Origin of the sequence: Pseudomonas prosekii (genome assembly GCF_900105155.1) — a bacterium.
Classification (GTDB): domain Bacteria; phylum Pseudomonadota; class Gammaproteobacteria; order Pseudomonadales; family Pseudomonadaceae; genus Aquipseudomonas; species Aquipseudomonas prosekii.
This window is the reverse complement of record NZ_LT629762.1, coordinates 5,058,398-5,116,068: the sequence shown is the minus strand read 5'-3', so window position 1 is coordinate 5,116,068 and position 57,671 is coordinate 5,058,398. Positions and strand designations below refer to the sequence as shown.

The window sequence follows — 57,671 nt, the reverse complement described above, 5'->3', positions numbered from 1 at the left end:
CAAAACCGTGTTCACCGCAGATCCAATGTAGGAGTGAGCCTGCTCGCGATGACGGTGGCATATCCAACATCGATAGCGACTGACACACCGCTTTCGCGGGCAAGCCTCGCTCCTACATTGGATTTGCGGGGGACATGGGATTTGTGTCCGACGCAGATCAACTGTGGGAGCGAGCTTGCTCGCGATGACGGCCGCCCATCCAGCACCAATCTCAAATGATGCAATCAACCCCCGCTCAACAGCACGCTGCTACAAATCAGTGCAAAAAAATCATTTTGCCACTACCTCCTACGCCGCTCTGTACTAGGATACGAAGCAGCCGCATCGTCGGCGTGATCGGCAATTGTGCCGTTTACCTCATCAAATCGCGCAAAAGGACCTGGACCTCAACACCTCAAACTCACGGATGAAATGATGAATACACAAATTCTGTTTCCGCACATTGGCAGAGTCATTGCCAGCACTGGCACGCGCGGTTTTGCGCAGATGCTCCACGAGCTGATGCTCACCCGCCTGGCCATCGACGCCACGCACATTTCGCAAACCAATGTCGACGCCCACGGCCATTTGCAGACGCAAACCTGTGGCTGCTGGCTCGGCGCGCAATTGACGTCCCTGCCCACCACCGAGACTTCGCCGCAATTGCACATGAGCCGCCGCGACGGCAATGTGCGTTATCTGGTCTCGGTGCATCGATCGCCGCACGCTGTGGACTTTTCCGCGCAGGATCGACGGCTTTTCGAAGGTTTCGCCCCGCTGCTGCTGCCGATGGTGGAAAAACACGTCGCCGCCCTGCATCACGCCGCCATCGGCCTCGAACACGCGAACGCAAGCAGCGAAGGCCAGCGCCTCGACGTGTTGCGCCAGCGTTTTTCCGAGCGCCTGGTGCAATCCGGTTTGCGCCTGTCCAATCGCGAACTGGAAGTGTGCATCGGCTTGCTCGCCGGCAGCACCGCGCCCGAGTTGGCGCAGCAGTTCAACCTCAAGGCCAATACGGTCGAAAGCTACCTCAAGCGCGCCGCGATAAAAATGGGCATCAGTGGCCGCCATTCACTGAAACGCTGGATGTATTCAGCGCAGGACCGCGCGGCCACCGAGACGTCCTTCACGCTGGCCTGAGCGCATTGCTCGTGCTCAATCGCGCGCCAGCGCTTCAATCGGGTCCAGGCGCGCCGCGTTGCGCGCCGGGACAAAACCGAACACGATGCCGATTAATGTCGAGCAGGCAAATGCGGTGATGATCGAGCCCATCGAGAAGACCATTTGCCATTCCTTGACGAACAGCGAAAACAGATAGCCGATGGCGTATGACAGCGAAATGCCGATCACCCCGCCAATCAGGCAAACCATCACCGCTTCCACCAGAAATTGCTGACGAATGTCCGATTGGCGGGCGCCGACCGCCATGCGGATGCCGATCTCACGGGTGCGCTCGGTCACCGACACCAGCATGATGTTCATCACGCCAATGCCGCCGACCAGCAACGAAATCACCGCGATCAACGACAACAACAGCGCCAGTGAGCGGCTGGTTTTCTGCACCGTTTGCATGATGCTGTCGAGGTTATTGGTGAAAAAATCCTTGCTGCCGTGGCGCTGCAGCAACAGCTTGTTGACGTGATCTTCCACCACTTTGCTCGGCTGGCCGTCCTTGATCCGCACGGTGATGCTGTCCAGATAACGTTGGCCCAACAAACGTCCGGCGGCGGTTTCGTAAGGCACCCAGACGTTGAGCAATTTGCTCGCGGCGAAGATGTTCTTGTTCTCGGCAGTGACCCCGATCACTGTGCACGGCAAATTGCCGATCAGGATCACCTGCCCCAGCGGATCGACCCCGGCACCGAACAGCCGCAGACGCGTGTTGTGATCAATCACCACCACTTGCGCCTGGCGTCGCGCATCGCTTTCGCTGAAGGCAATGCCGGCCGCCATTTTCAGGCCCTTGACCTTGAAATATTGATCGCTGACGCCGTTGACCTGGGCATTCAGGTCGATGTTGCGAAAGCGCAGCAACAGGTTGCGTCCGACCACCGGGGTGGCGCTGTCGACGTAATACAACTGGCTCAGCGCGAGCACGTCCGCCGGCACCAGGGTTTCAATCGCGGTCGCCCGACTGTCGCCGAAACTGGTGCCGGAATAGACGTCGATGGTGTTGCTGCCGATCGCCTGAATGTCCTTGAGCACGTAGCCCTTGGCGCCTTCGCCGATGGCCGAAATCGACACCACCGAGGTGATGCCGATGACAATCCCGAGCATGGTCAGCAGCGTGCGCATGCGATGGGAAATCAGCGCCACCCACGCCATGTTGAACGCTTCCTTGAACAAGCCGAGGCTCGCCACCAGCCGCCGCGTGCCGTTCGGTTTGAGCGTGGTTGATGGCTCGGCGGACAACGGCTGCTCGGCGCGTTCGTTGCGCCGGTCGCTGAGGATCTGGCCATCGCTGACCTCGATGATCCGTTGCGCGTTGGCGGCGACTTTCGGGTCGTGGGTGACAAGGATCACCGTGTGCCCGGCCGCATGCAGCTCCAGCAGGATGCGCATGACTTCCTTGCCGCTGGTGGTGTCGAGCGCGCCGGTCGGCTCGTCGGCGAGAATCACTTCACCGCCGTTCATCAAGGCGCGGGCGATACTCACGCGCTGCTGTTGCCCGCCCGAGAGCTGGCTCGGCCGATGCGTCAGATGCCCGGACAAACCCAGCCGCGCCAGCAGGTCCCTGGCGCGGCCATGACGCTTGACCTCGGCGGTGCCGGCATAGATCGCCGGCATCTCGACGTTGTGCATCGCGCTCAGGTGCGGCAGCAAGTGGTAACGCTGAAAGATGAAACCGAAGTAGTCGCGGCGCAGCTCGGCCAACGCCTGATCGTCCAGTTCGCGGGTTTCCAGGCCATTGATTTTGTAGCTGCCGGCCGTCGCGTAATCGAGGCAACCGAGGATGTTCATCAAGGTCGATTTGCCGGAACCGGAAGCGCCGATAATCGCCACCATTTCCCCGGAATGGATCGTCAGGCTGATGTCCTTGAGCGCGAGAAACTCACGCTCGCCGGCCATGAAACTGCGGGTGATGCCCTGAAGTTCGAGTAATGGCTGGCTCATGTTCAGCTCCCGGCCACGGCGGGCAGCGGATCGCCAATCACCACTTTGTCGCCCTCGGCCAGGCCTTGGTTGACCTGAACTTTGACGTTGTTGTTGATCCCGGTTTGCACGTTGCGCGTTTGCGCCTGACCCTTGGCATCCAGCACGCGCACCGGAAATGTGCCGTCGCTGTTGCGCGGCCCCAGCGCCGCGACCGGCACGGTCAAAACCGAGGTGGCGGTATCGAGGACGATGCGCACCTGCGCAGTCATGGCGATGCGCAAACGATGGTCCGGGTTTGGCACATCGAACAGCGCGTTGTAGAACACCGCAGTGTTCTGTTTCGGCGTGCCGGCAGTCTGGGTTTCGAGGAAGTTTTGCGGCGCCGGTTCGGTGCCGCGCAGTTTGCCGTAGTAGCGTTTGTCCTCGCCGAGAATGGTGAAATAAACGTCCTGCCCCGGCGTGATGTGAATCACGTCGGCCTCCGAGACCTGCGCCTTGACGGTCATGGTGTCCAGGTCCGCCAGTTTCAGCAGCACCGGCGCCAGTTGCTGGGCGATCACCGTTTGCCCTTCCTGGGTGACGATGCCGACCACGTCGCCGTCAATCGGCGCGACGATTCGCGTATAGGCGAGATTGACCTTGGCGGTGTCGATCTGAATGTGCGCGCTCTTGATTTGCGCATCGAGGGACAACAGGTTGGCGCGCTGCACGTCGTAAGCGGATTCGGCGGATTCGAAATCCTGTCGGGAGATCGAGGCGTCTTCCTGCAAGTCGCGATAACGCGAGTAAACCGCCTGCGTCTGCTTGAGTTGGGCCAGCGTGGCGCGGCGTTGCGCTTGCAGGTTTTCTTCGTCGACCTGGGCCTGGCGCAAGGTGTTCTGCAGCACCAGCGGATCGATTTCCGCCAGCCATTGGCCCTTTTTCACCTTGTCGCCGAGCTTGACCTTGAGCGACTTCATTTGTCCGGACACTTGCGCGCCGACATCGACCTGCTTGATGCCTTCGAGCAAACCGGTGGCCAACACGGCGTTTTCAATGTCCGCCCGCTCGACGCTGGCCAGCAGGTATTGCGGCGGCTCGGCCGGCGCCTGCACGGTGTAGAAAATCAACCCGGCCACCGCAGCCAGTCCCAGCGCCAAACCGATTTTGCGTAGCTTCGACTTTTCCATAAATGACCACAAAAAGCGTTGAGGGCAGACCCGACCGGCAGCGGCCGGGCCTGTGTTCAAGCGAACGGCAACCAGCGCCGATCAAGACACCCGCGCGGTGCTTGGCAGCGCCAGGCCATCGCGCCACCACGCGGCCAGGTGCAACACGTGCGGGGGTTTGAGCAAAGTGAAATGGTTGCCCGGCCCGTGCCATACCGCCAACTCGCGACAGTGCTGGCGCCAGCCTTCGACCATCGCCATTTGTTCGCGCTGGTTGCCGGCGGCATCCAGTGTCGGGTCGTCGGCGAGCACCAGCCGCACCGCGCCGGTGTAGGGCTGGCGCGGTTGATAAACCGTGCGCAGCGCCGTGGCGAATGTGCGCGCCAAGCCGTGAATCGACTGCGCCGTCGAACGCGCCGGAATCAGCCCGACGCGCACCATGCCGGCGTGCAACTGCTGCAACTGGGTGACGTCATCCGCGTCGGCAAATTGCGCCGGTTCGATGCCCAGCGATTGGCCGCTGGCCAGTTGCATGGCCTCGATCAAACGCTGCAACGCCGCCGTGGTGGTGTACGGCTTGCCGACCACGCCGTTGCCGCCGGGTGATTCGCTGTCGATCAAGGTCAGCGATGCCACTTCACGCCCCTGCGCTTGCAACCGCGCGGCCATTTCACAGGCGACCCAGCCGCCGAACGAGTGGCCGAGCAGGTGCAATGGGCCGTCTGGGCAATGTCGTTCCAGCGCTTCGAGGTAATGCTCGGCCGCGCTCTCGACGTCGCTGTGCGGTACCGCTTCGCCGTCCAGCCCGCGGGGTTGCAGGCCCATGATCGGCCACTGCGGCCCGAGCGCCTGGGTCAAACCGATAAACCCGGTGACGCTGTCGCCCGCGCCCGGCACGCAGAAGATCGGCGCATGCCCCGGTTGACCGTTCTGCAACGGCAATACCGGTTGATGACGCGACGACGGCTGTGCTTTGACCAACGCTGCCGAGGTCTCGATCGCGGCGCTGATGGCTTGCCCCAGCGCGGCGATGTGCGGTGCTTTCATCATGCTTTGGTGATCGCCGGGCACACCAATGCACTGCAGCCGTTCGGGCGCCAGCACCTCGGCCCAACCGAGGGTTTGGCTCAGGTGCGCCAAGGCCGGCGGCCGCTCCTGCGCCACGAACAGATGCAGCGGCACCGGCAGCGGCGCCAGGCTGTAATGGGCCATGGCATGACCGTGACCGACCTCGCGTTCCAGGTAATGGCGCACGTCGCGGTCCGCCGCAGCGGCGATTTGCGGGTACAACAGTTGCTGCTCACGACAGGTTTGCAGCAACGCGTCGAAATCCAGCTGTTCAAGGGATTGCTCAAGGGCCTGCAATGGTCCGAGCGCGGCCTCACCCGCAGCGCCCTGGCCGGTCCAGTATTGCGTGCACAGCAGCAACAATTGGCGTTTGCCTGCATGGCGGTCAGACCAGCGCGCCTTGCCCTGATCCGCCAGACGCGGCACATAAGTGTCGATCAAACCGAGGAAGTCCACCGTTTCGTCAGCCCCAAGCAACTGCGCGGCAATCTCGTAGGCCAACACCCCGCCAAAAGACCAGCCGGCCAGCCGATAAGGCCCGTGCGGCTGCACCGAACGGATGATTTTCACCAGCCGCGCCGCCAGACAGTGCATGGTTTGCAACTGTTCCTGTCCCAGCGCCAGCCCCGGCAAACCGTACACCGGAATGCCTTCGGCGATGTGCCGACCCAGCGCCGGGAAATACAGGTCCTGACCGCTGAACTCATGCACCAGAAACAACGGCGGCTGACTGCCGCCAGTGCGCACTTTTATCAGATGCTCATCGTCGGCAGCCGTACCTGAGCGCTGGCTCAAGTGAGTGGCCATCGATTCGATGCTGGCGTGCTGGAAAAGCTCGGCCAAGGTCACCGGCAAACCGGACTTTTGCATCAGGTTGACCAAGCGCACGGCCAACAACGAGTGGCCGCCCAGTTCGAAGAAGTTGTCGTGGCGACCGACCCGTTGCAGGGTCAGCACGTCGGCCCACACGCTCGCAAGGTTCTGCTCCAACGGCGTAATGGGCGGCGCATAGTCGCGGCTGAGCATTGCGCTTGGCTGCGGCGCGGGTAACGCTTTGCGATCGACTTTACCGTTAGCGGTCAAGGGCAGGTTTGCCAGGTGCACGTAGGCGGACGGGATCATGTAGTCCGGCAACTGACCTTGCACGTGCGTGCGCAGATATTCGATGTCGAGCGCGTCGTCGGCGGTGTAATACGCGACGAGGCGCTTGTCCCCCGGCGCGTCCTCGCGGGCCAGCACCACCACGTCCTTGACGCCTTTAGCGGTGGCCAGCCGGGCTTCGATCTCGCCCAATTCGATGCGGAAACCCCGGATTTTTACCTGATCGTCATTACGCCCGATGCATTCCAGCAAGCCTTGGGCGTTCCAGCGGCCGAGGTCGCCGGTGCGGTACAGCAAGGCGTCGGGATCGGCGCTGAACAAATCAGGCACAAACTTTTCGGCAGTCAGCTCCGGGCGATTCAAATACCCCTTGGCCACGCCCTGCCCGCCGATGCAGATTTCGCCCACAACGCCGATTGGCACGGGTTGCTGAAAAGCGTCCAGCAGATAAATCTGCGTGTTGGAAATCGGCCGGCCAATCGGCACGCTGTCGGCATCGGCCGCTAACGATTTCACTTCATAAGTGGTCGCGTAAGTGGTGGTTTCCGTGGGTCCGTAGCAATGCACCAAACGCAGTTCTGGAGCTAAGGCCAGCAAACGCCGAAACGCCGCTGGGTCCGCGCGTTCGCCGCCGCACAGCAGAATTCGCAAGCCCTTCAGCGCTTCGGGAATCAGCTGCACGTATTGGTTGAACAACGCCGTGGTGACGAACAACACGGTCGCCCCGGCGTCACTCAGCAGTTGGCCAAATCGCGCCGGTTCAAGCAGTGTCTGATGGTCGATGACCAGCACTTGTCCGCCATTGAGCAGCGGTCCCCAGACGTCCATGGTGCTCGCGTCGAATGCCGGATTGGAGGCAAACGCAACGCGATCCTGTGGGTTGAAATCGGCGTAACCGTTGTTGATCACCAGCCGCGTGATCGCCCGGTGCGGGACCAATACGCCTTTTGGCGTGCCGGTCGATCCGGAGGTGTACATGATGTACGCCACCGCTTCCGAAGACTGCGGCAGTTGCGGGTTATGCGTCGGCAACCCGGTCAGCGTCAGCCGGTCGAGGTCAACCCGTTGCAGCGCGCCGCTGCTGGCAAGGTTGCTGGCAAGACCGCTGCGGGTCAACAGGCACACGGCGCCGCTGTCGCCCAGCATGAAGGCCTGGCGTTCGGCCGGGGCATTAAGGTCCAGCGGCACATACACCGCCGCGCATTTGCACACAGCCAATTGGCTGACGAGCAAGTCCAGCGAGCGCTCCAGCACTATCGCCACGCTGTCACCCGGCGCCACGCCGAGGCTGATCAAGTGGTGAGCCAGTTGGTTGGCGCGCTGATTCAACGCGGCATAGCTCAACGCGGCAAAGCCCTGCGACTGCGCTCCGTCTACCGCCGCCAAGGCTTCGGGGCGCAGCAGCACTTGCGCTTCGAACAGTGAATGGACCGTTTGCGCTTGCGCATAAGCACGGTTGGTCGCGTTGAAATCCACCAGCAACTGCCGGCGCTCGGGCTCATCGAGCAAGTCCACCTGCGCCAGCAGCGCTTGGTCATTGGCGACCATCGCTTGCAACACCCGATTGAAATAACCGGCAAAACGCTGCGCCGTCGATTGATCAAACAGCGCCGTCGCGTATTCGAGCACGCCGCTGATCCTGCCCTGCCCTTCGCCGAGGCTCAGCGACACATCGAACTTGGCAAAATGACTGGCCTCGGCCAGCCCTTCCACACGCAAATCCGCCAGGGTCAACGCCGGGTTTTCGAGGTTGTGCCACGCCAGCGAAGTCTGGAACAACGGGCTGTACGCCAGGCTGCGCGTGGGTCGCGTGACTTCGACCACTTGCTCGAACGGCAAGTCCTGATGGGCCTGCGCTGCCAGCGTCTGCGTCTTGACCCGGGCCAGCAGCGCCGCGACGTCGAGCTCGCCGGACGTGTCGATGCGCACCGCCAGGGTGTTGACGAACAGGCCGATCAAGCCTTCGACCTCGGCGCGTTGCCGATTGGCCGCCGGCGAACCGATGACCACATCGTCCTGCCCGGACAGACGACTCAACACCGCGGCCCACGCCGCCATCAGCGTCATATACAGCGTGGTGCCGTGGCGCTGACTCAACGCCTTGAGCGCCGCAGTCAGTTGTTCATCGAGACGAATGTCGACGCTGCTGCCGGCGTAATCCTGCTGCGCCGGGCGTGGCCGGTCGGTCGGCAACAGCAACAGGGCCGGGGCGCCGGCCAGGGCTTGTTGCCAATATTCGCTCTGGCGTTGCAGCAGCTCGCCGCTCAACCAGCGCCGCTGCCACCGGGCGAAGTCGCCATATTGCACGGCCAGCGCCGGCAGCGGATCAGCCTCGCCCTGACTGAATGCCTGATACAAAGCGATCAACTCAGCGGTCAGCACGCCCATCGACCAGCCATCGGCAACGATGTGATGCAGGGAAACCAGCAACACATGGTGATCATCGGCGAGGGTCAGCAAACTGCCGCGAATCAACGGGCCATGCTGCAAATCAAACGGCTGCGCCGCTTCGGCCTGAATCCGCGCGCGTAATGCCTGCGGCGATTGCGCCTGATCACGCCAGTCTTCGATTTGCAGACGCAACGTCGCAGCGGCGTCGATCGACACCTGCGGCTGGTCCTGATGCTCGACAAACCGGCTGCGCAACGTGGCGTGCCGCTCGACGATGCGCGCCAACGCCCGTTGCAGCGCCGCGACGTCGAGCCGCCCGCGCAGCCTGAGGCTCGCCGCAATGTTGTAGGCGCTGTTGCCGCCGTCCATTTGCGCGAGAAACCACAAGCGCTGCTGCGCAAACGACAGAGGCGATCCTTCGTCATCCGCGCCAGCCATGATCGCCGGCAAAGTGCTGCGCCCGGCTTCGGCCAGCACCTGCGCGACCGCGCTCAGTTGCGGGTTGGCGAACAGTTCATTCAAGGCCAGTTCGACACCCAAACGCAGACGAACGCGCGAGACCATGCGCATCGCCAGCAACGAATGGCCGCCCAGTTCGAAAAAATGATCCTCGCGGCCGACCTGCTCGACTTGCAGCACTTCGGCCCAGATCTGCGCCAGCACGGTTTCGATTTCGCCCTGCGGCGCCTGATATTCGCGGGTCAGCAGAGCCGCATGATCGGGGGCCGGCAATGCTTTGCGCTCGACCTTACCGTTGGCGTTCAGCGGCAGCTTTGGCAGGTGCACGCAGGCGGACGGGATCATGTAGTCCGGCAGCGAATTTTGCAGATGAGCGCGCAGGCTTTCGCCGCTCAACGCCTCGCCGTGCACGGTGTAATAAGCCACCAGACGCTTGTCCCCCGGCACGTCTTCGCGGGCCAGAACGACGACGTCTTTGACCCCGGGACAGGTTGCCAAGCGTGCTTCGATCTCGCCCAGTTCGATGCGAAAACCACGGATTTTCACCTGATCGTCATTACGCCCAAGGCATTCCAGCAAACCTTGCGCGTTCCAGCGCCCGAGGTCGCCGGTGCGGTATAGCAAGGCCTGGGGATTGCCACTGAACACGTCAGGCACAAACTTTTCGGCAGTCAGCTCCGGGCGATTTAAATATCCCTTGGCCACGCCCTGCCCGCCGATGCAGATTTCGCCCACAACGCCGATTGGCACGGGTTGCTGAAAAGCGTCCAGCAGATAAATCTGCGTGTTGGAAATCGGCCGGCCAATCGGCACGCTGTCGGCATCGGCCGCTAAGGATTGCACTTCATAAGTGGTTGCGTAAGTGGTGGTTTCCGTGGGTCCGTAGCAGTGCACCAGGCGCAGTTCTGGAGCAAATTCGAGCAAACGCCGAAACGCCGCCGGGTCCGCCCGTTCACCGCCGCACAGCAAAATTCGCAAACCCTTGAGCGCTTCGGGAATAAGTTGCACGTATTGGTTGAACAACGCCGTGGTGACGAACAACACGGTTGCCCCGGACTGACTCAACACCTCACCGAAACGCGTGGGATCGAGCAGCGTCTGCCGATCGATGACCAGCACTTGCCCGCCATTGAGCAGCGGCCCCCAGACGTCCATGGTGCTCGCGTCGAATGCCGGGTTGGAGGCAAACGCCACGCGATCCTGCGGATTGAAATCGGCATAACCGTTGTTCAGCACCAGCCGCGTAATCGCCCGGTGCGGGACCAATACGCCTTTTGGCGTGCCGGTCGAACCGGAGGTGTACATGATGTACGCCAGCGCTTCAGCGGACTGCGCAATCTGCGGATTGTGCGTCGGCAAATCTTCGCCGGATGGCAACTGCTCCGGGTCGATGCGCCGAGCGGGAAAATCAAGCGTGGCGCTGGCCGGGCTCAGCACACAGTACGCCTGACTGTCCTCGACCATAAAACGCTGGCGCTCGGCCGGCGCGTGAATATCCAGCGGCACATAGGCCGCCGCGCACTTGCTGATCGCCAATTGGCTGACCAGCAAACCCACCGAGCGCTCCAGCAGGATCGCGACGTGGTCGCCGGGTTTGAGCCCAAGGCTGATCAGGTGATGAGCCAGGCGATTGGCGCGGATATTCAGTTGCCGATAACTGAGGATTTGCTCGCCGTGGACCACGGCAATCGCCTCGGGCTGCGCGAGTGCCAGCGCTTCAAACACGCCGTGCACGGTCAGTTGATCCGGGTAATCGCGGTGCGTGTCGTTGAAGCCGAGCAACAATTGCCGGCGCTCGCTCGGCGGAATAATCGCCAACCGCGTGCTCGCCGGATCAGCCGGTTGCTCAAGCGCCCTTACGAGGTTTTCCAGGGCCTGATGCAAGTAACCGCAGATGCGCGCGGCGTCGATGCCGGGCGCCGTCAGTGCGGTCAGGGCAAAATGGTCGCCGAGGTCATCGACACTCAAGGTCAGCGGGTAATTGGTCCGCTCTTCGCTGCTCAGCGCCGCGATGCCGCGCCACGCCGCGAGCGCTTCGGCACTGGCATTGGCGGCGCTGGAGGCGCTGTGCCGATAGTTGAGCAGTGCGCTGAACAGCGGCGTCGGTGCCACGACTGCGCTGCAGCGTTGGGCCAGGGCCAGCGGCGCATGTTCGTGGCGCAGCAATGTGGTCAGGCGCGCATGGGTCGCCTTGACCGCGGCGTGCAGCGATTCGCCGCCGACATCGACGCGAAACGGCAAGGTATTGATGAAAATTCCCAACGCGCGGTCGGTCGCGTCGGCACCAAGCATGCGCCCCATCAGCACCGTGCCGAACACCACCCGCTGCTTGCCGGACACCACCGCCAGCACCTGCGCCCACGCCAGGTGAAACAGGCTCGCGGCGCTCACGCCCAAGTGTCGCGCCCGCGTGCGCAGACGCCGGCCCAGCTCGGCATCAACCTCGCGGCGGGCCTCTTCGATGGCCTGGCCGTCGCCCTGCACATCCTGCAAACCGAACGGCAACGTTGGCTCATCGATATCGCCGAGCATCTCGCGGAAAAACGCTTCGTGCTCCTGTTCACTGACCCCGAGCAACGCGTGAGCCACGTAAGTGCGAAAGGGCACAGCGTCGCCCAGCCGTGCGCTGCGCCCGAGCAGGAACGCCTGCATTTCCTGGCTCACCACTTCCAGCGCGCTGTGGTCGAGGGCCATGTGGTGAAACATCAGCAACGCAACGATGCGCTGGCTCGGCGCATCCCACGCGTGCACCAGCCGCAGCAACGGCGCCTGGGTCACGTCGATCCGGTAACGCCGACCGTCGAAACGCTGGTGCAACTGAGCGGCGATCTCACCGTTTGCCGGGTCGAGCTGCAGCGCTTCGACCGGCAACGTCGCCTGTCGCCAGACCACCTGCATCGGTCGCTCCAGCCCTTGCCAGACCACCCCGGTGCGCAAGATATCGTGGCGATCGATGACGCCCTGCAAGGCGTGGACAAAATCGTCGAGGCGTTCGCGGCTGTCGAAGGCGAACCGCGATTGCATGATGTACGGGTCGCCCTGCGCGGCGCTGACGTGGTGGAACAGGATGCCTTCCTGCAACGGCGCCAACGGGTAAATGTCCTGCACATTGCCCGCGCCGCCGGGCACGGTGGCGACGATGCGCTCGATGGCGGCTTGATCAAGTGTTGCCAGGGTCAGCATCGACGGGGTGATGCGCGTGGTGCCGGGGAGGATCGCGTTGGCCGGCACCTCGACCGAACCGGCGCGGCTCGGCGAATAGTCCCCGGCGCGGATCATCGCGATCAGCGCCGGTTTGTGCTCGCGCATCGAGGCAAGGATGGCCGGCTCGCTGAGCGCCTGTTTGTTGCCTTGCACCAGCAACTGATCACCCTTGAGCGACAGCTGAATATCCTTGGCTTTGAGTGTCGCGAGTAATTCGATCACGCTCACAGGACGATCTCCATTCGTTCGGTTACAGCGGCGTAGCCCGCCAGCGTCGGGTGTTCGAACAACGTGCGCACGTCGGCTTCAAGGCCTTCCTGGCGCAAGCGGCCCATCAGGCTCACGGCCAGTAACGAGTGGCCGCCCAGTTCGAAGAAATTGTCCTCGCGCCCGACCTGTTCGACGTGCAACAACTCGGCCCACAGCCGCGCCAGCAGTATTTCGGTATCGCCAAGCGGCGCCTGATATTCGTGGACTCGCATTGCGCTCAGGCCCGGGGCCGGCAAGGCTTTGCGGTCGAGTTTGCCGTTGGGGCTCAGGGGCAAGGCGTCGAGGTGGACGAACAGTGCCGGCACCATGTAGTCCGGCAGGTGTTGCAGCAAATCGCCGCGCAGCGCTTCGATGTCCTGCGCGATGCCGGTGTACCAGGCGACCAGGCGTTTATCGCCGGGCACGTCTTCGCGAGCGAGGACCACGGCTTCCTGCACGCCGCTGCACTGGGTCAGGCGCGCCTGGATTTCCCCGAGTTCGATGCGCAAACCACGGATTTTCACCTGGTCGTCGTTGCGTCCCAGGTACTCGATATTGCCGTCGACGCGATACCGCGCAACGTCGCCGGTGCGGTACATGCGCGCGTTGGGATCGTCGCTGAACGGGTCCTGGAGAAAGCGTTCGGCGTTGAGTTGCTCGCGGTTCAGGTAACCGCGGGCGACTTGCACGCCGCCGATGTACAACTCGCCGACCACGCCCAGCGGCACCGGTTGCCGGTGCGCGTCGAGCAAATAAATGCGCGTGTTGGCAATCGGTTTGCCAATCGGCGTGTTGTCCGGCACTTGCGTTGAAAGCCCGGCGCAATGCCACGCGGTGACGTCAACCGCAGCTTCGGTCGGGCCGTAGAGGTTGTGCAACTGAGTGGCGGGTAATTGCGCCTGGAAACGCCGCACCACACTGCCCGGCAACGCTTCGCCGCTGCACATCACGTTTTTCACCCCGTGGCAGGCAGCGACGTCGCCGTGGGCGAGGAACACGTCGAGCATCGACGGCACAAAGTGCAGCGTGGTGATCTGCTCGGCGGCAATCACTTCGCAGAGGTAGGCCGGGTCCTTGTGCCCTTCCGGGCGCGCCATCACCAGTCGCGCGCCGGTCATCAGCGGCCAGAAGAATTCCCACACCGACACGTCGAAACTGAACGGGGTTTTCTGCAGCACTGCGTCGGTCGGCGTCAGGTTGTAAGCGTCCTGCATCCACAGCAAACGGTTGACCACCGCGCGGTGTTCGTTGATCACGCCTTTGGGTTGACCGGTCGAGCCCGAGGTGTAAATCACGTACACCGTGTGTCGCGGCGTCAGCGCCGCAACCTGCGGATTGGCGATTGGCTGCGCTTGCCACAGCGACTGATCACGATCGAGATCAATCACCGGCACTGCAACGGCACCGAGCAAACCACGCGTGCCACTTTGCACCAGCACCGCGACCGGCGCGCAGTCTTCAAGCATGTAGGCCAGACGCTCCAGCGGATAGCTCGGGTCGAGCGGCACATAACCGCCGCCAGCCTTGAGAATGGCCAGCAGGCCGACGACCATGTCGAGCCCGCGCTCAACGCAGATCGCCACCCGCGAATCCGGCCCGACGCCGTGTTCGCGCAAGTGATGGGCCAGTTGGTTGGCGCGCTCATTCAGTTCGCGATAGCTCAGCCGTTGCGGGCCGGCGAGGACCGCCAGCGCCTGCGGCGTGCGCTGCGCCTGGTCTTCGAACAAGCCATGAATGGTTTGCTCCAGCGGGTAATCGACTTCGCTGGCATTCAGTTCAAACAGCAGGTGTTCACGCTCCCGCGCAGTGAGGATCGGCAAGCGATTGAGGGCGCGTTGCGGCGTCTGCTCCAGCGCACCGACCAGACCTTCCAGCGCCGTGTGCAGGTAATCGCAGATGCGCTGGGCGCCGACCTCGGCAACGGTCATCGCGCTGAGCATGAAACCTTCGCCAAAGTCATCGACATTCAGCGTCAGCGGGTAGTTGGTGCGTTCTTCGCTGGTCAGCGTTTGAATGCCAGGCCACTGGTTTTGCGCGGTGTGCTGCGGGTCGCTGTGGCGATAATTGAGCATGGCACTGAACAGCGGCAATGGCGCCGCCACCGCGCTGCAACGTTGCGCGAGTGCCAGCGATGCATGTTCGTGGCCGAGCAATGCGCTGAGCCGCACATGGGTCGCTTTGAGCGCATCGCGCACGGCGTTTTCACCGAGATCCACGCGCAAAGGCAAGGTATTGATGAACAAACCCAAGGCCCGGTCGGCACCCTCGCCGCCCTGCATGCGGCCCATCAACACCGTGCCGAAGACCACCGCGTCCTTGCCCGAAGTGGCGCCCAGTACCTGTGCCCAGGCGAGATGGAACAGGCTGGCGGCGCTGACCCCAAGCAGCCGGGTTTGCACGCGCAGACGCTGGCTCAACTCTACCGGCAATGGCTGGCGCGCCTGCTCGCTAGCGGCGCCATGCCCTTGCACATTGTGCAAACCGAACGGCAGCGTCGGCTCGTCAATGTCGCCGAGCATGTCGCGGAAGAAGCCTTCGTGTTCCTCCTCGCTGACGCCGCGCCGCGCCTGGGCCACGTAATTGCGATAAGGCATCGCGGCGCCGGGCAGTTGCCCGCCACCGAACAACAAGGCGTGAATTTCGCCACGAACCACGTCCAGCGCGGTGTGGTCGAGGGCGATGTGGTGGAACAGCAACGTCGCCTCCACTCGATTTTGCTGCAGCGGGTCGCGCGTGTAGAACATGCGAATCAGCGGTGCCTGGGTCAGGTCGAGGCGCTCGGGCAGTTGATCGGCCGGGGCTTCCAATAGCAACAATTGCGCCTGACGCCAGACCACTTGCAGTGGCTGGCTCAACCCTTGCCAAACCACCGCCGTGCGCAGGATGTCGTGACGGTCGATGACTTTTTGCAGCGCGTGGGCGAACGCTTGCAGGCGCTCGAGGCTGTCGAATGCCAGCGCCGATTGCAGCAGGTACGGGTCGCCCTGCTCGGCGGTGATGTGGTGGTAAAGAATGCCTTCCTGCAACGGCGCGAGCGGGTAAATGTCCTGCACGTTGGCGCCGCCGCCGGGCACGTTGGCGAGCACTTGGTCGATGGTGGCTTGATCGAGCTCGACCAGCGGCAACAGGTCTGGGGTGATGTGCTGGCAACCCGCGGTTATCCGATTGGCCGGGACAACGATTTCGCGGCCACTGCCAATCGCAGCGGCCAGCGCAGCCAGTGTCGGTTGGCTGAACAGCACACGCACGTCGGCGCTCAAGCCTTGCTGGCGCATGCGTTCGATCAGGCTGACGGCGAGCAGCGAATGGCCACCGAGTTCGAAGAAATTGTCTTGCCGGCCGACACGTTCAACCTTGAGCACGTCGGCCCAGATTTGCGCCAACGCCTCTTCGACCTGGCCTTGCGGCGCCTCGTACTCGCGATTCAGCAGCGCGGATTGGTCGGGCTCGGGCAAGGCCTTGCGGTCGAGTTTGCCGTTGGCGGTCAGCGGCAGGTGGTCGAGGCGCACATACGCTGAAGGCACCATGTACTCCGGTAACTGCCCCTGCAAATGGTCGCGCAAGTCTTCGATCAGCAGTGGCGTGTGTTCGACGAACCAGACGCTCAGGCGTTCGTCGCGCACCAGCGCCACCGCCTCTTTGATCCCGGCGTGACTGGACAACGCCGCTTCGATCTCGCCGAGCTCGATGCGCATGCCGCGGATCTTTACCTGATCATCGTTGCGACCGAGGTATTCGAGGCTGCCGTCGGCCAGCCACCGCGCGAGATCGCCGGTGCGGTACATCCGCGAATGCTCGACAAAAGGATCCTGAAGAAAACGTTCGGCAGTCATTTGCGCACGATGCAGATAACCCCGCGCGACACCCGCGCCGGCCACGTACAACTCGCCGGCGACGCCAATCGGCACTGGCCGTTGCTGTTCATCGAGCAAGTAAATCCGCGCATTGGCGATTGGCTGGCCGATATGCAGCGGCTCGCCGACGTTCATTCGTCCCGAGGTCGCGACTACTGACGCCTCAGTCGGACCGTAGTTGTTGATCACCGCAAAGGTCTGCTGGCGGGTGAACTGACGCAAACGGTCGCCGCCAATCAGCAGCGTGCGCAAGGTCGGGTGTTCGAGGTGTTGGCTAAACGCATATTCGGCCACCGGCGTCGGCAGGAAACTCACGTCCAGCGGCTGCACTTGCCACCAATTCAACAGCTCATCGATGTTCTCGTTGCCGACATCCGCCGGCGGCAAATGCAAGGTGGCGCCGCTGCACAGCGCTGGCCAAACCTCCCACGCCATCGCATCAAAACCGAAACCGGCGACGCTTGAGGTCTGGCTGTCCTGGCCCAGATCAAACGCTTCGCAGTGCCAGTGCACGAGGTTTTCCACGGTGTGATGCTCGACCATCACGCCTTTCGGCAACCCGGTCGAACCCGAGGTGTAGATCACATACGCAAGGTGCGCCGGGCTCAAACCGGCGATCAGCGGATCGGCGATGGACTGTTGTTGCCAGGTCGCCCCGTCGAGGTCGATCAGTGGGATGTCACCGAGTAAAGCGCGGGTTGCACTTTGCGCCAACACCGCGACGGGAGCGCTGTCCTGCAACAGATAAGCGATGCGCTCCGGCGGGTACGCCGGATCAATCGGCACGTAACCGCCGCCAGCCTTGAGAATCGCCAACAGCCCCACAAGCATGTCCGGCCCGCGCCGCACGCAGAGCGCCACGCGGTCATCCGGTTTGACCCCATGCTGGACCAGATGATGGGCCAACTGGTTGGCGCGGCGGTTGAGTTGCTGATAGTTCAGCTCCTGCGAGCCCTGAACCACCGCCAGCGCATACGGGCGCAACTGCGCCTGCGCTTCAAACAAACCATGCAAGGTCTGCGGGCTCGGATAATGCGTGTCGGTGAGATTGAAGGTGTGCAGCACTTGCGCGCGTTCGTGCGCCGGCAGGATCGACAACTCGTTGAGCGCCCGTTGCGGGGTCTGCTCCAGCGCCTGGATCAGTTGTTCAAGCGCGGTGTAAACGTATTCGGCCACGCGCCCGGCGCCGACCGAGGCCAGGGTTTGCACGCCCAGTCGAAAGCCTTCACCGGCATCGTTGACGTTCAGCACCAACGGGTAATTGCTGCGCCCGCGCACATTGAACACCTCGATGCCGGGCCAACCGACAAAGCGTTGGCCACCCTCGTCCGCCGCGCTCAGCCGATAGTTGAGCAGTGCGCTGAACAATGGCAGTGACGAAGGCACGCCGCTGCAACGCTGGGCCAGCGACAGCGATGCATGTTCGTGACCGAGCAATTGCGAGAGCCGCGCATGGGTCGCACGGACCGCCGATTGCACGCCGACCGCATCGACGCTGATGTGCAACGGCAGGGTATTGATGAACATTCCCAGCGCGCGGTCGGCGCCCTCGCCGCCCTGCATGCGACCGAGCAACACGGTGCCAAACACCACGTCTTCGCGCCCGGTAACCTGGCCCAACACCTGCGCCCACGCCAGGTGCAGCACGCTGGCGGCGCTGACCCCGAGTTGCCGCGCCTGTTCGCGCAACCGCTGGCTCAGGGCATCGTCCAGCGTCAGTTGCGCTTCCTCGATATCGCTGCCGTCGCCGCTGACGTCGTGCAAACCGAACGGCAGCGTTGGCTCGTCGATGTCGCCAAGCATTTCGCTGAAAAACCCTTCGTGCTCGTCCTGACTGACGCCCAACCGCGCCTGCGCCACATAGTTGCGATACGGCACGGCGGCGCCCGGTTGCGCGCTCGGGTCGAGCAGAAAAGCCTGGATCTCCTGACCGACCACGTCCATCGCCAAGTGATCCAGCACCAGATGATGGAACAGCAGCGTCGCTTCTATGCGTTGTTGCGGCGCCGGTTCCCGCGTGTAAATCATCCGAATCAGCGGCGCCTGGCTGATGTCGAGGCGTTCGGGCAACTGATCGACCGGCGCTTGTGTGACCGGGGCTTCTGTGACCGGCAGGAGCGCCTCGCGCCAGACCACTTGTAGCGGCTGCTGCAACCCTTGCCACACCACGCCGGTACGCAAAATGTCGTGGCGGTCGATGACTTTTTGCAGCGCGTTGGTGAACGCTTGCAGGCGCTCGAAGCTGTCGAACGCCAGTTGCGTTTGCAGCAGATAAGGATCGCCGTGAGTCGCGCTGAGGTGGTGATAAAGAATGCCTTCCTGCAACGGCGCGAGCGGGTAAATGTCCTGCACGTTGCCGGCACCGCCGGGCACGCTGGCGACTACCTGGTCGATTGCGTCCTGATCCAGATCTACCAGTGGCAACAGCTGCGGCGTAATGCGCTGGCAACTCTGGGTTATCCGATTGGCCGGGACCACGATTTCGCGGCCACTGCCAATCGCAGCGGCCAGCGCAGCCAATGTCGGTTGGCTGAACAGCACACGCACGTCGGCGCTCAAGCCTTGCTGGCGCATGCGCTCGATCAGGCTGACGGCGAGCAGCGAATGGCCGCCGAGTTCGAAGAAATTGTCTTGCCGGCCAACACGTTCAACCTTGAGCACGTCGGCCCAGATTTGCGCCAACGCCGCTTCAACCTTGCCTTGCGGCGCTTCGTACTCGCGATTCAGCAACGCGGTCTGGTCGGGCTGCGGCAAGGCCTTGCGATCAAGTTTGCCGTTGGCAGTCAGCGGCAAATGATCGAGGCGCACATAGGCGGACGGCACCATGTAATCCGGCAACTGATTTTGCAGATGTTCGCGCAGGTCCTCGATCAGCAGCGGCGTGTGCTCGACGAACCAGACGATCAGGCGTTCGTCGCGCACCAGCGCCACGGTCTCGTTGATCCCGGCGTGGGTTGCCAGCGCGGTTTCGATCTCGCCCAACTCGATGCGCATGCCACGGATTTTCACCTGATCGTCATTGCGACCGAGGTATTCGAGGCTGCCGTCGGCCAGCCACCGCGCGAGGTCGCCGGTGCGATACATCCGCGAATGATGCACAAACGGATCGCGGAGAAAACGTTCGGCGGTCATTTGCGCACGATTCAGATACCCGCGCGCCACCCCGGCGCCCGCCACATACAACTCGCCAGCCACGCCAATCGGCACCGGACGTTGTTGTTGATCAAGCAAGTAAACCCGCGCATTGGCGATGGGCTGGCCGATGTGCAACGGCTCGCCGACGTTCACCCGTCCCGACGTCGCGACGACCGAGGCTTCGGTCGGCCCGTAGTTGTTGATCACCTCAAAGGTCTGGGTTTTGCCGAACTGACGCAAACGGTCGCCGCCAATCAGCAGCGTGCGCAAGGTCGGATGCTCAAGGTTTTGGCTGAAGGCGTATTCGGCCACCGGCGTCGGCAGAAAACTCACATCCAGCGGTTGCGCCTGCCACCAACTCAGCAGTTCATCGATGTTCTCGTTGCCGACATCCGCCGGCGGCAAATGTAAAGTCGCGCCGCTGCACAGCGCTGGCCAGACCTCCCACGCCATCGCATCAAAACCAAACCCGGCGACGCTTGAGGTCTGGCTGTCCTGGCCCAGATAAAACGCCTCGCAATGCCAGTGCACGAGGTTTTCCACGGTGCGGTGTTCGACCATCACGCCTTTCGGTAAACCGGTCGAGCCGGAGGTATAAATCACGTAAGCGAGGTGCGCCGGGGACAGCCGCGCAACCTGCGGATTGCTGATCGGTTGTTGTTGCCAAATCGGGCTATCGAGATCGATCGTGACGCTATCACCGAGCAAACCGCGCGTGGCGCTCTGCGCCAGCACCGCCACCGGCGCGCTGTCCTGCAACAGATAGGCGATGCGTTCCGGCGGATACGCCGGGTCAATCGGCACGTAACCGCCGCCCGCCTTGAGAATCGCCAGCAGGCCCACGAGCATCTCTGGCCCGCGCCGCACGCAAAGCGCCACGCGGTCGTCGAGCTGCACGCCGTGTTGCAGCAAGTGATGCGCCAACTGATTCGCGCGCTGGTTGAGTTGCTGATAATTGAGCCGCTGCGAACCCTGAATCACCGCCAGCGCATACGGGCGCAATTGCGCCTGCGCCTCGAACATTCCGTGCAAGGTTTGCGCGCTCGGGTAGTCGGCGTCGGTGTGGTTGAAGGTGCGCAGGACCTGTTCACGTTCGTGCGCCGGCAAAATCGACAAGCCATTAAGCGCGGCGCCCGGCGCCTGTTCCAGTGCGTTGACCAGTTGCTGCAAGGCGCCATACATATAGTCGCCGACCCTTTGCGCGCCGACCTCGGCGTGGGTTTGCACCACCAGGCGAAAGCCCTCGCCGAGGTCGTCAACGCTGAGCACCAACGGATAATTGCTGCGCTCCTGCGATTGCAGAATCTCGATACCTTCCCAGCCCAGCGGACTGCCGACAGCGTCGTCCGTCTCACTTTGGCCCGCCGCACTGTGGCGATAGTTGAGCAAGCTGTTGAACAACGGCAACGACGCCGGCACGCCGCTGCAACGCTGCGCCAGCGACAACGAAGCGTGTTCGTGGCCGAGCAATTGCGAGAGCCGCGCATGGGTCGCGCGCACGCCGGCCTGCACGCCGCTGGCGCCGACATTCACGCGCAACGGCAAGGTATTAATGAACATGCCCAACGCGCGGTCGGCGCCCTCGCCGCCCTGCATCCGGCCGAGTAAAACCGTGCCGAACACCACGTCTTCTCGACCTGTGACCTGGCCCAGCACCTGCGCCCACGCCAAGTGCACGACGCTGGCGACGCTCACGCCCAACATGCGCGCCTGCTCGCGCAACCGCCGGCTCAGCGTGGCGTCGAGGTTTTGCTGCGCTTGCTCAATGCCGCTGCCGTCGCCATTGACGTCCTGCAAGGCAAACGCCAGGGTCGGCTCATCGATATCGCCGAGCATTTCGCTGAAAAATGCTTCGTGCTCAGCCTCGCTGAGGCCCAACCGTGCCTGCGCCACATAGTTGCGATAGGGCACCGCAGCGGTTGGCGGCAGCGCCTGGCCGCAGAGGCTGGCGCTGAGCTCTTGCACCAGCACGTCGAGCGCGGTGTGGTCGAGCACCAGGTGATGCAGCAACAGAATGCCGATCCAGCGAGACTGGTCCGGGTCATGCGTATAGGCGAAGCGCATCAGCGAGGCTTTACTGAAATCGAGGCGGTAGTGCCGCGGGTCGAAGCGTGCCTGCATCTGTTGCAGCACGTCACCGTCCTGCGGGTCGGCGTCGACGCGTTCCAGGGCCAGCGGAGCCTGGCGCCAGACCACTTGCACCGCTTCGTCGAGCCCTTGCCAATGCACGCTGGTGCGCAAAATATCGTGGCGCTGGATCGCCGCTTGCAGCGCACGCACAAAAGCTTTGATCTGCTTCAGGCCGTCAAACGCAAACTGCACCTGCAACACGTAAGGATCGCCCTCGGTCGCGGCCAAATGGTGATAAAGAATCCCGGCCTGCAACGGCGCGAGCGCATAAATATCCTGCACATTGGCCACCCCGCCCGGCACGCTGTCGACGATCTGGTCGATCGCCGCTTGGTCGAGCGTCGCCAGTGGCAACAACTCCGGGGTAATACGCGGGCAATCGGCGGCAATGCGATTGGCCGGCACGCGCACCTGCTGCTGGCCGCCGACCGCTGCCGCCAGCGCGGCGAGGGTCGGTTGGCCAAACAGCACGCGCACGTCGGCGGCCAATTCCAACTGCCGCATGCGTTCGATCAGCTTCACCGCCAACAGCGAATGGCCGCCAAGTTCGAAAAAGTTGTCGTGCCGCCCGACCTGTTCGAGGTTGAGCAAGTCGCGCCAGATCCCGGCAATCGCACGCTCGACCTCGCCCTCCGGGGCCTGATAATCGCGACGGGCAACGGCCTCGGCGTCCGGCGCCGGCAAGGCTTTGCGGTCGAGTTTGCCGTTGGTGGTCAGGGGGAAATGATCGAGCAGGACAAACGCGCCCGGCACCATGTATTCGGCCAATGAGCGCAGCAAGTGGTCGCGCAATTCGGCGGCGCTCGGCTCGGCGTTTGCAGCAGCATTTGGTTCGGCAATCAGATAAGCCACCAGACGCACATCGCCGGGCGTGTCTTCGCGGGCGACCACCAGCGCTTCGCGCACGCCGTGATGCGCAACCAGCCGCGCTTCGATCTCGCCAAGTTCGATGCGAAAACCACGGATCTTCACTTGATCGTCGTTACGCCCCAGGTAATGCAGGCTGCCATCGACGCTCCAGCGCGCGAGGTCGCCGGTCTTGTACAGCCGCGCATCGGCGCGGCCGCTGAACGGGTCAGCGATAAAGCGTTCGGCGCTGAGTTCGGCGCGGTTCAGGTAACCGCGCGCGACCCCGGCGCCGCCGACGTACAACTCGCCAATGACCCCGGCCGGCACTGGCTCGCGGCGGGCGTCGAGCACGTACAGTTGCAGGTCGGGAATGCGTAGGCCAATCGGGCTGACGCCGGTCAATTGGCTGTCCGCCGCTTCCAGTGGGTGGTACGTCACGTGCACCGTGGTTTCGGTGATGCCGTACATGTTGACCAGTTGCGTGCCGGCGTTGGCGACCCGGCCATACCAGGGTTTGAGGATGCCGGGGTCGAGCGCTTCGCCGCCGAAAATCACCTGGCGCAGCGAGTGTTTCTGTTGGCTGTTGCCCTGGGCGACGATCAATTGGCGAAAGGCGCTCGGCGTCTGGTTGAGGATGCTCACGCCGGCCTCGCAGAGCAACGCGTAGCACTCGTCCGGCGAGCGGCTGACCAGTTGCGGCACCACCAGCAATTGCCCGCCGTGCGCCAGCGCGCCCCAGATTTCCCAGACCGAAAAATCGAACGCAAAGGAATGGAACAGCGCCCAGACGTCTTGCCGATTGAAGTCGAACCAGTAACGCGTTGCCGAAAACAGCCGTGCCACTTGCCGATGCTCGACCATCACGCCTTTGGGTAAACCGGTCGAGCCGGAGGTGTAAATCACGTAGGCGAGATTGGCGGCAGTCAGCGCCGGGATGTGCGGGTTGCTGCTGTTCTGGTTGCTGTTGGTCTGGTCGCGCAACTCGCGACTTTCCAGATCGATGACCGGCACCGTCAGTTGGCCAACCAACGCCAGCGTGGATGGCTGCACCAGCACCGCGACCGGCGCGCTGTCGCTGAGGGTGTAGGCAATTCGCTCAAGCGGATAGGCCGGGTCAATCGGCACGTAAGCGGCGCCGGACTTGAGGATGCCGAGCAGGCCGATGAGCATTTCCAGACTGCGCTCGACGCAAATCGCCACGCGATCATCCGGGCGCACGCCGAGGCTCAACAGTTGATGCGCAACCTGATTGGCGCGCTGATTGAGCGCGCCGTAAGTCAGGTTCCAATGTTCATACATCACCGCGATCGCGTCCGGGCGCACGGCGGCTTGGGTTTCGACCTGATGATGAATCAGCGAAGCATCGGCGTACTCGCCCTGCGGCGCATTCAGGGTGTGCAGCAGGTGATGACGTTCGCTGGCCGGCAGAATATTCAGGGTTTGCACGGCGATATCGGGGGTTTCTTCAAGCGCCTGGACCAGGCTTTCCAGCGCGGTTTGCAGGTAACGCGCGACCCGCGTGGCGCCAATCGAGCAGGCGACCATCACCGTCACCGAGAAGTCGTCGCCGAGATCGTCGACATTGACCGTCAGCGGATAGTTGGTGCGTTCCTCGGAGGCCAGCACCTGAACGCCCGGGGCAATGTCGATGACGTCCGCGACATCGACCGCGTCGGTATGCCGGTAATTGAGGATCGCACTGAACAGCGGCGTCGGTGCGGTCACCCCGCTGCACCGTTGCGCCAGCGCCAGCGATGCGTGCTCATGGCCGAGCAATGCGGTCAGGCGCAGGTGGGTGGCTTTCACCGCCGCGCGGACACTTTGCGCGTCGATGTCGACGCGTAACGGCAAGGTGTTGATGAAGATCCCCAGTGCCTGATCCGAGCCTGCACCGGCGTCCATCCGCCCGAGCAGCACGGTGCCGAACACCACCGATTCGGCAGCCGACACCTTGCTCAGCATCAAGGCCTGCGCGAGGTGCATCAGGCTCGCGGCGCTGACCCCGAGGTGTCGCGCCTGCGCACGCAAGCGCAGGCTCAACGCGCTGTCCACCGCTACCCGCGACTGTTCGATGCCGCGGCCATCGCCCTGCACGTCCTGCAATCCGAAGGGCAATGTCGGCTCGTCGATATCGCCAAGCATGTCGCGGAAGAACGCTTCGTGTTGCTGCTCGCTACTGCCGATTAACGCCTGCGCCAGATGATTGCGAAACGGTACCGGTTGGCCCAACAGCTCGGTCTGCTCAAGCAACCTGGCGCGCAACTCGCGGCGCACCACATCGAGCGCGGTGTGGTCCATCACCGTGTGATGGAACAGCAGCATCGCCACCAGGCGCTTTTGACTCGGGTCATCAGCAACCTCTTCTGCAACCTCTTCTGCAAACACCAGCCGCAACAGCGGTGCCTGACGCAGATCGAGCCGATAGTGGCGCGGGTCGAAACGGCTTTGCAATTGGCTGAGGATGTCGCCCTGCGCCGGCGTCAACCGCACTTCTTCGCAGACCAGTTGCGCGTGGCGCCAGACCACTTGCAACGGCTGGTCGAGGCGTTCCCAGACCAGCGCGGTGCGCAGAATGTCGTGGCGGTCGATCACCCATTGCACGGCTTCGGCGAACGCGTTGAAACGCTCGCGGCTGTCGAAGGCGAATTGCGCCTGCAATACGTAAGGGTCGCCCTGTTGCGCCGACAAATGATGGTAGAGCATGCCTTCCTGCAGCGGCGCCAGCGGGTAAATATCCTGCACATTGGCCGCGCCGCCGGGCACACCGGCGACGATCCGGTCAATGCTCGGCTGATCGAGTTGCACCAGCGGCAGCATGTCCGGGGTGATGCGAAACGCCGGGCTTAACCAGTCGCCACCGTTGCGCGCGACCAGTTCGAGCAGTTGCGTCTTGTGCCGCAGCAGGTTGTCCCACAGCGCGTCGTCCAGCGCTTCATCGTCACCCAGAATGACCAGATCATCCTCTTCGCGCTGAAGACGAATCGCGTAGGTGGAAATAACGGCCATCAATTCGCTGAACTGCATGGGTAACCTGCTCCTTGGTTCAAAAAACGAGTAACGGCAAGACCCGGTTCCAGCGACGCATCCACGCCCGCGCGACAACCTGAAAGTCTGTTTGGCCGTCATGCTCAAAAAGTAAAAAGACACTGCTCCATCAGGCCTGAAAACTAAAACATCCGCGCGAAGGCGTCTGACACGGGAAGCCGGGACAAGGCGCATGCCGCCAAACGCAAAACCCCCGCCGGTGTGCGTTTGGGAGATCGGAACACGGCGTATTCCCGAGCCACGACCAACGCAAAACCTGTAGGAGCAGAGCTTGCTCGCGAAGGCGTCCGTACAGTCGATATTGATGTTGACTGACCCACCGCTTTCGCGGGCAAGCCTCGCTCCTACAGGGGTTTTGCGGCGTTACGCCAATCGGGTAAACGCTCGAGAACCCTGTAGGAGCAAAGCTTGCTCGCGAAGGCGTCTATCCATTCAACAATGATGCTGACTGGACAGACGCTTTCGCGGGCAAGCCTCGCTCCCACAGGGCCGCGATTGTGGTCAGAGGCGGCGTTTGCGTTGCAGGGTCGGGATGGTAGTTTCGGGGATGGCGAGCGGTTGCACGTGTTCGACGGTTTTCGCCGCCAATGCCGCCAAAGTCGGCTCGCTGAACAATGCGCGGGCGTCGGCGTTCAGGCCCGCTTCACGCATGCGCGCGACCAGATTGACCGCCAGCAGCGAATGCCCGCCGAGCTCGAAAAAGTGATCGTGGCGCCCTACCCGCTCGATCTTCAACACCTCGGACCAGATCGCCGCCAACGCATTTTCCACCGGCCCCAACGGTGCTTCGTAGTCGCGGGCCAGCACCGCGTCCACGCCCGGCGCCGGCAAGGCGCGGCGGTCGAGTTTGCCGTTGGGGCTCAGCGGCAGACTGTCGAGCACCACGTACGCCGACGGCACCATGTAATCCGGCAGCAAGCGCAACAGATAACCGCGCAGCTCTTCGATTGCCGGCATCTGCGCGGCAGTCGTCAGCGTGTAATAGGCGACCAGACGCTCGTCGCGCATCAACACCGCAACCTCTTTCAACGCCGGGTGCGACGCGAGCCGTGCCTCGATTTCGCCCAGCTCGACGCGCAAACCGCGCAATTTGACCTGAAAGTCGTCGCGCCCGAGAAACTGCAGCGAGCCGTCCGGCAGATAACGCGCCAGATCACCGGTGCGGTAAAGCCGATCCCCCGCGACAAACGGGCTGGCGATAAATCGCTCGGCCGTCAGTTGCGCCAATCCCCGGTAACCCCGGGCCACGCCGACGCCGCCGATATGCAAGTGCCCGCTGACACCGAACGGCACCGGCAGGTCATGCGCGTCCAGCAGGTACAGGCGGGTATTGGCGATGGCCCGGCCAATCGGCAACTGAATCTCAGGAATGGCAGCGCCCGGTTCGAGGGTCCAGGCGCTGCTGTCCACCGTGGCTTCCGTCGAGCCGTAGACGTTGTGCAAACGCACGGAGGGCAATCGTGTTTGCACCTGTCGCGCCAGTTCGGCGGTCAATTCCCCGCCACCGCACACCACGTCGGTGAGGCTGCCGCACAGGCTGATGTCGGCCAGTTCGAGAAACTGCTGGAGCATCGCCGGAACAAACTTGATCACAGTGATTTGCTGTTCATGCACCTGTTGCGCCAGGTAGGCCGGTTCGCGATGGCCGTCCGGACGTGCCAGCACCAGGCGCATGCCGACGGTCAGCGGCCAGAAGAACTCCCACACCGAACCGTCGAAACTGAACGGGGCTTTTTGCAACAGCGCGCCGTTCTGGCTGTGCGGGATGAGCTGCGAACTCCACAACACCAGGTTGTTCAAACCGCGATGTTCGAGCATCACGCCCTTCGGCGTACCGGTCGAACCCGAGGTGTAAATCATGTACGCCAAGTGCGACGCGTTGAGGCCCGGCACCTGCGGATTGCTCGGCGACTGGCCTTGCCAAGTGGTGTGATCGAAGTCGATCAGCGGCACGCCGATGTCCGGCAGCAACCCCCGAGTGGCGCCGTGAATCAGCAGCGCCACCGGCGCGCAATCGCGCAGCATGAAAGCGATGCGCTCCGGCGGATAACCGGGGTCGAGCGGCACATAAGCGCCGCCAGCCTTAAGGATCGCCCACAGGCCAATCACCAATTCCAACCCGCGCTCGACGCAGATCGCCACGCGCGCATCCGGCACCACGCCGTGCTCGCGCAAGTGCGCGGCCAGTTGGTTGGCGCGCGCGTTGAGTTCGGTATACGTGAGGCATTGCTCGCCGGCCACCAGCGCCACGGCATCCGGCGTACGCAACACCTGAGCCTCGAAGATTGCCTGAATGGTCTGCTCCAGCGGCCAATCGACCTCGGTGGCGTTCAGCTCTGTCAGCAGGTGCTGGCGCTCCTGTGGCGTGAGGATCGGTAAGCGATTCAGCGCCCGTTGCGGCGTGTGCTCCAGCGCGTGCACCAGCGACTCCAGCGCAACGCGCAGGCTGTCGCCGATGCGCTGCGCGCCGATCTGCGCGGGGGTGCGGGCGGTCAGCGAGAAATCTTCGCCAAGGTCATCGACACTCAAAGTCAGCGCAAAATTGGTCCGCTCGTCACTGGCCAGAATCTCGATCCCTTCCCACGCGGTTTGCTGCTGCAACGTGCTGTCGCTGTGACGATAGTTGAGCATGGCGCTGAACAGCGGCAAGGCTGGCGCGACGCCGCTGCAACGTTGCGCCAGCGCCAGTGAAGCGTGTTCGTGGGCGAGCAGCGCCGTCAGCCGGGCGTGGGTGGCTTTGACCCCGTCGCGCACGCCGGTTTCGCCGACATCGACACGCAACGGCAGGGTGTTGATGAACATGCCCAAGGCCCGATCAGCACCGTCGCCAGCGTGCATTCGGCCCAGCAGAACAGTGCCAAACACCACTGTGTCGTTGCCCGACGCGGCGCCCAACAACCGCGCCCACGCCAAGTGAAACAGGCTCGCCGCACTGACCCCGAGCACGCGCGCCTGGCTGCGCAGCCGCACACTCAAAGCCTTCGGCAGCGTTTGCGTGGCTTCTTCGATGTCGCCGTGCACACGCTGCAAACCGAACGGCAGCGTCGGCTCATCGACGTCACCGAGCATTTCGCGGAAGAACGCTTCGTGCTCCGCTTCGCCGACACCCAACCGCGCCTGCGCCACGTAATTGCGATACGGCATCGGTGCATCCAGCGACGTGCCGTTGCCGTGCAAAATCGCTTGGATTTCCGCGCGCAAGACGTCGAGCGCGGTGTGGTCCATGACGATGTGGTGGAACAGCAACACCGCCACCACCCGCGCATTACGTGGGTCCGGCGCGTACATCAGCTGGATCAGCGGCGCCTGGGCGAGATCCAGTCGATAGTGTCGGGCATCAAATCGGGCGTGCAACTGGCCGAGCACATCGCCGTCGCGCGGATCGAGGATGATCTGCTGCAGCGGCAACACCGCCGCGCGCCGCACCACTTGCAGCGGTTGGCTGAAACCCTCCCAAAGCACTGCGGTGCGCAGGATATCGTGACGGTCGATGACGGTTTGCAATGCCTGCGCGAACGCCTGCAAGCGCTCAATGCTGTCGAACGCCAATTGCGCGTTGAGCAGATACGGGTCGCCTTGCTGGGCAGTGATGTGGTGGTAAAGCACGCCCTCCTGCGACGGCGCCAACGGGTAAATGTCCTGCACATTGCCTACACCGCCGGGCACGCTGGCGACGACGCGGTCGATGCTTGGCTGATCGAGCGTCAGCAATGGCAACAGCTGCGGGCTGATCGACTGGCAACCGGGCGCAATCAGGTTGGCCGGCACCTCGATCTCGCGACCGCTGCCGATTGCGCCAGCCAGCGCCGCCAGGGTCGGTTGGCTGAACAACACGCGCACATCGGCGCTGAGCTTGACTTGGCGCATGCGCTCGATCAGCACCACCGCGAGCAATGAATGGCCGCCCAATTCGAAGAAATGATCATGCCGCCCGACCCGTTCGACGTTGAGCACTTCGGCCCAGATCTGCGCCAGCGTGGTTTCCAGCGCACCTTGTGGCGCGACGTATTCACGGCTGCGCAGCGCCGACGCATCCGGCGCCGGCAAGGCGTTGCGGTCGAGTTTGCCGTTGGCGGTCAGCGGCAGGCTGTCGAGTCGCACATACGCCGACGGCACCATGTAATCCGGCAAATGCGCTTGCAGGTGCGCGTGCAGATCTTCGATTGCCAGTGTGCGGAACTCGGTGAACCAGGCGACCAAACGCCCCTCCAGCAATTGCACCACGGCTTCTTTCACCGCCCGGAAAGTGCCGAGCGCACGCTCGATTTCGCCGAGTTCGATGCGCATGCCACGGATTTTTACCTGATCGTCATTGCGCCCCAGGTATTCGATGTTGCCCTGCGCCGACCAGCGCGCGAGGTCGCCGGTACGGTACATCCGCGCGTGCGCAAAGCTGCTGAACGGGTCGCTGAGGAAACGCTCGGCGCTCAATTCCGGGCGATTGAGGTAACCGCGCGCGACACCGGCACCGCCGACGTACAACTCCCCGGCGACACCGATCGGCACCGGGCGCTGTTGCTCGTCCAGCAAATAGATTGTCGCGTTGGCAATCGGCTGGCCGATGTGCAAGTCATGCCCGACCTCGACGCGCCCGGAGGTGGCGACGACTGTGGCTTCGGTCGGGCCGTAGTTGTTGATCACCTCGAAGGTTTGCGCGCGCGCAAACTGACGCAAGCGGTCGCCGCCGATCAGCAACGTGCGCAAGGTCGGGTGCGAACGGTTTTGGCTGAATGCGTATTCGGCCACTGGCGTCGGCAAGAAACTGACGTCCAGCGGCTGCTCGCGCCACCACTCGAGCAGCGCGTCGATGTCTTCGTTGCCGTCATGCGCCGGCGGCAAGTGCAGGGTCGCGCCGACGCACAGCGCCGGCCAGACTTCCCAGGCCATCGCATCAAACCCGAAACCGGCGACGCTGGAAGTGTGGCGCCCCAAGCACAGGTCGAACGCCCGGCAATGCCAGTCGAGCAAATTCGACACGCTTCGATGCTCGACCATCACGCCTTTGGGCAGGCCGGTGGAGCCGGAGGTGTAGATCACATAGGCGAGGTTCGCGGCGCTGAGGCCTTCGACCTGCGGGTTGTGCGCGTTGTGATGCGTCCAAGCGGCGTGGTCAAGGTTGATTAGCGGCACGTCCAGGGCCGGTAAACGCGCGCGCAAGGCTGCCTGAGTGAGCAGCGCTACCGGCGCGCAATCGCTTAATAAATAGTGCAGACGCTCGGCCGGGTGCGCGGGATCGATCGGCACATAACAGCCGCCGGACTTGAGGATTGCCAGCAAGCCGATCAGCGTTTCCAGGCCTCGCCGGGCGACAATTGCCACCCTGTCATCCGGCTGTACGCCGAGTTCACGCAAGTGATGAGCCAGTGAATTCGCCCGTTGATTCAACTCGGCGTAGGTCAGCGATTGCCCCTGATACAGCGCAGCCACGGCGTGCGGATGCTCGGCGGCGCGCGCTTCGATGCGTTGGTGCAGTGTGGTGTTATCGTCGAACGCCTGCTCAGTCGAATTCCACTGCTGCAACAGCGCCGTTTCGGCAGGCGTGCTCAGGGAAAAATCGGCAAGTGTCAGGCCCGGATTTTCCAAGCCTTGCTCGAGGATGTGGATCAAGCGCTGCGCCAAGGCCTCAACCTCGGCGCGCTGAAAATAAGCCTCGTTGTAGACGTAATGCACCCATGTCTGGTCGTTGCAGGCGTTGGAGCGCAAATGGATGGCCAACGGCATCGGCTCGTGGTTGTTCGAGACTTTGACCGACTGCGCCAGCGCCTCGCCGTAGCGATAGTCGTGGTCTTCCCTTTCGTAGGACACCGAGACATCGAACAACTGCGCGCGATCTTCACGCAACAGCCCCAGAGCCCGATTCATCTCGCTGAGGGGAAAGCGCTGATGACGAAAATCCTGCTTCAGCACCTCGCTCGTCGCGCGCACCTGCGCGCTGAATGACAGCCCTTGATCGACCGGAAATCGCACCGCGCTGACTTGGGTGAACAAGCCCAGGGTCGACTTGAACCGCGCGTTGCTGCGGTTGAGCAGCGGCAGCCCGACCACCCACTCGTCACGCTGGGCGCTGCGGCAGAAATACACCTGCAACGCGGCCAGCAACACATGAAACGCCGAGGCCTGGCAGGCGCTGCCCAACTGCTTCATGCGTTGGTGCAACGCCGTCGGAAACGCCAGCACCAGGTTGCTGCTGCGCGCCGCGAGTGTGCCGTTGCGCTCGCGATAACGCGGCGCCAGCAACGGTTCGGGGAGCGTGTGAAATTTGTCCAGCCAGTACGCGCGGTCGCGCGCATGACGCGGCGAACCTTGGTAACGCGCGTCGTCGAGAATGAAGTCGATATACGACGGCGCGACGCTGTCGATCGGCTGCTGGCGCTCCAGCGCACTGTAGATTTCGCCGAGCGACTGGAGCATCTGGCCGAACCCCCAGCCATCAAGAATCAGGTGATGCGCCTGAGTGCCCAACAGGTGATGACGCTCGTCGAGGCGCAGCAGAAAGAATCGGAATAACGGGCCGTCGTGCAGCGCGTAGACCTGCTCCATCTGCTGCTGCATCAGGGCCTGCGCGGCAACGTGTGGGTCCGGCCGCTCGGAAAAATCATGCAGCGGCACTTCGACTGGCACGCTTTGAGGAAATGTCTGCAACGGCAAGCCGTCGGGACCGAGCGATAGGCGCGTGCGCAAGGCGTCGTGCTTGGCCACCAGCATTTCGATTGCCTGGCGCATCAGTGCGGGATCAAGCGGACCGCGGAGTTCGACGTAACCGCCAATGTTGTACAGCGGTGAATCGCCACGGCTCTGTTGGTCGAGCCAGATATCACGTTGGGCGCTGCTCAGGGCGAAGGTCTGCGGCGGCGTTTGTGGACGGCGCGCAGGGTCAGTAACAGCCACAGCAGCGGCGGCAGAAATAAGCGTCATAAGGTCCGTCTCATGGGAGGTGTCGATGCGCGCAGTCAAACCCGGTCTTGGCATGACGGTGTCGGGCGCACGGCCCTGTACAGGTTTTTTCCGTATTCAAGCACCGGCTCTGACGGGTGTCTGTCACCGGAAACCCGGACAACGCCAGACGCCCGACGCAGAGCCTTGGTTGATCAATCGGGCGGACAGGGAAAGCTGAAAAGTGTGTAGGAGATCGGCTACAGATTGTGCAGGGACTGGTGGTCAGTCTCTGCTATTGAAATGCCTTCCTTTTCAGAGAGTTAACTAATTTTCAAGGTTCCTCCCAACAGCCTTCGAAAGAGTTTCCTGGTGAAAGCGTCAATTTCTCCACGCGATTTTCATGGCAGGTTTGTCCCCGAATTCCGCTACAGACGTTGCACAGTTCCATGGCTTAAATACAACTCGGGCATTCGGGCATGTTCAAGGAGAACAGGAACGCCGAGTTTCCAATGAGTGGCCGCACCACGTTTTGACTTCAAGGATGATCAGAAAATGGGTCTGACCAGCAGTATCCGCAACATTGAAAGCCCCCATTTCTACGGCGAGTTAGGCGAGCTGATCGCCAGCACCGGCGACGACCGGTTTGCCGCGAACCTGCTGCATCTGGTGGAGAAACTGGTGCCGGTCGACCTCGTCGATCTCAGCGAATGGACCCTCGACGAGCGCCAGGCAAGCATTCTCGAGATCAAGCTGCTCGGCAGCGCCAGCCTTGAGCAGGCAACGCCCTCGCCCTCTCGAACATTGCAACAGCGCGATGATCATCCGCTGCTCAAAACCCTGATCGACATGGACGACTCGCTGCTGATCCAGATGAACGCCCGCACCCGCAGCGCGCACCCGCGCGACACGTCCCACCAATGCAATCTGGTGTCGCGCAACTCCAATCGACGCTGTGTGATTTCCCTCTATCGTCCGCCCACGCAACGGGTGTTTTCCCTGTCTGAACTGGCGTTTCTGAAAAACCTCTCGCAAACCTTGCTGCCGCTGATCGAGTGCCACGCCTACATCAGTCGCCAAACCACCCCGGACAAACCGCAAGCGCACGTTATCGGCAGCCTTGGAGAACAGACGCCGTTGCAACGGGAGTTTTATACGCGGCTGGAACACGGCGACATCACTTTGTCGGCGCGGGAAAAAGAGGTGTGCCTGGGTTTGTTGAGCGGCGGCACGGTGCCGGAAATGGCGGAGAAGCTCAGGGTTAAAACCAGCTCCATCGAAACCTACCTCAAACGCGCGGCGGCGAAACTCGGCGTCAGTGGCCGGCATGGTCTGGCCAAGTGGATGGCCGGGGCGTGAGCGCTGTTGATCTGCTGCAAGGCGCGTGAATGAAAGGCTTATCGATGTGGTATCTGGGCATGGCGCTGCTGCTTGGCGGTTGCTCGCTGGTTCCTGATTACCAGACGCCGCAGTTGCCGGTTTCGCCGCAGTATCCGCAAGGTCCGGCGTACGCTGCAGCCGTATCAGGAACGACAGCGGCGATGGATTGGCAGTTGCTGTTCCGTGATCGCGGATTGCAGCAGTTGATTGCCGAAGCCTTGGTGAATAACCGCGATTTGCGTGTCGCCGCGCTGAATGTGCAAGCGTTTCAGGCGCAATACCGGATCCAGCGAGCCGACCTGTTCCCCGCCGTTTCCGCGACCGGCGCGGGCAAACGCCAACGCGTCCCGGCCAGCGTGACGGGCGCGAATGACGCGGTAATTACTTCGGCGTATTCGGCGACGTTGGGTATCAGTGCCTACGAGCTGGATTTTTTCGGCCGCGTGCGCAGCCTCAGCGAGCAGGCAATGCTCAATTACCTGGCAACGGAACAGGCGCGACGCAGCGCCGAACTGAGCCTGGTCGCCAACGTCGCCAATGCCTACCTGACGTGGCGCGCCGATCAGGAATTGCTCGAACTGACCCGCCAGACCCTCGCCGCCGATGAGCAGAGCCTGCGCCTGACTACGCGCACCAGCCAGGCCGGCAAGGTTTCGGCACTCGACCGGATTCAGGCGCAGACCAGCGTCGATAGCACCCGCGCCAGCCTTGCGCGTTATACCCGGCAGGTTGCGCAAGACATCAACGCGCTGACCCTGCTGGTTGGCGCGCCGGTGGCCGAGTCGATTCCCGGGCAACCGCTGGCCAACGATCTGCTCGCGCAAGTGCCCGCCGGTTTGCCGTCGAACCTGCTGCAACGCCGCCCCGATATCGTACAAGCCGAGTACCAGTTGCAAGCCGCCAACGCCAATATCGGCGCGGCCCGAGCAGCGTTTTTCCCCAGCATCAGCCTGACCGCCAATGCGGGAAGCAGCAGCCTGGAGCTGTCCGGTTTGTTCAAGGGCGGCTCTGGGGGCTGGACGTTTCAGCCACAAATCAACCTGCCGATTTTCAACGCCGGCAGCCTGCGCGCCAGCCTCGACTACGCGAAATTGCAAAAAGACATTTCCGTTGCGCAATATCAAAAGTCGATCCAGGTGGCTTTCCAGGAAGTCGCCGACGGGTTGGCAGCGCGCCAGACTTACAGCGATCAACTCAGCGCTCAACGGGCTTTTGTCCAGGCCAGTCAGGACTATTACGCAATGGCCGAGCACCGCTACCGCATCGGCGTCGACAGCCATCTGGTCTTTCTCGACGCCCAACGCTCGCTGTTCAGCGCCCGGCAAACCCTGATCACCGATCGCCTCGCGCAACTGATCGCCGAGGTGAATGTGTACACGGCGCTGGGCGGCGCATGGGAAGTGGCGCCGGCAGGATTGTGATCGATCACAAAACCGTGTTCACCGCAGCTCCAATGTGGGAGCGAGCTTGCTCGCGATGGGGCCGGTAACTGCGAAATCAGTGTTGGCTGACCAATCGCCTTCGCGGGCAAGCCTCGCTCCTACAGGGGATTGTGGTTGATCACAAAATCAGTGTTCACCGCAGTTCCCATGTAGGAGTGAGCCTGCTCGCGATGGGGTCGGCAACTGCGAAATAGGTGCTGGCTGACGGATTGCCTTCGCGGGCAAGCCTCGCTCCTACAGGGGATTGTGGTTGATCACAAAACCAGTGTTCACCGCAGTCCCCATGTGGGAGCGAGCTTGCTCGCGATGGCGCCGGCAACTGCGAAATAAGTGTTGGCTGACGGATCGCCTTCGCGGGCAAGCCTTGCTCCTACAGGGGATTGTGGTTGATCACAAAACCAGTGTTCGGCACAGATCGAATGTGGGAGCGAGCTTGCTCGCGATGGCGCACTGTCTGACGCCGCTGCAAATTGATCAATCCCCTTACCGCGGAATAACACCTGACGACCGGCAACAAATACCAATTGCGACAAAATATTACCTGCGTCATATTACACCCGTAATAAAGACCCGATTCCCACAGGTAATCCGCCATGACCAGCATGCCCACCGTTGAACCCGACCTGGCTGCCCCCGTACAAACCCCCAAGCCACCGCTGTTCAAACGCCTGTTGTTGCTGATCGCAGCGGTCGGTGCGCTGGTGGCTATCGGGCTGTACGGCGTGCACTGGTGGAGCGCCGGGCGGTTTATCGAGGAAACCGACGATGCCTACATTGGCGGCGACGTCACGGTGATCGGGCCGAAAGTCGCCGGTTATATCGAAGCAGTGCTGGTCACCGACAATCAGCAGGTCAAGGCCGGCGACGTCCTGGTGCGCATCGATTCACGCGACTATCGCGCCAATCTGGCCAAGGCTGAAGGCGCGGTGGCCGCGGAAGAAGCGCTGCTGGCCAACCTCGATGCCACCGAACAATTGCAGCACGCGGTGATCGGCCAGGCGCGTGCCGGGATTGACGCCGCAGGCGCCGAGACTTTGCGCTCACGCGATGACGATGCGCGCTATAAAAAACTCGTAGGCAGTAACGCGGTGTCGGTCGAAAGTGCGCAACGCGCCAACGCCACGTTCAAGACCGCCCAGGCCATCAGCGCCCGCGCCCAGGCTGAATTGCTTGCCAGCCAGCGCCAATTGCTGGTGATCGAAACACAGAAGCAACAGGCGCGCGCGGCACTGATGCAAGCCAAAGCCGAGCGTGATCTGGCGCAATTGAACGTCGGCTATACCGAGCTGAAAGCACCGGTGGATGGCGTGATCGGCAATCGCCGGGCGCGGGTTGGCGCGTATGCCCAGGCTGGCTCGCAGTTGCTTTCGGTGGTGCCGTCGAGTGGCTTGTGGGTCGATGCCAATTTCAAGGAAGACCAACTGGCGCGGATGACCTCCGGCCAACGCGTGGTTATTCGTGCTGATGTGTTATCGGGCCAGGTATTCCATGGTCATCTGGACAGCCTGGCCCCGGCCAGCGGCGCGCAGTTCAGCGTGTTGCCGCCGGAAAACGCCACCGGCAACTTCACCAAAATCGTCCAGCGGGTGCCGGTGCGCATCGTGCTGGATCCGGCCGACGGCGTGCTCGGTCATTTGCGCCCAGGCCTGTCGGTGACCGCTGAAGTGGACACCCGCGCCGAGGACAAAAGCCCAGCCGTGGCCAGCGCACCATGAGCGCCCTCGCCGCCCCGGCACAACCGACAAGCGCCGCCAACATGGCCACGGCGACCAAGGTATTCGCCTTCGCCAGCATGTGCATCGGCATGTTCATCGCGCTGCTGGACATCCAGATTGTCTCGGCTTCGCTGCGCGACATCGGCGGCGGGCTCTCGGCCGGCACCGACGAAACCGCGTGGGTGCAAACCAGTTACCTGATCGCCGAAATCATCGTGATTCCGCTGTCGGGCTGGTTGTCGCGGGTATTCTCGACGCGCTGGTTGTTCTGCGCCTCGGCGGTCGGTTTCACCCTCGCCAGCCTGCTGTGCGCCGCCGCGTGGAACATCCAGAGCATGATCGCCTTTCGCGCGCTGCAAGGCTTTCTCGGCGGCTCGATGATCCCGCTGGTGTTCACCACCGCGTTCTTTTTCTTCACCGGCAAACAACGGGTGATTGCCGCCGCGACCATCGGCGCCGTGGCCTCATTGGCGCCAACGCTGGGGCCGGTGATTGGTGGCTGGATAACGGACATTTCATCGTGGCACTGGCTGTTCTACATCAATCTGGTGCCGGGGATTTTTGTCGCGGTGGCGGTGCCGATGCTGGTGAAGATTGATCAGCCGGAACTGTCGCTGCTCAAAGGCGCGGATTACCTGAGCATGCTGTTTCTGGCGCTGTTTCTCGGTTGTCTGGAATACACCCTCGAAGAAGGCCCGCGCTGGAATTGGTTCAGCGACAGCACGATCCTCACCACCGCGTGGATCAGCGGCATCGCCGGCCTGGCGTTCATTGGCCGCACGCTGCACGTGGCCAACCCGATTGTCGATCTGCGTGCCTTGAAGGATCGCAACTTCGCCCTCGGCTGCTTCTTTTCCTTTGTCACCGGGATTGGGCTGTTCGCGACGATTTACCTGACGCCGCTGTTCCTCGGCCGGGTCCGTGGCTACGGCGCGCTGGACATTGGCCTCGCGGTTTTTTCCACCGGGGTGTTCCAGATCCTGGCGATTCCGCTATATGCCTTTCTGGCCAATCGCATCGATTTGCGCTGGATCATGATGACCGGGCTGGGACTGTTCGCGTTGTCGATGTGGGATTTCAGCCCGATCACCCACGACTGGGGCGCCAGGGAATTGATGCTGCCGCAAGCTCTGCGCGGGATTGCCCAGCAATTGGCGGTGCCCCCCGCCGTGACGCTGACCCTCGGCGGGCTGGCGCCAGCGCGGCTGAAACATGCTTCGGGGTTGTTCAACCTGATGCGCAATCTGGGCGGCGCGATGGGTATCGCCGCGTGCGCGACTATCCTCAATGACCGCACCAACCTGCATTTCACGCGGTTGGCGGAAAACCTCAACAGCACCAATGAAGCGCTCAATCAGTGGCTGTCCCAGGTCGGCAACAACTTCGCCGCCCTCGGCCAAAGCGGTGACGCCGGAGTCACCGCCAGCCTGCATCAACTGTGGTTGCTGACCTACCGCGAAGCGCAGACGCAAACCTACGGCGACGCGTTTCTGATGATCATGCTCTGCTTCATCATCGCCACGGCGATGGTGCCCTTGATGCGCAAGGTGCAACCACCGGCCGCGCCGTCAGCCGATGCGCATTGATCAGGCCTGGGGCATTTTGCGGAAGCCGACTGCTAGGCGATTCCAGGCGTTGATGGTGGTGATCGCCACGGTCAGATCGACCAGTTCCTTGGGGCTGAACTCGGCGATGGCCACTTCGTAGTCTTCGTCCGGGGCGTGGGTCTGGCTGAGCAGGGTCAAGGACTCGGTCCAGGCCAGCGCTGCACGCTCACGCGGGGTGAAAAATGGCGTTTCGCGCCACGCCGACAACGTGTACAGGCGCCGCTCGTCTTCGCCGCCCTTGCGCGCATCGGCGCTGTGCATGTCGAGGCAGAACGCGCAGCCGTTGATTTGAGAAGTGCGCAGCTTGACCAGTTCGATCAGGTTCTTTTCCAGCGGCAGTTTCGATACCGCAGTTTCCAAAGCGATCATGGCTTTGAGCGCGTCTGGCGAAGCGGTGTAGAAATCGATACGCGGTGTCATGGTGGGGCTCCGTCACAAGTGGGTGTGGAGCTAAGTTAATCCCGCGCAAGCCGCGAACAAATAGCCAATATCCCGGAAAACCCCTAGGCCAGACAGCGGCCATCCGCCCAATCGCCCAAACCGCCAACCTGCTCACGCACGATTACGCAGCCACTGCAAAAAGCCCTTTTTCGGCACCACCACCGGCTCGTCCTCGGTCAACGCCTTGGCCTTGTGCAAACGGAAATCGAGCAAGGCTTTCATCGCGTCGTTGATGTCGTGGCGCGCGTCCAGGCACGGCTTGAGGTAGCTCTTCTCGATGCGGTACAGCGCGCAGAATGTCTTCGCGGTGAATTCGGCAGGCACCGAGGTATCGGACAGAATCCCGGCCTCGCCGATCACCTCGCCCGGCCCCATGCGCCCGGACTCGAATGGCGTGCCGTGGCGGGTCAACGTCACTGTGACCACGCCGGATTCGATGATGAACAAATGATCGCTGACCTCCGCCGCCGCCAGTATCGTCTCGCCGGCGCGGAAGGTTTGCAGGGTCATGTTCTGGCTGAAGGTGTCTTTCTCTTCCTCGCGCAGGGTCGAGAAAATTGCCGAGCTTTCCAGCAATGCCCGTGGCCGCGAGAAATTGCTCGGTATGGCCGGCTCGACGCTCGACAGCAGATTGATCCCGGACGCCTGCAAGTGCCGGTACGCCAGGTCAAACAGCTGATTACGCACCGCGCGTTTCTGCTCCATCGAGGCGACAAATCCGCTGATTTCGTACTCCATGCCACTGCTGGTAGCGGTTTTCAGCGCGACACTCGGCGCCGGCCGATCCAGCAGAAAACGACAGCCCTGCATCGCCCGTTCCAGCGCTTCGACCACGGTGTTGGGCCGCGCGTGGGGGCTCAGTTGCAGGCTGATGGAGACGCCGAACATGTCGCTCGGGCGGCTGAAGTTGATGATTTTGGCTTTTGCCGCCAGCGAATTGGGAATCACCGCGAGGCTGCCCTGCGCGGTTTGCATGCGCGTGGCGCGCCAGTCGATGTCGGTGACCCGGCCCTCGGTGCCGTCGATGGAAATCCAGTCATCGATTTGGTAGGGCTTGGTGGTGTTGAGGACGATGCCGGAGAACACGTCGCTGAGGGTGCTTTGCAGCGCCAGGCCGACAATGATCGCCACCGCGCCGGATGTCGCGAGCACGCCTTTGACCGGCAGGTCGAGCACGTAAGCCATGGCCGCGATGATCGCGATGAGGAAAATCACCGCGCCGAGCAAGTCCTGGAGCAGCCGCCCGGTGTGCCCGACTCGCTGCATCATCACCGCGCCGAGCAGCACGGTCAGGGTCCGCGCGCCGAACAGCCACCAGCCAATCTGCAACCCGGTGGCGGCCAGGTGCAGCGGCACGTTGTCGGCCCACGGCGCCGGTTCCAGCGGGTTCAGGCCTTCGTTGAACAGCACGACGCTGAACAGCGCGAAGATCACCAGCCGCACCAGCAGTTTCCAATTGCTGCCGTTACTGCTGATCAAGCGCCACAACCCCAGATCGATGAGGATCAGGATCAGCGCGGCCAACAAAGGATGAGCGGTGAGCAGTGACAGCATCAAGCAACTCCAGCAAAGGCCAATGACGCGAAGATCGCACATTGCGCACAGTGTAGGAGGATTTGATTACCTGAGAACAACCCTGGCCACTGTGGGAGTGAGCTTGCTCGCGATGAGGGTAGGACAGACACCTCTGCAGTGAATGTCAGACCGCTATCGCGAGCGAGCTTGCTCCCACAGGGGATTTTGCGGGTGGCCGGGTTTAGTGGCTCATACGGCCGAATCGGCCGGAATGGAAATCGGCGAACGCCTGGTGGATTTCCGCTTCGCTGTTCATCACGAACGGCCCGTGACCGACAATCGGCTCGTCAATCGGCTCGCCGCTGAGCAGCAACACCACCGCGTCGTTGTTCGCTTCCAGGCTCAGTTGCTGGCCGTCGCGCTCGAACAACGCCAATTGCCCTTCGCGCGCCAGTTCGCCGCCATTGATCTGCACCGTGCCGCGCAGCACCACCAGCGCGGTGTTGCGCCCTTCGTGCAAATCGAGGGTCAGCAACTTGCCGGCATTCAGGCGAAGGTCCCAGACATCGATCGGAGTAAAGGTGCGCGACGGCCCGGTTTGCCCATCGAACTCACCGGCGATCAGACGCAGGCTGCCGGCCTGATCCTGGAGCGGGATGTTCGGAATGTCGCGGTCAAGAATGGTCTGGTAACCGGCGTCGGCCATTTTGTCCTTGGCCGGCAGGTTGACCCACAGTTGGACCATTTCCATGTTGCCGCCGCGTTCGGCGAAGGCTTCGGAATGAAATTCCTCGTGGATGATGCCTGACGCGGCGGTCATCCATTGCACGTCGCCGGGACCTATTTTGCCGCCACCGCCGCTGGAGTCGAGGTGCTCGACTTCGCCGTCGTAGACGATGGTTACGGTTTCAAAGCCGCGATGCGGGTGCTGGCCGACGCCGCGCCGTTCGCGGGTCGGGGTGAATTGCGCGGGACCGGCGTGATCGAGCAGCAGGAACGGGCTGATGTGTTGGCCCATGGTGTCGTAGGAAAACAGCGTGCGAACGGGAAAACCATCGCCGACCCAATGGGCGCGTGGACTGGTGTAGATACCGATGAGGTTTTTCATCGTGCCTCCGAAAAAGGTGGGTGACGCAATGAACCCAGCTTAAATCTGCAGGCATTGGTGCGCTAGACGGTAATAACCCACCACAGCGTTCTATCAGTGGGACGATGCATTGGGGCACGGAGTGAAATTGTCTTCGCGGGCAAGCCTCGCTCCTACGCGTTTGAAGGCCATTCATGACTTTCAGTAAACAGTGCTTTGTCCCACCGGCGGTTTTTCTCATGGATACGAGCGCGGATACTCGTGGCATTCCCACTGCAACCCTGGAGTCATTGATGTCTATTCCCGCATTCGGTCTTGGTACGTTTCGCCTGCAAGGTCAGGTGGTCATCGATTCCGTCAGCACAGGTCTTGAATTGGGCTACCGCGTCATCGATACCGCGCAAATCTACGACAACGAAGCCGACGTCGGCCAAGCCATTGCCGCCAGCGGCATCGCCCGTGAAGAGCTGTTCATCACCAGCAAGATCTGGGTCGCCAACTTCGCCAAGGATCGCTTGATCGACAGCCTCAAGGAAAGCCTGCAGAAGTTGCAGACCGACTACCTCGACCTGACGCTGATTCACTGGCCATCGCCGGAAGACCAGGTGCCGGTCGAAGAATTCATGAGCGCCCTGCTTGAAGCGAAAAACCTCGGTCTGACCCGCCAGATCGGCGTGTCCAACTTCACCGTCGACCTGATGAAACAGGCGATTGCCGTGGTCGGCGCCGAAAACATCGCGACCAATCAGATCGAGCTGCACCCGTACCTGCAGAACCGCACAGTGGTGGAATTTGCCCAGAGCCAGGGCATTCAGATCACCTCGTACATGACCTTGGCTTATGGCGAAGTGCTGAAGGACCCGGTGATCCAGCAGATCGCCAAACGCCTGCACGCCACCCCGGCGCAAGTCACGCTGGCCTGGGCCATGCAAGCGGGTTATGCGGTGATTCCGTCCTCGACCAAACGCGCCAACCTGCAAAGCAACCTCAAGGCCTGCGAATTGACCTTGAGCGACGCCGACATGGCGCTGATCGCCGGTCTGGAGCGCGGCCATCGCTTGACCAGCCCAAAAGGCATCGCACCGCACTGGGACTGATCGCCAGCGCTAACCGAGGCTCTGATCGAGACGCGTCATGCTCTGCTGCAGATGCTCGACCGCGTCATCGATCAGCGCCGCGCGTCCTTGCGCGCAGGCCTGCTCCAGCAGCTCGCAACCGTCGATCAGCCGTTGCGCCTTAACCATCCGCGCACCGCCCTTGATGCGGTGCGCCAAATCTTCAAGCTCCGCACGGTTGTCCGCGGCATGCGCCCGCAGCAAACGTTCGCGGTCCTCGCGATTGCTGATCGCCAGATCACGCCGCAACTGATTGATCAACGTGCGATCGCTGCCGACGTAGCGTTCCAGCCCGCTCAAATCGAACGCTGATTCCTCGCCGATCAAGCCTTGTTCCTCAGCAACGTCATCAGCAAACCGTGCCGCCAGCCACGCGCTCAAATCCGCCAGGCGAATCGGTTTGAACAGGCAATCGTCCATTCCCGCCTCCAGGCAACGAAGCTTTTCCTCGGGTTGCGCATTCGCGGTAAACCCCAGAATCAGCGTCGGCGGCAAGCCCTGCGCTTGTTCTTCATCGCGGATTGCCATTGCCAGTTCATAACCGCTGAGCGCCGGCATGTGGCAGTCGGTGATCAGCACGTCGAGCGGTTGCTTGCGCCACTCCTGCAAACCCTGCTCGCCGTCCTCGGCCTCGAGCACCCGATGCCCCAGATAGCTCAACTGGCGCGCCAGCAACAGCCGATTCGGCGGGTAATCGTCGACCACCAGAATCGCCAGTGAACGGCTGAATACCGGCGATTCCACGGTCTGCACATCGCTGGACAGCTGCGGCAGCAAGGTCGGCAAATCCACGCTGACTTCGACCGTAGTGCCGACGCCGAGCTCACTGTGCAACTGCAAGCGACCGCCCATCATTTCGCATAAAGAACGACTGATTACCAGGCCCAGCCCCGAGCCGTGGCGCGCCGATTGCGCACTGTTGCCGGCCTGCACGAACGGGCTGAACAGGCGCTGCTGATCGACCGCGCTGATACCAATGCCGCTGTCGGCAATGCTCACCGTCACCGCCAGATGGTTGAACGGCCCAGGCTTGACGCGCAGGGTCAGGCTGACCTCACCTTTGCGAGTGAACTTCAGGGCGTTGTTCAACAGATTCGACAGCACTTGCTTGAAACGCAGCGGGTCGACCAGTACATCGCAGTCGCTGTGAGCATCCAGATCAACCCGCCACTCCAGCTCTTGCTGGCGGGCCAGGCCCTCAAATACGCGACACACCGATTGCGCCAGTTCGTGCAGGTTGGCGCGTTCCGGGGTCAGCGACAGATGCCCGGATTCGATGCGCGCGATGTCGAGAATATCGCCGATCAGCAACAGCAATTGCTGCGCCGAACTGGACGCCACTTCAATCGCCAGACGATCGGTAACGCCCTCCTCCGCGCGTTTCAGCGCCAGTTCGAGCATGCCAATCAAAGCATTCATCGGCGTGCGGATTTCATGGCTCATGGTCGCAAGAAACGTGGTTTTCGCGCGGTTGGCGTCGTCCGCGACTTGCTTGGCGTCGTGCAATTGCTGCAACCATTGCTGGCGCTGACGCAGTTGTCGACGCTGGCGGGCGATCCAGATCACCGCCAATAACAGCAAGGCACCGGCGACAGCGAAGCCCTGCAAAATCGCTTGGCGATGACGCAACCAATAACTGTCATCCACCGCCAGATCGCTGCTCCAGCGCGCGACCAGTTCGTTCATTTCCTGAGGCGAGATACTCAGCAACGCCTTGTTCAGGATCGAGCGCAATTCCAGTGCGCCGCGATCGGTAGCGAGGGCGATGTGCGCCGGTTCGTCGCCCACGGTGCTGCGGATGTGCAGCCGTTCGCGATACTGCCGGGCGATCAGGTAACGCGCGACGATCAACGAACTGACCGCCACATCCGCCTGCCCCTTGAGCACCCATTCCATGCCTTGCGCCGGGCTTTGCGCTTCAATCAGACGCACGCCCGGGACGCGATTTTGAATAAACCCGGACAACGGGTGGCCACGGTAAATCGCCACGCGTTTGCCCGCCAGATCGTCGAGGGTTTGCGGGCTGCCGGGCGCCGTGGCACTGACCAGTACAAACGGATTTTTCAGATACGCGCGGGTGAAGCGCAACTCGGCCTCGCGTTCGACGCTCGGCGTGATCACCGGCAGCAGGTCGATTTCGCCGGCCTTGAGTTGCTCGACTTGCCGGTCCAGAGAATTGCCGCGCAGCACTTTGAAGTTCAGGCCGCTGCGCTGGCTGATCAGCGTCAGCAACTGCGCAGTCAGACCGCTGAAACGGCCCTGGGCGTCAAAAAATGTCAGCGGTGCAAAGTCTTCGATGGCGCCGACGGTGAGTATCGGATGCTCAGCCAGCCAGCGCTGTTCGCTGGCGCTCAATTGCACACTTTGCTGACCGGAATGGCTGACCCGGCCGGCACTCCAGCGCTGCTCGATGGCCGTGCGCTGATCCGGCGGAATCGCCGCCAGCGCGCGGTCGACAATCGCCGTCAACCGCGCATTGCTGCGGGCCAGCGCGAAGCCGAACGGGTTGGCCTCCAGAGCGGAAGGCCCGGCCAGATTCACGTTGTTCAGGTAGTTATTGTTGATCAGGTATTTGGCGCTGATGAGGTCTCCGAGGTAGACGTCATCCTGGCCGAACGCGACGGCACCGAGCGCTTCGAGCGTCGAAGGATAAAGGTGCACGCTCGCCTTGGGATACAACGCCGTGACACTCGACATCGGCAGATAGTCATCGACCATCGCGAGGCGTTTGCCGACAAGGTCGTCGGGCAAGCGCTCGTCGAGCCGCGTCACCAGCATCGGCTGATCTTCGGCGTAGGCGCGCGAACGGGTCAATTGGCGGTCAGCGGCCTCGAAATTGTTCGAGGTGCCGAGCAGGTCCAGCTCATCGTGCTTGAGCGCCTGCATGGCCGCCTGACGATTGGCGTAACGCCGAACCTGGATCTTTACGTGAAGCAACTGCCCGAGCAGATCGGCGTAATCGGCAGTAATACCCTCGAGTTGATCGGGATTGCGCGTGACCTCGAACGGCGGGTAGTCCGGCCCCGACACGCCCAGTCGCAGCACCCGTTTATTGCGCAGCCATTGCCACTCGGCTTCGCTCAGTTGCACCTGGTAACCGTCGACGGTCGAACGCCCGAGTACGTGCTGGATTTTCGGCTGTTCGAAAATTTGCTCCGATGCCTGAACCCCGCTATGGAGCAGGAGCACGAGCAGGAACATGCACAGGAACACACCAATGCGCAGATTCTGGGACATTCAGATCAGGTGATTGCGTTTGGCAAATTCGCGAAGGTGCACTGCCGAGCTCACCCGAAGTTTGTCGATCAGCCGCGTCTTGTACGTGCTGACGGTCTTGTGGCTCAAGTGCATCACCTCGGCAATCGCCTTGTTGCTCAGCCCGCGCGCCAGGTGCTGACAGATCGTCAGTTCGCGATTGGAAAGTGAATCGATCATATACGCCTCGCTGTGCTGCACATTGTTCAACGATGCCGACGGTAATCGGGCGAAATAGGTGTAGCCGGCCATGACTGCCTGCACCGCTTTGTGCAATTGGCTGAGGTCGTTGGTTTTCGACACATAGGCCAACGCGCCGGCGCGCATGCAGCGCTCCTGAAAGTGCTGCGGGTCCAGCGATGAAAACGTCAGCACCCGACACGACAGCTCGCCGGTCTTGATCCGTTCCAGCACATCCAGGCCATCGAGCGACGGCATGACCAGGTCGAGCACCAACAGATCAGGCGAATGTTCACGCAGCAACGACATGACTTCGTTACCGCTGGAAGCCTCATGGATTTTCTTGAAACCTTCCTGCTCAAGCACGATTTTGACTGCGGCCCGTACAACCGGATGATCGTCCACAATCAGTGCAGACCTCATGGCAACTCCCTAGACGTGACAATTGCCCAACGCGGATTCCGGGACAGGCCCGGCCAGACGCAATGACTGCGCGATGACTTTTGCATGGGTGAAAAAGCAAAACTACCTGTCAGAACTGACAGTTCCGACGAACGGCAAGGCGCATTTGGGATTTGTACAGTTCGGTGAGCCAGGGTTGATCAGCGTCTTTGCACGGCGGATCGATGGCCGCCATTAACCGCAGAATGCCGACCTGATCAGGCAGGACTGCGTGACTGACCTGGACTTTCCCCTGCCCCGCGACAGGCATTGGCGAGCGCCGTGCCTGGGCGTTGTAGACCAGCGCATGACGAACCTGCGGGTTGTCGAGGAGAAACCCGTGCAGGCCCAACGTTTCGCCGGCCATTGAGGCATTGATGACCACCAGATCGAACGGCTCGCAGCCGTATTCGACCACCGTCAGCATTTCCTCCAGGCTTTGCACCGGGGCCACGCGGTAATAGCCCAGCGCATTGAACAGCCGCTCGATTTTCATCCGATGAAAATGTTGCTCGTCGGCAATCAGGATTCTTAAGGCTTTGTTCGGCATCGTTGGCCTCAGGGAGGTGGCAATTTCGTGAGGAGGCAAGGCTACGGAACACTTGGCGCTTGTTCTGTAGGACTTTTCCTAAAATTGCCGTCTCACTTCAGATCGTGACGCCCTGCGTTACCTGCACAGCGCAACGCGGAGCGTCCCCGGCGGCATTCCGCGCCTATTGCCAGCCGAACCGGCGGATGTAGAAGCCTTTGACGGCCTGCGTCAGGGCCATGTAGGCGAGCAATATCAGCGGCAGAAACACGAAGTACAGCGGCGGCAGTGCCTGCAGTTTGAAGTAATGCGCCAGCGGCCCCATCGGCAGGAAAATCCCGAACGCCATGATGATTGCGGTCATCACCAGCAACGGCATCGCCGCACGGCTTTGCAGGAACGGGATCTTCGGCGTGCGAATCATGTGCACGATCAACGTCTGGGTCAGCAACCCGACGACAAACCAGCCGGATTGAAACAAGGTCTGGTGCTGCGCGCTGTTGGCGTCGAACACGTACCACATCAGCGCAAAGGTGCTGATGTCGAAGATCGAACTGATCGGCCCGAAAAACAGCATGAAGCGCCCGACATCCGCCGGCTGCCAGCGTTGCGGTTGTTTCAGCATCTCGTCATCGACGTTATCGAACGGAATGGCGATCTGCGAAATGTCATACAGCAGGTTCTGCACCAGCAGGTGCATCGGCAGCATCGGCAGGAACGGGATAAAGGCACTGGCGACCAGCACCGAGAACACGTTGCCGAAGTTCGAACTGGCGGTCATTTTGATGTACTTGAGCATGTTGGCGAAGGTCCGCCGTCCCTCAAGCACGCCCTCCTCGAGCACCATCAGGCTCTTTTCCAGAAGGATGATGTCCGCCGCTTCCTTGGCGATATCCACCGCGCTGTCCACCGAAATGCCAATGTCAGCCGCCCGCAGCGCCGGCGCATCGTTGATGCCGTCGCCCATGAAACCGACGACGTGACCGTTGCCCTTGAGCAAACGGACGATGCGCTCCTTGTGCGCGGGCGTCAGTTTGGCGAAGACGTTGGTGCGCTCCACGGCAATCGCCAGTTCGGCGTCGCTCATGCCTTCGACGTCGCGGCCCAGCAGCAAACCTTGCTGTTCGAGCCCGACTTCACGACAGATCTTCGCCGTGACCAGTTCGTTATCGCCCGTCAGCACCTTCACCGCGATGCCGTGTTCGGCCAGCGCACGCAGGGCTGGCGCGGTGCTTTCCTTGGGCGGATCGAGAAACGCGACATAGCCGATCAAGGTCATCTGTTGCTCATCGGCGACGCTGTACACCGATTGCTCCTTCGGCGTCTGCCGCGCGGCGACCGCGACCACGCGCAAACCTTCTTCGTTGAACGACGCCGTCACTGCGCGAATCTGCGCCAGCACCTCATCCGTCAGCGGCTCATCGTCAGCACCATGGCGCACCCGCGTGCAACCGGCGAGAATTTCTTCCACCGCGCCTTTGCACACCAGCAAATGCTCCGGCCGATTGTGTTCGGCGACCACCACCGACATGCGCCGCCGGGTGAAATCGAACGGCACTTCATCGACCTTGGCGAACGCCGTCGCCACCGCCAGTTCGCGCTGTACTTCGGCGTGTTGCAGAACCGCCACGTCGAGCAGGTTTTTCAAGCCGGTCTGGTAGTAACTGTTGAGGTAGGCCATTTCCAGCACCTCATCACACTCTTCGCCCCAGACATCGACATGCCGCGCGAGGCAGATTTTGTCCTGAGTCAGGGTGCCGGTCTTGTCGGTGCACAACACGTCCATCGCGCCGAAGTTCTGGATGGCGTCCAGGCGTTTGACGATGACTTTTTTGCGCGACAGAAACACCGCGCCTTTGGCCAGGGTCGAGGTGACGATCATCGGCAGCATTTCCGGGGTCAGGCCGACCGCAATCGACAGCGCGAACAGCAAGGCCTGCATCCAGTCACCCTTGGTGAAACCGTTGATCAACAACACCAGCGGCGCCATCACCAACATGAAACGGATCAGCAACCAACTGACTTTGTTCACGCCATTCTGGAACGACGTCGGCGCGCGGTCGGTGGCGCCGACGCGCTGCGCCAACGCGCCGAAATAGGTGCGATTGCCGGTGGTGACAATCACCGCGATGGCTGCGCCGGACACCACGTTGGTGCCCATGAACAGGATAGTGTCGAGGTCCAAGGGGTTGAGCGTTGCGCCGTTCTGTTGGTGCGCGAATTTCTCCACTGGCATTGATTCGCCGGTCATCGCCGCCTGACTGACAAACAGGTCCTTGGCGCTGAGCACCCGGCAATCGGCTGGAATCATGTCGCCGGCCGACAGCACGATGAGGTCGCCCGGGACCAACTGCTTGATCGGCAATTCGCTGCGCGGCGCGCCCTGACGCAGCACGGTCGCGGTGTTGCTGACCATGGCTTTGAGCGCATCGGCGGCCTGAGTGGATTTGGCTTCCTGCCAGAATCGCAGCAACGTCGAGAGCACCACCATGGAGAAAATCACCACCGCGGCTTTGAGGTCTTCGGTCAGCCAGGAGACCAGCGCCAACAAGCTCAGGAGCAAATTGAACGGATTTTTGTAGCAGTGCCATAGGTGCACCCAGACCGGCAGCGGCTGCTCGTGTTCGACTTCGTTCAGCCCGCATTGAGCGCGCAACGCTTCGGCCTGGGCCGCGCTTAAGCCGTCGTCGCCGCTGCCAAGCGCTTCGAGCAGTTGGGCGGCGTCGCTGTTGGCCGCGTTCAACAGGGTGTGCGCGAGGGTCGGCGGCATGTCGCGGCCGACGCGGGTGTCGGTGAAGCTTTCCAGTAACGCCAGGCGTCGGAAGTGCCGGGCTATATGGCGGTTACGCAGGAATCCGGCGAAGAATTCCTTGAGCATGATCAGGTTCATGGCAGTTGCCCCCCAGGGTCAGCCGGGAAACCGTCGAGCAGGCGTGTTGAGTCGCGGCGATGACGACGGGGACGTCGCGCATCACACGATTACGTGTCGATGAGAGGGGCATTGGGCCACGGACCGCAACTGGCCGTGAACAGCATGCCGCTGCTCGCTTTTCAGCAAGGCAACGGCAGCGAAAACCTGCGCGTCAGCTTGCCGAGTAGATGCCGGTTACTGCAACCGGCCGACAACTGTCACTCGAACAAGTACCCACTGTGGGTCTCCGCTAATGGATGAAAACGGGCGAAGCTTACGCCGCGATTTTCGGGGAGTAAATGCTCTGTGGCGGGGGGGTCGGGAGAATTTGAGGGTTCTTCAGGAAGGGTTCAGGATGATCGTTCCCACGCTCTGCGCGGGAATGCAGCGTGGGAACGATCAGGATTGGGGTTCAGCTGGCAGTCGCCAACAACAGATCCTTCACCGAACGCACCTTGCCGCGGGATTTGTCGTGTTCGTACAGCGAGCCGGCAATTTCATCGGCGCGAATCGGCAGGATCGACAGCAAGGTGTCGCTCAGACCATGACTCGCCTGGCAGAAGCCCTGCATGTAAATGCCAGCCTTGCAGCGCTCGTCGGTGATCAGCTTGTAGTTGCGATCAACTTCAAATTCACCCAGATATTCTTCCAGCGGCGCCAGCAGTTTGCGGTGCATCTGCCGCTCATAACCGGTGGCCAGCACGACCGCGTCGTAATGCCGAACCGACACTTCACCCGTGGCGTTGTTGCGCACCGCCAACTCGATCCCGCGCTCGGTGGCGGTGGCTTTCTCGATAGTGGTCAAGGTGCGGAACGCGTGACGGGCAATCCCGGAAACCTTCTGCCGATAGAAGATGCCGTAGATGCGCTCGATCAGGTCAATGTCGACCACCGAATAGTTGGTGTTGTGGTACTCGTTGACCAGCCGCTCGCGCTCGCTGTTGGCCTGCTGGAACACCAGGTCGGTGAATTCCGGCGAGAACACTTCGTTGACGAACGGGCTGTCATCGGCCGGTTTCAGCGCCGAGCCGCGCAGGATCATGTCCACTTGCACCGACGGGAAGCTGTCGTTCAGATCGATAAAGGCTTCCGCCGCGCTCTGCCCGCCGCCGATGATCGCAATGCTCATCGGCTGATTGTTCACGCACGGCTGCTTGGCCATTTGCGCCAGGTATTGCGAGTGGTGGAACACGCGGCTGTCATCCTTGAGCGCCTTGAACGCTTCGGGAATACGCGGCGTGCCACCGGCGCTGACCACCACCGAACGGGTGGTGCGCACGTGTTGCTGGCCTTGGGTATCGCGCGAAATCACGCGCAGCGCTTCGACCTGCTGGTTGTGCAGCACCGGCTCGATGGTCAGCACTTCTTCGCCGTAACGACTCTGCGCTTCAAACTGGCCGGCGACCCAGCGCAGGTAATCGTTGTACTCCATGCGGCACGGATAAAAAGTGCCGAGGTTGATGAAGTCCACCAGGCGCCCGTGGTGCTTGAGGTAATTGACGAACGAATACGGGCTGGTCGGGTTGCGCAGGGTCACCAGGTCCTTGAGGAAGGAAATCTGCAATTCGCTCTGCGTTACCAGGGTGTTGCCGTGCCAGCGGTAGTCGGCCTGTTTGTCGAGAAACAGCACATCCAGCTCACCCTGAATCGGCCCGCGCTCTTGCAGGGCGATGGCCAGCGCCAGGTTCGATGGGCCGAAACCGATGCCGATCAGGTCGTGAACGATGGGCGATGCAATTGCCTGTGTCATTTCCAGTGTCCTCTGGATGAACCCCTCAACAAGGGGAGGAAGCCTATGTGACCCGGTCGGCTTTGAGCAGCGCGGCAAGTCGTCTGTTGATTAGGAACGAGGACAATGAAAAAAAATTTAGCGAGAAGAGATCAGTGGGCGTCCCACTGCTTGATGCGCACGCGGCAATGTTTCATGGCGTTGACGATGTGTTTTTCGACCAGTGCGCGGGAAATCCCCAGATGCTCGGCAATCTCCGGGTGCGACAGGCCTTCAATCTTGCGCAGCAAAAAGCTTTCGCGGCACAGCGCCGGCAATTCCGCCAAGGCGCGCTGCAACATGGCCAGGCGCTGGCCGTGATCGAGACTGGTATGCGGCGATGGGGTGAAATAGCGCTCTTCGGTGTCGAGCACGTCCAGCGATTCGAGTTGGCGCAGCGAGTTGCGCCGATGATCGTCGATCACCAGATTCAGCGCAGTGCGATAAAGGAAGGCCCGGGGCTGCTCGATCGGCGTTTCGCTGGAACGTTCCAGCACTCGCACATAAGCGTCATGCACCACATCTTCGGCGACCTGACGGTTGCCCAGCTTGGCGTTCAGGAAACACACCAGCTCGCGATAGTAGTTTTCCAACATGACTCCCGGCCGCACGGGTGCGGTTTTCTGTCCTTGAGCCACATTTTCGCCAGCCAAAACAGGCAGTGGCACGATAGTGGCAGTTCGAGGTGCGTAATTTATAGTAATTCTCATATAGATTTAAAGTGTTGTTTCGATTTGCCCGACAACTTGCCGCCAACCGCTGGGCGCGGGCAGCGCTAAATTTGTCGCTGCTTTCATCGTTTACAGGACAGCTCCCCGTCTCTGTCGCCCTGCGGCAGCGCCCAGCTGTCGCCTGATTGTGTGCGTCATCTGCGCGACGGGCCGATTTCCATTGGCCGGAACCCTGCATGAAACGTCCCCGCACCGCACGACGCGCCTTGCTTGTTGCACTGTGTCTGATCCCTGTCATCGCCGTTGCCGCGTGGCAGATCCTGCCGCCGGGCCGTGATCAATTTGCCACGGTGCAAGTCAGTCGCGGCGATATAGAAAGCAGCGTCACGGCGCTCGGCACCTTGCAACCGCGGCGTTATGTCGATGTCGGCGCCCAGGCGTCGGGGCAGATCCAGAAGATTCACGTGGAAGTTGGCGACGTGGTCAAGGAAGGCGACCTGCTGGTGGAAATCGATCCGTCCACCCAACAGGCCAAACTCGACGCCGGACGCTTCTCCATCGACAACCTCAAAGCGCAGCTGCAAGAGCAAAAGGCTCAGCACGAACTCGCGCGGCAGAAATTCCAGCGCCAGCAAAACCTCGCGGCCGGCGGCGCCACCCGCGCCGAAGACGTGCAAACCGCTCAGGCCGAATTGCGTGCGACGCAGGCGCGGGTTGACATGTTTCAGGCGCAGATTCGCCAAGCGCAGGCCAGTTTGCGCAGCGATCAGGCCGAACTCGGCTACACGCGCATTTATGCACCCATGAGCGGCACAGTTGTCGCGCTCGATGCCCGCGAAGGCCAGACGCTGAACGCGCAGCAGCAAACCCCGCTGATTCTGCGCATCGCCAAACTGTCGCCGATGACCGTCTGGGCCGAGGTTTCCGAGGCGGATATCGGCCACGTCAAACCGGGCATGACCGCGTGGTTCACCACCCTCAGCGGCGGCAACCGGCGTTGGAACAGCACGGTGCGGCAGATTCTGCCGATCCCGCCGAAACCGCTCGACCAGACCAGCCAGGGCGGCGGCAGCCCGGCCAGTTCGAGTAAAAGCGGCACGGGCCGCGTGGTTCTGTACACGGTGTTGCTCGACGTCGATAACGCCGACAACGCCCTGATGGCAGAAATGACCACGCAAATATTCTTCGTCGCTGACCAGGCAAAAAATGTCCTCACCGCGCCGATTGCCGCGCTACAGGCCAGCTCTCAGACCAGCTCTCAGACCAACATCCAGACCGCACAAGTGGTCGCGAAAAACGGCGCGATTCAACCCCGGCAAGTGCGCACCGGCATCAGCGATCGGCTGAAGGTGCAGATTGTCGATGGCCTCGAGGAAGGCGATCACCTGTTGATCGGCCCGGCTGACGGGAGTGGCGGCTGAATGCAGACGCCACTGATCGACCTGCAGGACATCCGCAAAGCCTACGGCGGCGGCGATTCACCCGAAGTTCACGTATTGCGCGGCATCGATCTGGCGATTCATGCCGGCGAGTTCGTAGCGATTGTCGGCGCTTCCGGCTCGGGCAAATCGACCCTGATGAACATCCTCGGCTGCCTCGACCGCCCAACCTCCGGCGAGTATCGCTTTGCCGGGGAAAACGTCGCCGGGCTCGACAGCGATGAACTGGCCTGGCTGCGCCGCGAAGCGTTCGGGTTTGTGTTCCAGGGTTATCACCTGATCCCGTCGGGCTCGGCCCAGGAAAACGTCGAGATGCCGGCGATCTACGCCGGTTTGCCCGCCGTCGAGCGTCACACCCGCGCCGCCGCCCTGCTCGACCGCCTCGGCCTCGCGTCGCGTACCGGCAACCGTCCGCACCAATTGTCCGGCGGCCAGCAGCAACGGGTGTCGATTGCTCGCGCGCTGATGAACGGCGGCCACATTATTCTCGCCGACGAACCGACCGGTGCCCTCGACAGCCACAGCGGCGCCGAGGTGATGGTTTTGCTCGACGAACTGGCGAGCCAGGGCCACGTGGTGATCCTGATCACCCACGACCGCGAAGTCGCGGCGCGGGCCAAACGCATCATCGAAATCCGCGACGGCCTGATCATCAGCGACAGCGCCCGCGACGACCCGGCAGCGCAAACTTCGGCCAACCCCGGCGCGCTGCAAGCGGTGGATTTGCGCAAGCGCCTGAGCGAAGGTGCCGAAGCCACGGGCGCCTGGAAAGGCGAGCTGGTGGATGCCGTGCAAGCGGCGTGGCGGGTGATGTGGATCAACCGGTTCCGCACCGCCCTGACGTTGCTCGGGATCATCATCGGCGTGGCGTCGGTGGTGGTGATGCTGGCGGTCGGCGAAGGCAGCAAGCGCCAGGTCATGGCGCAAATGGGCGCGTTCGGTTCGAACATTATTTACCTGAACGGCTCGGCGCCAAACCCGCGCACGCCGCCCGGCGTGGTCAGCCTCGACGACGTTGCCGCGCTGACCAGCCTGCCGCAGGTGCGGCGGATCATGCCGGTCAACGGTGCGGAAGCGGGGGTGCGCTTCGGCAACGTCGACCACCTGAGTTACGTCGGCGGCAATGACACCAATTTCCCGCAGATCTTCAATTGGCCGGTGGTTCAGGGCAGCTATTTCACTGACGCCGACGAACGCAACGCCGCCGCCGTCGCGGTGATCGGACACAAGGTCCGGACCAAATTGCTCAAGGATGTCGCCAACCCGATCGGCCAATACATCCTGATCGAAAACGTGCCGTTCCAAGTGGTTGGAGTGCTCGCGGAGAAAGGCGCCAGCTCCGGCGATTCCGACAGCGACAACCGCATCGCCATCCCCTATTCGGCGGCCAGCGTGCGTCTGTTCGGCACGCACGATCCGGAATACGTGGTGATTGCCGCCGCCGACGCGCGCAAGGTCAAGGAAGCGGAAACCGCGATCAAACAATTGATGCTGCAACTGCACAACGGCAAGCAGGATTTCGAACTGACCAACAACGCGGCGATGATTCAGGCCGAAGCGCGCACGCAGAATACCTTGTCACTGATGCTCGGCTCGATTGCCGCGATTTCGCTGCTGGTGGGCGGCATCGGCGTGATGAACATCATGCTCATGACCGTGCGCGAACGCACCCGCGAAATCGGCATTCGCATGGCCACCGGCGCTCGTCAGCGCGACATCCTGCGGCAGTTTTTGACTGAAGCGGTGATGCTTTCGGTGGTTGGCGGGTTGGCCGGAATTGCTTTGGCGTTGATCGTCGGCGGCGTGCTGGTGCTCAGCGAAGTCGCCGTGGCGTTTTCCTTGATGGCGGTGTTTGGCGCCTTCGGTTGCGCGCTGGTGACCGGCGTTGTCTTCGGCTTCATGCCCGCCCGCAAAGCTGCCCGGCTCGACCCGGTCACGGCCCTTACCAGTGAATGATCGATCTATGAAAGCGCAACTCAGTCTCTTGACCCTTTGCCTGCTGCTTGGCGCGTGCGCCAGCCCTGCCCCGCGCCCGGACAGCGGCGTGACGGCGCCCGTCGCATGGCAATCGCCGCACAGCCCAAGCACCGCGCAGAGCAATCGGCAATGGTGGACGCAGTTCGGCAGCCCGCAGCTCAATCGTCTGATCGAACAGGCGCAAGTCGGCAGTTTTGACCTGGCGGCAGCGGTCGCTCGGGTGCGTCAGGCGCAGGCGAGCACGGTGATTGCCGGTGGTTCGCAGTTGCCGGAGATCAAGGCCGGGACCAATGCCAATCGGCAAAAACTGTTACGCGGCAATGGCTACAGCCAGCTCGATGTCGACAACAACGACAAGGCCGTCGATTACTTTGATGCCAACCTCAGCGCCAGTTACGAAATCGACTTCTGGGGCGGCCAGCGCGCCTCACGTGACAGCGCGAAGTTTGCGCTGAAGGCCAGTGAATTTGATCAGGCGACGGTGGAGCTGACGTTGCTCAGCGGCGTCGCCAACAGTTATGCGCAAGCGTTGTCGTTACGCGAGCAAAAACGCATTGCCGAACTCAATCTGGCCAACGCCCAGAGCGTTTTGAAGCTGGTGCAAACGCGCTTTGATTCGGGCTCTGCCACGGCGCTGGAACTGGCGCAGCAGAAAAGCCTGGTCGCGGCGCAGCAGCGGCAACTGCCGACGGTGCAGCAACAGGCCCAGGACGCGCTGATCAGCCTCGCCGCCCTGCTCGGCTTGCCGGTGCAGGAATTGGCGACGATCGACGAATCTTTCGATCAACTGCAGTGGCCAGTGATCGGCACAGGCGTGCCCAGTGAGTTGCTCAGCCGTCGCCCCGACATTGCCCGCGCCGAGGCGCAACTGGCCGCCGCCCAAGCTGACGTCACTGTTGCCCGCGCGGCGATGCTGCCGGCGGTGACCCTCGGCGCCAGTCTCGGTTCAGGGTCAAACATCGCCGCCGAGCTGTTGCGCAGTCCGTTCTACAACCTCACTGCCGGGCTGGCGGCGCCGATCTTCAACAACGGCCGCCTCGGCGCCGAACGCGACAAAGCCACGGCGCGTCAGGCAGAACTGCTGGAAATCTATCGCGGGGCAATCATCAATGGCTTCGCCGACGTCGAAAAAGCCCTGAACAGCATTGACGGGCTGGACCAACAACGGCGGTGGCAGAGTGAAGAACTGAGCCAGGCGCAAACTGCCTTCAACATTGCGCAGAACCGCTATCAGGAAGGCGCTGAGGATTTGCTGACAGTGCTTGAGACACAGCGCACGCTGTACGCCGCGCAGGATTTGAATGTGCAACTGCGGTTGTCGCGGCTGCAAGCAAGCATCGCACTGTACAAGGCACTCGGCGGCGGCTGGCAGGCGTTGTAAAGCCAAGGACGCCATCGCGAGCAGATTTGGATTTGTGGCGAATACATTATTTGTGAACGCTGAAGATCAATTGTAGGAGTGAGCCTGCTCGCGATGAGGCAGGCACATCCAGCATCTCTGGCGACTGACACACCGCTATCGCCAGCAGGCTCGCTCCCACATTTGGATTTGTAGCGCACACATTATTTGTGAACGCTGAAGATCCCCTGTGGGAGTGAGCCTGCTCGCGATGGGGC

22 protein-coding genes and 2 pseudogenes are annotated in these 57,671 nt (G+C 62.1%); 9 read left to right on the top strand and 15 right to left on the bottom strand.

Annotated features, from left to right (window positions below):
• Positions 1-414: 414 nt before the first annotated feature.
• Positions 415-1,119 carry a helix-turn-helix transcriptional regulator gene (locus BLU01_RS22990; RefSeq protein ID WP_092279791.1) on the top strand — a complete coding sequence of 235 codons (705 nt, stop codon included), beginning with the start codon at positions 415-417 and terminating at the stop codon, positions 1,117-1,119.
• A 15-nt stretch (positions 1,120-1,134) separates the two neighbouring features.
• Here the strand turns inward: BLU01_RS22990 and BLU01_RS22985 are convergent, their stop codons facing one another.
• The 6 genes and pseudogenes from BLU01_RS22985 to BLU01_RS22965 all read right to left on the bottom strand — a co-directional run bounded on the left by BLU01_RS22985 (position 1,135) and on the right by BLU01_RS22965 (position 32,623).
• Positions 1,135-3,093, bottom strand: coding sequence for a MacB family efflux pump subunit (locus BLU01_RS22985; RefSeq protein ID WP_092279789.1), 1,959 nt, complete (start codon positions 3,091-3,093; stop codon positions 1,135-1,137).
• A gap of 2 nt (positions 3,094-3,095) precedes the next feature.
• On the bottom strand, positions 3,096-4,244 hold the full coding sequence (macA, locus tag BLU01_RS22980) for a macrolide transporter subunit MacA (protein WP_092279787.1): 1,149 nt from the start codon (positions 4,242-4,244) through the stop codon (positions 3,096-3,098).
• An 81-nt stretch (positions 4,245-4,325) separates the two neighbouring features.
• Positions 4,326-12,479, bottom strand: a pseudogene (locus tag BLU01_RS22975) (amino acid adenylation domain-containing protein); the annotation flags it as partial.
• Between the two features lie 102 nt (positions 12,480-12,581).
• Positions 12,582-12,668 (bottom strand): annotated as a pseudogene (locus BLU01_RS28460) (hypothetical protein); the annotation flags it as partial.
• Positions 12,669-12,670: 2 nt separating this feature from the next.
• Entirely contained in the window at positions 12,671-25,687 is a 13,017-nt protein-coding gene (locus BLU01_RS22970) for a non-ribosomal peptide synthetase (protein ID WP_092279783.1), read from the bottom strand.
• Between the two features lie 522 nt (positions 25,688-26,209).
• Entirely contained in the window at positions 26,210-32,623 is a 6,414-nt protein-coding gene (locus BLU01_RS22965; RefSeq protein ID WP_092279781.1) for a non-ribosomal peptide synthetase, read from the bottom strand.
• Positions 32,624-33,136: 513 nt separating this feature from the next.
• Between BLU01_RS22965 and BLU01_RS22960 the strand changes: the two genes are divergently transcribed.
• From BLU01_RS22960 to BLU01_RS22945, 4 genes are all read left to right on the top strand, one after another.
• Positions 33,137-33,940, top strand: a complete 804-nt coding sequence (locus BLU01_RS22960; protein ID WP_092281716.1) for a helix-turn-helix transcriptional regulator — start codon at positions 33,137-33,139, stop codon at positions 33,938-33,940.
• A gap of 29 nt (positions 33,941-33,969) precedes the next feature.
• Positions 33,970-35,382, top strand: coding sequence for an efflux transporter outer membrane subunit (locus BLU01_RS22955; RefSeq protein WP_092279779.1), 1,413 nt, complete (start codon positions 33,970-33,972; stop codon positions 35,380-35,382).
• A 614-nt stretch (positions 35,383-35,996) separates the two neighbouring features.
• Positions 35,997-37,118 carry an HlyD family secretion protein gene (locus BLU01_RS22950; RefSeq protein ID WP_092279777.1) on the top strand — a complete coding sequence of 374 codons (1,122 nt, stop codon included), beginning with the start codon at positions 35,997-35,999 and terminating at the stop codon, positions 37,116-37,118.
• On the top strand, positions 37,115-38,704 hold the full coding sequence (locus BLU01_RS22945; RefSeq protein ID WP_092279775.1) for a DHA2 family efflux MFS transporter permease subunit: 1,590 nt from the start codon (positions 37,115-37,117) through the stop codon (positions 38,702-38,704). Before BLU01_RS22950 ends, BLU01_RS22945 begins: the two co-directional genes overlap by 4 nt.
• Here BLU01_RS22945 and BLU01_RS22940 read toward each other — a convergent pair whose 3' ends face one another.
• From BLU01_RS22940 to BLU01_RS22930, 3 genes are all read right to left on the bottom strand, one after another.
• The gene (locus BLU01_RS22940; RefSeq protein ID WP_092279773.1) at positions 38,705-39,145 is read right to left on the bottom strand and encodes a carboxymuconolactone decarboxylase family protein; all 441 of its coding nucleotides are present in this window, start codon (positions 39,143-39,145) and stop codon (positions 38,705-38,707) included. It abuts the gene before it with no gap.
• A gap of 132 nt (positions 39,146-39,277) precedes the next feature.
• Complete coding sequence (locus BLU01_RS22935; RefSeq protein WP_092279771.1) at positions 39,278-40,720, bottom strand: mechanosensitive ion channel family protein; 1,443 nt, start codon at positions 40,718-40,720, stop codon at positions 39,278-39,280.
• 202 nt (positions 40,721-40,922) lie between these two features.
• Positions 40,923-41,789, bottom strand: coding sequence for a pirin family protein (locus BLU01_RS22930; RefSeq protein WP_092279769.1), 867 nt, complete (start codon positions 41,787-41,789; stop codon positions 40,923-40,925).
• Positions 41,790-42,061: 272 nt separating this feature from the next.
• On the opposite strand from BLU01_RS22930, the gene dkgB reads away from it, so the two are divergent.
• On the top strand, positions 42,062-42,865 hold the full coding sequence (gene dkgB, locus BLU01_RS22925) for a 2,5-didehydrogluconate reductase DkgB (protein ID WP_092279767.1): 804 nt from the start codon (positions 42,062-42,064) through the stop codon (positions 42,863-42,865).
• Positions 42,866-42,874: 9 nt separating this feature from the next.
• Here the strand turns inward: dkgB and BLU01_RS22920 are convergent, their stop codons facing one another.
• The 6 genes from BLU01_RS22920 to BLU01_RS22895 form a co-directional block, all read right to left on the bottom strand.
• Positions 42,875-46,120, bottom strand: a complete 3,246-nt coding sequence (locus BLU01_RS22920) for a transporter substrate-binding domain-containing protein (protein ID WP_092279765.1) — start codon at positions 46,118-46,120, stop codon at positions 42,875-42,877.
• On the bottom strand, positions 46,121-46,741 hold the full coding sequence (locus tag BLU01_RS22915) for a response regulator transcription factor (protein ID WP_092279763.1): 621 nt from the start codon (positions 46,739-46,741) through the stop codon (positions 46,121-46,123).
• A 109-nt stretch (positions 46,742-46,850) separates the two neighbouring features.
• Positions 46,851-47,309, bottom strand: a complete 459-nt coding sequence (locus BLU01_RS22910) for an ANTAR domain-containing protein (protein WP_092279761.1) — start codon at positions 47,307-47,309, stop codon at positions 46,851-46,853.
• Between the two features lie 163 nt (positions 47,310-47,472).
• Positions 47,473-50,178 (bottom strand): magnesium-translocating P-type ATPase, encoded by a 2,706-nt coding sequence (gene mgtA, locus BLU01_RS22905; RefSeq protein ID WP_092279759.1) that lies wholly within the window; start codon positions 50,176-50,178, stop codon positions 47,473-47,475.
• Positions 50,179-50,611: 433 nt separating this feature from the next.
• Positions 50,612-51,949 (bottom strand): lysine N(6)-hydroxylase/L-ornithine N(5)-oxygenase family protein, encoded by a 1,338-nt coding sequence (locus BLU01_RS22900; protein WP_092279757.1) that lies wholly within the window; start codon positions 51,947-51,949, stop codon positions 50,612-50,614.
• Positions 51,950-52,080: 131 nt separating this feature from the next.
• On the bottom strand, positions 52,081-52,563 hold the full coding sequence (locus tag BLU01_RS22895) for a sigma-70 family RNA polymerase sigma factor (protein WP_109503110.1): 483 nt from the start codon (positions 52,561-52,563) through the stop codon (positions 52,081-52,083).
• Between the two features lie 311 nt (positions 52,564-52,874).
• Here BLU01_RS22895 and BLU01_RS22890 point away from each other — a divergent pair, with 311 nt between their 5' ends.
• Genes BLU01_RS22890 through BLU01_RS22880 form a run of 3 tightly spaced genes read left to right on the top strand, consistent with a single transcriptional unit; the run spans position 52,875 to position 57,435 of the window.
• Complete coding sequence (locus BLU01_RS22890) at positions 52,875-54,059, top strand: efflux RND transporter periplasmic adaptor subunit (RefSeq protein ID WP_092279755.1); 1,185 nt, start codon at positions 52,875-52,877, stop codon at positions 54,057-54,059.
• Positions 54,060-56,033: a MacB family efflux pump subunit gene (locus tag BLU01_RS22885; protein ID WP_092279753.1), complete on the top strand. Its 1,974-nt coding sequence runs from the start codon at positions 54,060-54,062 to the stop codon at positions 56,031-56,033.
• A gap of 7 nt (positions 56,034-56,040) precedes the next feature.
• Positions 56,041-57,435 carry an efflux transporter outer membrane subunit gene (locus BLU01_RS22880; RefSeq protein ID WP_092279751.1) on the top strand — a complete coding sequence of 465 codons (1,395 nt, stop codon included), beginning with the start codon at positions 56,041-56,043 and terminating at the stop codon, positions 57,433-57,435.
• Positions 57,436-57,671: the final 236 nt, after the last annotated feature.

Coding starts and splice junctions, on each gene's coding strand:
- BLU01_RS22990 (WP_092279791.1), top strand. CDS start 415: ATGAATACACAAATTCTGTTTCCGCACATTGGCAGAGTCATTGCCAGC.
- BLU01_RS22985 (WP_092279789.1), bottom strand. CDS start 3,093: ATGAGCCAGCCATTACTCGAACTTCAGGGCATCACCCGCAGTTTCATG.
- macA (WP_092279787.1), bottom strand. CDS start 4,244: ATGGAAAAGTCGAAGCTACGCAAAATCGGTTTGGCGCTGGGACTGGCT.
- BLU01_RS22970 (WP_092279783.1), bottom strand. CDS start 25,687: ATGCAGTTCAGCGAATTGATGGCCGTTATTTCCACCTACGCGATTCGT.
- BLU01_RS22965 (WP_092279781.1), bottom strand. CDS start 32,623: ATGACGCTTATTTCTGCCGCCGCTGCTGTGGCTGTTACTGACCCTGCG.
- BLU01_RS22960 (WP_092281716.1), top strand. CDS start 33,137: ATGGGTCTGACCAGCAGTATCCGCAACATTGAAAGCCCCCATTTCTAC.
- BLU01_RS22955 (WP_092279779.1), top strand. CDS start 33,970: ATGAAAGGCTTATCGATGTGGTATCTGGGCATGGCGCTGCTGCTTGGC.
- BLU01_RS22950 (WP_092279777.1), top strand. CDS start 35,997: ATGACCAGCATGCCCACCGTTGAACCCGACCTGGCTGCCCCCGTACAA.
- BLU01_RS22945 (WP_092279775.1), top strand. CDS start 37,115: ATGAGCGCCCTCGCCGCCCCGGCACAACCGACAAGCGCCGCCAACATG.
- BLU01_RS22940 (WP_092279773.1), bottom strand. CDS start 39,145: ATGACACCGCGTATCGATTTCTACACCGCTTCGCCAGACGCGCTCAAA.
- BLU01_RS22935 (WP_092279771.1), bottom strand. CDS start 40,720: ATGCTGTCACTGCTCACCGCTCATCCTTTGTTGGCCGCGCTGATCCTG.
- BLU01_RS22930 (WP_092279769.1), bottom strand. CDS start 41,789: ATGAAAAACCTCATCGGTATCTACACCAGTCCACGCGCCCATTGGGTC.
- dkgB (WP_092279767.1), top strand. CDS start 42,062: ATGTCTATTCCCGCATTCGGTCTTGGTACGTTTCGCCTGCAAGGTCAG.
- BLU01_RS22920 (WP_092279765.1), bottom strand. CDS start 46,120: ATGTCCCAGAATCTGCGCATTGGTGTGTTCCTGTGCATGTTCCTGCTC.
- BLU01_RS22915 (WP_092279763.1), bottom strand. CDS start 46,741: ATGAGGTCTGCACTGATTGTGGACGATCATCCGGTTGTACGGGCCGCA.
- BLU01_RS22910 (WP_092279761.1), bottom strand. CDS start 47,309: ATGCCGAACAAAGCCTTAAGAATCCTGATTGCCGACGAGCAACATTTT.
- mgtA (WP_092279759.1), bottom strand. CDS start 50,178: ATGAACCTGATCATGCTCAAGGAATTCTTCGCCGGATTCCTGCGTAAC.
- BLU01_RS22900 (WP_092279757.1), bottom strand. CDS start 51,949: ATGACACAGGCAATTGCATCGCCCATCGTTCACGACCTGATCGGCATC.
- BLU01_RS22895 (WP_109503110.1), bottom strand. CDS start 52,563: ATGTTGGAAAACTACTATCGCGAGCTGGTGTGTTTCCTGAACGCCAAG.
- BLU01_RS22890 (WP_092279755.1), top strand. CDS start 52,875: ATGAAACGTCCCCGCACCGCACGACGCGCCTTGCTTGTTGCACTGTGT.
- BLU01_RS22885 (WP_092279753.1), top strand. CDS start 54,060: ATGCAGACGCCACTGATCGACCTGCAGGACATCCGCAAAGCCTACGGC.
- BLU01_RS22880 (WP_092279751.1), top strand. CDS start 56,041: ATGAAAGCGCAACTCAGTCTCTTGACCCTTTGCCTGCTGCTTGGCGCG.